Annotated in this window: 35 protein-coding genes, 1 tRNA gene, 4 pseudogenes and 1 riboswitch; of the genes and pseudogenes, 3 read left to right on the top strand and 37 right to left on the bottom strand. The window is 39.6% G+C overall.

The features are described 5' to 3' along the window. Nucleotides 1-178: 178 nt before the first annotated feature. Entirely contained in the window at nucleotides 179-1,054 is an 876-nt protein-coding gene (locus PGU50_RS06860; protein WP_117557860.1) for a LysR family transcriptional regulator, read from the top strand. A 107-nt stretch (nucleotides 1,055-1,161) separates the two neighbouring features. On the opposite strand, the gene PGU50_RS06855 is transcribed toward PGU50_RS06860, so the two are convergent. The 15 genes and pseudogenes from PGU50_RS06855 to PGU50_RS06785 all read right to left on the bottom strand — a co-directional run bounded on the left by PGU50_RS06855 (nucleotide 1,162) and on the right by PGU50_RS06785 (nucleotide 16,241). Beyond that, nucleotides 1,162-2,412: a saccharopine dehydrogenase family protein gene (locus PGU50_RS06855; protein ID WP_118198688.1), complete on the bottom strand. Its 1,251-nt coding sequence runs from the start codon at nucleotides 2,410-2,412 to the stop codon at nucleotides 1,162-1,164. Between the two features lie 414 nt (nucleotides 2,413-2,826). Then, nucleotides 2,827-3,030, bottom strand: coding sequence for a hypothetical protein (locus tag PGU50_RS06850; RefSeq protein WP_330672464.1), 204 nt, complete (start codon nucleotides 3,028-3,030; stop codon nucleotides 2,827-2,829). Nucleotides 3,031-3,167: 137 nt separating this feature from the next. Further along, nucleotides 3,168-3,437 carry a hypothetical protein gene (locus PGU50_RS06845; RefSeq protein ID WP_008368773.1) on the bottom strand — a complete coding sequence of 90 codons (270 nt, stop codon included), beginning with the start codon at nucleotides 3,435-3,437 and terminating at the stop codon, nucleotides 3,168-3,170. A gap of 185 nt (nucleotides 3,438-3,622) precedes the next feature. Then, nucleotides 3,623-4,153: a hypothetical protein gene (locus PGU50_RS06840; protein ID WP_117835207.1), complete on the bottom strand. Its 531-nt coding sequence runs from the start codon at nucleotides 4,151-4,153 to the stop codon at nucleotides 3,623-3,625. Nucleotides 4,154-4,176: 23 nt separating this feature from the next. Continuing rightward, complete coding sequence (locus PGU50_RS06835; protein WP_117835206.1) at nucleotides 4,177-5,376, bottom strand: sirohydrochlorin cobaltochelatase; 1,200 nt, start codon at nucleotides 5,374-5,376, stop codon at nucleotides 4,177-4,179. A gap of 208 nt (nucleotides 5,377-5,584) precedes the next feature. Further along, nucleotides 5,585-5,777, bottom strand: a riboswitch (cobalamin riboswitch). A 43-nt stretch (nucleotides 5,778-5,820) separates the two neighbouring features. Further along, a complete protein-coding gene (locus PGU50_RS06830) occupies nucleotides 5,821-7,158 on the bottom strand; it encodes an MATE family efflux transporter (RefSeq protein ID WP_270246505.1) in 1,338 nt (445 codons plus the stop codon). A 19-nt stretch (nucleotides 7,159-7,177) separates the two neighbouring features. Further along, the gene (locus PGU50_RS06825) at nucleotides 7,178-8,485 is read right to left on the bottom strand and encodes a Na+/H+ antiporter NhaC family protein (RefSeq protein ID WP_270246503.1); all 1,308 of its coding nucleotides are present in this window, start codon (nucleotides 8,483-8,485) and stop codon (nucleotides 7,178-7,180) included. 26 nt (nucleotides 8,486-8,511) lie between these two features. Further along, nucleotides 8,512-9,699, bottom strand: coding sequence for a MalY/PatB family protein (locus PGU50_RS06820; RefSeq protein WP_270246502.1), 1,188 nt, complete (start codon nucleotides 9,697-9,699; stop codon nucleotides 8,512-8,514). A 213-nt stretch (nucleotides 9,700-9,912) separates the two neighbouring features. Next, entirely contained in the window at nucleotides 9,913-10,887 is a 975-nt protein-coding gene (locus PGU50_RS06815) for a calcium/sodium antiporter (RefSeq protein WP_270246501.1), read from the bottom strand. A gap of 127 nt (nucleotides 10,888-11,014) precedes the next feature. Further along, nucleotides 11,015-11,644, bottom strand: a complete 630-nt coding sequence (locus PGU50_RS06810; protein WP_117824198.1) for a flavodoxin family protein — start codon at nucleotides 11,642-11,644, stop codon at nucleotides 11,015-11,017. A 115-nt stretch (nucleotides 11,645-11,759) separates the two neighbouring features. Continuing rightward, entirely contained in the window at nucleotides 11,760-12,302 is a 543-nt protein-coding gene (locus PGU50_RS06805) for a GtrA family protein (protein WP_117824199.1), read from the bottom strand. Next, a pseudogene (locus PGU50_RS06800) lies at nucleotides 12,266-12,748 on the bottom strand (glycoside hydrolase family 3 N-terminal domain-containing protein); the annotation flags it as partial. The pseudogene PGU50_RS06800 and the gene PGU50_RS06805, both read right to left, overlap by 37 nt. 528 nt (nucleotides 12,749-13,276) lie before the next feature. Further along, a tRNA-Ala gene (locus PGU50_RS06795) sits at nucleotides 13,277-13,349 on the bottom strand. Between the two features lie 121 nt (nucleotides 13,350-13,470). After that, nucleotides 13,471-15,552 carry a polyphosphate kinase 1 gene (gene ppk1 / locus PGU50_RS06790; protein WP_270246500.1) on the bottom strand — a complete coding sequence of 694 codons (2,082 nt, stop codon included), beginning with the start codon at nucleotides 15,550-15,552 and terminating at the stop codon, nucleotides 13,471-13,473. 182 nt (nucleotides 15,553-15,734) lie between these two features. Further along, nucleotides 15,735-16,241 carry a phosphatase PAP2 family protein gene (locus PGU50_RS06785; RefSeq protein WP_117835194.1) on the bottom strand — a complete coding sequence of 169 codons (507 nt, stop codon included), beginning with the start codon at nucleotides 16,239-16,241 and terminating at the stop codon, nucleotides 15,735-15,737. A gap of 112 nt (nucleotides 16,242-16,353) precedes the next feature. On the opposite strand from PGU50_RS06785, the pseudogene PGU50_RS06780 reads away from it, so the two are divergent. Next, nucleotides 16,354-16,650, top strand: a pseudogene (locus PGU50_RS06780) (recombinase family protein); the annotation flags it as partial. Between the two features lie 536 nt (nucleotides 16,651-17,186). Here PGU50_RS06780 and PGU50_RS06770 read toward each other — a convergent pair. The 7 genes from PGU50_RS06770 to PGU50_RS06740 all read right to left on the bottom strand — a co-directional run bounded on the left by PGU50_RS06770 (nucleotide 17,187) and on the right by PGU50_RS06740 (nucleotide 28,074). Then, complete coding sequence (locus PGU50_RS06770; protein ID WP_270246499.1) at nucleotides 17,187-18,818, bottom strand: glycoside hydrolase family 13 protein; 1,632 nt, start codon at nucleotides 18,816-18,818, stop codon at nucleotides 17,187-17,189. A 72-nt stretch (nucleotides 18,819-18,890) separates the two neighbouring features. Next, nucleotides 18,891-20,645 carry a glycoside hydrolase family 13 protein gene (locus tag PGU50_RS06765; protein WP_117824204.1) on the bottom strand — a complete coding sequence of 585 codons (1,755 nt, stop codon included), beginning with the start codon at nucleotides 20,643-20,645 and terminating at the stop codon, nucleotides 18,891-18,893. Nucleotide 20,646: 1 nt separating this feature from the next. Beyond that, complete coding sequence (locus PGU50_RS06760) at nucleotides 20,647-22,602, bottom strand: amylo-alpha-1,6-glucosidase (protein WP_270246498.1); 1,956 nt, start codon at nucleotides 22,600-22,602, stop codon at nucleotides 20,647-20,649. 20 nt (nucleotides 22,603-22,622) lie between these two features. Next, nucleotides 22,623-24,557 (bottom strand): type I pullulanase, encoded by a 1,935-nt coding sequence (gene pulA / locus PGU50_RS06755; protein WP_270246545.1) that lies wholly within the window; start codon nucleotides 24,555-24,557, stop codon nucleotides 22,623-22,625. 8 nt (nucleotides 24,558-24,565) lie between these two features. Next, nucleotides 24,566-25,438 (bottom strand): sugar ABC transporter permease, encoded by an 873-nt coding sequence (locus PGU50_RS06750; protein ID WP_118688643.1) that lies wholly within the window; start codon nucleotides 25,436-25,438, stop codon nucleotides 24,566-24,568. 2 nt (nucleotides 25,439-25,440) lie between these two features. After that, the gene (locus tag PGU50_RS06745; RefSeq protein WP_117824206.1) at nucleotides 25,441-26,820 is read right to left on the bottom strand and encodes a carbohydrate ABC transporter permease; all 1,380 of its coding nucleotides are present in this window, start codon (nucleotides 26,818-26,820) and stop codon (nucleotides 25,441-25,443) included. A gap of 12 nt (nucleotides 26,821-26,832) precedes the next feature. Further along, nucleotides 26,833-28,074 (bottom strand): extracellular solute-binding protein, encoded by a 1,242-nt coding sequence (locus PGU50_RS06740; RefSeq protein ID WP_195502574.1) that lies wholly within the window; start codon nucleotides 28,072-28,074, stop codon nucleotides 26,833-26,835. 272 nt (nucleotides 28,075-28,346) lie between these two features. Here PGU50_RS06740 and PGU50_RS06735 point away from each other — a divergent pair, with 272 nt between their 5' ends. Next, complete coding sequence (locus tag PGU50_RS06735) at nucleotides 28,347-29,351, top strand: LacI family DNA-binding transcriptional regulator (RefSeq protein WP_118199627.1); 1,005 nt, start codon at nucleotides 28,347-28,349, stop codon at nucleotides 29,349-29,351. Nucleotides 29,352-29,468: 117 nt separating this feature from the next. Here the strand turns inward: PGU50_RS06735 and PGU50_RS06730 are convergent, their stop codons facing one another. The 15 genes and pseudogenes from PGU50_RS06730 to PGU50_RS06660 all read right to left on the bottom strand — a co-directional run bounded on the left by PGU50_RS06730 (nucleotide 29,469) and on the right by PGU50_RS06660 (nucleotide 46,560). Continuing rightward, the gene (locus PGU50_RS06730; RefSeq protein WP_270246497.1) at nucleotides 29,469-30,320 is read right to left on the bottom strand and encodes an AraC family transcriptional regulator; all 852 of its coding nucleotides are present in this window, start codon (nucleotides 30,318-30,320) and stop codon (nucleotides 29,469-29,471) included. A gap of 8 nt (nucleotides 30,321-30,328) precedes the next feature. Further along, complete coding sequence (locus PGU50_RS06725) at nucleotides 30,329-31,651, bottom strand: MATE family efflux transporter (protein WP_117557912.1); 1,323 nt, start codon at nucleotides 31,649-31,651, stop codon at nucleotides 30,329-30,331. Nucleotides 31,652-31,903: 252 nt separating this feature from the next. Next, complete coding sequence (locus PGU50_RS18125; RefSeq protein WP_117557914.1) at nucleotides 31,904-33,094, bottom strand: ABC transporter permease; 1,191 nt, start codon at nucleotides 33,092-33,094, stop codon at nucleotides 31,904-31,906. Further along, nucleotides 33,087-33,970: pseudogene (locus tag PGU50_RS18120) on the bottom strand (ABC transporter ATP-binding protein). The gene PGU50_RS18125 and the pseudogene PGU50_RS18120 overlap by 8 nt, the downstream one beginning before the upstream one ends. Next, nucleotides 33,954-34,733, bottom strand: coding sequence for a hypothetical protein (locus tag PGU50_RS06710; protein WP_117557916.1), 780 nt, complete (start codon nucleotides 34,731-34,733; stop codon nucleotides 33,954-33,956). Before PGU50_RS06710 ends, PGU50_RS18120 begins: the two are co-directional and overlap by 17 nt. Next, complete coding sequence (locus PGU50_RS06705; protein WP_005348545.1) at nucleotides 34,720-35,259, bottom strand: RNA polymerase sigma factor; 540 nt, start codon at nucleotides 35,257-35,259, stop codon at nucleotides 34,720-34,722. The genes PGU50_RS06710 and PGU50_RS06705 overlap by 14 nt, the downstream gene beginning before the upstream one ends. Before the next feature lie 142 nt (nucleotides 35,260-35,401). Next, nucleotides 35,402-37,951, bottom strand: coding sequence for an ABC transporter permease (locus PGU50_RS06700; protein WP_270246496.1), 2,550 nt, complete (start codon nucleotides 37,949-37,951; stop codon nucleotides 35,402-35,404). Between the two features lie 13 nt (nucleotides 37,952-37,964). After that, a complete protein-coding gene (locus PGU50_RS06695; protein WP_117557921.1) occupies nucleotides 37,965-38,645 on the bottom strand; it encodes an ABC transporter ATP-binding protein in 681 nt (226 codons plus the stop codon). A 98-nt stretch (nucleotides 38,646-38,743) separates the two neighbouring features. Then, complete coding sequence (locus PGU50_RS06690) at nucleotides 38,744-39,652, bottom strand: sensor histidine kinase (RefSeq protein WP_195502579.1); 909 nt, start codon at nucleotides 39,650-39,652, stop codon at nucleotides 38,744-38,746. Next, nucleotides 39,649-40,332, bottom strand: a complete 684-nt coding sequence (locus tag PGU50_RS06685; RefSeq protein ID WP_055157629.1) for a response regulator transcription factor — start codon at nucleotides 40,330-40,332, stop codon at nucleotides 39,649-39,651. Before PGU50_RS06685 ends, PGU50_RS06690 begins: the two co-directional genes overlap by 4 nt. A 239-nt stretch (nucleotides 40,333-40,571) precedes the next feature. Next, nucleotides 40,572-41,333, bottom strand: a complete 762-nt coding sequence (locus tag PGU50_RS06680) for a helix-turn-helix domain-containing protein (RefSeq protein WP_024853912.1) — start codon at nucleotides 41,331-41,333, stop codon at nucleotides 40,572-40,574. A 322-nt stretch (nucleotides 41,334-41,655) separates the two neighbouring features. Continuing rightward, nucleotides 41,656-41,862: pseudogene (locus PGU50_RS06675) on the bottom strand (TnpV protein); the annotation flags it as partial. A 160-nt stretch (nucleotides 41,863-42,022) separates the two neighbouring features. Further along, nucleotides 42,023-44,467, bottom strand: a complete 2,445-nt coding sequence (locus PGU50_RS06670; RefSeq protein WP_270246495.1) for an ABC transporter permease — start codon at nucleotides 44,465-44,467, stop codon at nucleotides 42,023-42,025. Beyond that, the gene (locus tag PGU50_RS06665) at nucleotides 44,464-45,138 is read right to left on the bottom strand and encodes an ABC transporter ATP-binding protein (RefSeq protein WP_015520995.1); all 675 of its coding nucleotides are present in this window, start codon (nucleotides 45,136-45,138) and stop codon (nucleotides 44,464-44,466) included. Before PGU50_RS06665 ends, PGU50_RS06670 begins: the two co-directional genes overlap by 4 nt. A gap of 177 nt (nucleotides 45,139-45,315) precedes the next feature. After that, on the bottom strand, nucleotides 45,316-46,560 hold the full coding sequence (locus tag PGU50_RS06660) for a sensor histidine kinase (RefSeq protein ID WP_270246494.1): 1,245 nt from the start codon (nucleotides 46,558-46,560) through the stop codon (nucleotides 45,316-45,318). Between the last annotated feature and the right edge of the window lie 64 nt (nucleotides 46,561-46,624).

The following is a 46,624-nucleotide window of genomic DNA, read 5'->3' as shown; positions in this document are numbered from 1 at the left end:
AATAAAATTTCAAAAACAGTCTTAAAAATGCAAGCATTTTACACCTGTTTTATGAAATTTTGCTTGGCTCTGAACAGTTACAAATTTATAATAAAATCCCACGGATATTGATTATCTTCCTTATATTAAGTAAGATAGTAAAAGAGCATTGTTTATCAACACCACGGGAGGTTTCATCATGTCTAAATACGATGTGATTCTTGATGTCTATGAGAATCAGAGCATCTCAAAAGCTGCTCAAAAACACAACTACACACAATCAGCTGTCAGCCAGACCATTCGCAATTATGAAAAAGAGATTGGTCTTAAGCTGTTCAAGCGTTCAAAAAACGGAATGGAAGCGCTTCCCGGAACAGAACCCATCTTTGAGGAGCTTATGCATATCCGCTCCGCCAATACACGGATCAATCAAATTGTATCAAATATCAATAATCTGGACAGTGGCTTTATCCGCATCGGAACGGTGCAGAGCATTGCCTATAACTGGCTCCCCGGAGTACTGAAAAATTTTTCTGCCGAATACCCGAATATCACCTTTCGGCTCTATGTTGACGGATTTCAGAACCTGACGGAAAAGCTTCGCAAAAAAGAACTGGACTGTATCTTTGTTTCGCAATATGTCGCAAAGGATTTCCCAAATCTTCCTGTCGGCACCGACGAACTGGTTCTGGTTACTTCCCTGGACCATCCTCTTGCCGATCAGCTGACGGTATCTTTTGCCGATATTGACGGACAGGATTTTGTTCTCTCCGCCGATGATTTTGATTATGAAACCGGAAAATTATTCCGATTAAACCATATCACGCCTAATGTAAGATTTCGGATCAATGAAGACTATACCGCGATTAAAATGGTGGAACAGGGCTTTGGCATCACTGTACTTCCCAAACTTCTGCTTCATAATATTCCATTCAACGTCTGTGTCCGTTCCTTTACCGAACACTTCCGCAGGAATCTGTCCGTAGCCTATCTGGATACACCTGAACTCTCTCCTGCACTTGATAAGTTTCTTACCTTTGTCACCAAATGGGCCAAAGAATGTAAGCTGATCTGATTTCCTGTCACGTACAAAACGGCACAAAGTTCTTCTATGACTTTGTGCCGTTTTGCGCGTAACTTTATTTTGTTTATTATCTCAGACCATCTCTGAGCGCATCCAGATTATTTCTCTATAATTCCGTATTTATAACCACTTTCTTTCATTAATTCAAGGTATGGTTTCGGATCAAAATATTCCGGTGCATAGACCCCTGCTTCTTTCCAGATTCCTCTTCCGATCAGCTCCAGTGCAAGTGCTGCTCCAAATCCTGTCTGGGCGGTAACAGCCTGGGTTCCCCATCTTTCGATAGACTCCTGATTATCAAATGGCTGATACAGGAAGTATTCTTTTTCCTTTCCGTCTTTCTTTCCGATACACTGTACTCCGACCAGCATTTTTCCGGTCATCTCATCTCCGATATCTTTTGGCTGTGGTGCACACGCTGCAACCACATCTCGTGGAACTACCTTCACATCCCCTACCTGCACCGGCTTGATACTGCGAAGTCCCAGCTTATCCAGCACCTTAAGTGCCGTGATCAGATTCTCATCAAGACTGATCTTGAAGGTTGCCTTTTTCAATCCATACTGGCTTAAGTAGCGTGCCATCGTCACAACTTCCTCATGCTCTACCTTTACCAGGGTATTCTTTCCTACTCCTTCCGGCATCTCATAGACTTCCTGCCCTGCAAATGCTTTTTCTACGATAAATCCGCCCTTCTCCTTATCATACTCAACATTCGGGTTCATTACCTCATCCAGCACGGTCCACACGTTGAATCCAAACATAATGTCATCCGGATCTGCACCCGGAACAGACAGATTTCCGCCATCTTTTACATGAACTTCTGTAATTTCATCCAAAAGCTCTGTCGCCGCGTATTTTGCAAATACATTTACAACACCCGGATCGATTCCCATACAGATCACAGCCATATTCCCCTGCTTTTTCCAGGCTTCATGACGGTCAAAATTGTATTTTGTCATCGGTTCAGTATAGCTGTTCTCAATACCAAGTCCGTAAGCCGGATCTTCCATCGGAACCGACCAGGTTCCCATGCTTCCGTAATCTGCCCCCGTTTTAAATGCAGCGTCAAAAATCATATTACTTGCAAAAGGTGGTGCTGCATCCATCACAAAATCAATCTTATGCTCCCGGATCAGTTCTGCCATTTTCTCTGTATTTGTCGCGTCGATCTTAGAGGCTTCAAAACGGGAATCCCCCTTCAGCATACCGACAACTTCCTCTGCTCTTTTCAAATCATAGTCACAGACCAGCACATATTTCAGCCATTCTCCCTTTGGGTCTCTCCACTGCATTACTTTTAAAATACTTTCACCGACAGCACCGGCTCCTACAAGCATCATTCTCATCTTTTTTTCCTCCTGCTTTTCTTTTTTTTCTGTCAAATTTTATTCAAAAAATGCCCTTTCCCTTCTTCCTCGGATAATACTTTTGTATGCCACCACGTACTACCTGCTAACAGTCTCATCTCATATTAGTGCCCATATAAAAAGGGCAGAAAAAAACAGATACACGAAAAAAATCGTTCATCTGTTTTCTCTGTCCTTTTACCAGTTGGTTCTAGCCTCGTAGGTGGTGCTTTCTTTGCACACTCTCCAAAGATTCGTCAGGTCGCCTTCCTTTTTGCCTGTCAGTTTCCACGAAAGGAAGATGTTACCTTACGCTTTGCTTCTTCGGCCCCTTGCGGTGTCTAGGACGTCCCTCATCCGACATATTCTTGATAAATTTAAGTTTACCCTTTTTTATCTGTCCGGTCAAATCTTTTATTTCTTTCCTCCGAAAATAACCCCCATAAAGCGGATATAAGTATATACCACCAGTACCACTGCAATGATTGTCTCAATCAAAACAATATATTTGAGGAATGGCATCGGATGTCCCATATTTGCTGCACAGGCCATCGTCTGTTTCGTTGCGATCGCACTGATAACAAACGGGAATGTGAAGGCTGCATAGTTTGGAAACACTGCCTTCCTGTGCGATCATCAGAAATATTTTCAAATCATGAATATCCATCTATTTTCTCCCTCTTTTACTCATATTTCTATTATAACACACTTCGTTTGTTTTTCCTAACCACCCATTCAACACTTTTAACCGAAAATTAAATCCAGTTACAGTCTCCACCGGTAATTGCAAGACTCAGAAGTCCATCCATTTTCTCTACTTCTTCTTCACCGATGATCTTTTCCAGTAATTCTGCCGTGTCCAGAGCATCTTCCATGGATTCGTCTGGTCCGATCTCATAGTCGATCTCTGCCTCACATTCCGGACATGGGATCCGGTTCATTGTCTGTAAGGATAAGAAACGGTTCCCACATTTTTTACATTCATAAAATCCACACTCTTTTGTGCCATCTGGTACGTAGTACATCGTATTTTAACTTCCTCTCCACATTTTAGTTTTTATATACAAAACATTCTCTCTTTTGTATGATCTTCCACTGCCTAGTATACACTATCTGACATATAAAAGTATAGTGTTATCCAGTTCATGCCCAAGCAAAAAAAGGACCATTTCCCATTTCTCAGGGAAACAGTCCTTTCACTTATCTTCAATTATTCTTCGACTTTCACCGGATTGGTCACACTTACCTTATGATCATACCAGACTCCTTTTTTTCCGAGCAGAGCCACATCAAATTCTTTATCCAGTTCAGGAACCGGAATATCAAATCCATAAACTTCTTCTGTTGCACCGTCGCTATAGGTTACCGTATCTGTTGTAGGTTCCAGAAGTTCTGCACCATCTTTCTGTGCATCTTCGGATGTTCCTTCAAACAGGTTGACGATATTCTTAGAAACCAGACTGACATGAATCGTCATCTTTCCGTCTTTTACGGTAAGTGTTCCTTTTCCGTCATTCGCTTCATTTACATGAAACATTCCGCTGTCAGTCTTGAACTCTGCTGTGTAGGTTCCGTCTTCAAGCTCACACTCTGTCTGTTCCTCTGTTTCCTCTTCTTTAGCAGAAGAGCTTTCTGCTGTCTTTGCTTTCGTATCTGATGTGTCTGATTTTGCACCGCATCCACTCATCATTCCCACTGCCATTACAGCAGATAATACCAATACTAACAGTTTCTTTTTCATCTTATAAATCCCTCTTTTTTTATTTATTCTGCATCAATTGCAGCCTGTGTATGTGCCACATAAAGCTGCTGGATCGCATCGATCTCACCAAGACCTGCAATCTGTGTATCAATACTGTCAAATGCTCCGGATGCTTCAAACTGGCTCTTCCAAGAATCGTCATCATCGCCTGCCATATCGTTGTTTGCATGATCTCCTGCTACAACCATCAGTGGACGAAGGATTACTTTCTTGTATCCTGCATTTTTGAGCTTTTCGATTACTGCTTCACAAGCGGTATCTTCCGGTTCGCCTTCTACGGTTCCGATAAATACATTCTCATAACCAAGTTGTTCCATCTGTGCCTGCATCTGAGAATAGCTGATCTTTGCTGTGTGTGAAGTTCCATGTCCCATAAATACAAATGCGGTTCCCTCTTCTTTTGCCGCATCCAGGCTGTCAAATCCAGCTGTCTTTACAGCTTCTGCTGTAATTGCTTCTGCAACAGCTGCTTTATCCTCATTGATCGCTGTTTCATCCGCTCCGACTTCACCGAGAAGTGGTTCTGCAATTTTTACAGATTCAAATTTATCTTTGTAGTTCTCAACTGCTTCTGTCAGTTCATCATACTCGGCACCATGCATCAGATGTGTCGGCTGTACGACCAGGTTCTTAACCCCGTTGTCGACTGCTCTTTCCAGTGCCTGATCCATATTGTCGATCTTCTCATCATCACGGGCCTGTACATGGTTGATGATGATCTGTGCTGTAAATGCTCTTCTTACAGACCAGTCCGGATATGCTGCCTGAAGTGCTTTTTCCACACCACCGATATCCTCTGCACGGCTGTCATTAAAAGATGTACCAAAGCTTACAACCAGAATTTCATTTTCTCCGATGTTATCTTCGTTCAGCGGATCATCTTTCGATGCATCGCCTGTATCCCTTCCAAAATAATCCGGATCAGCGTTCTCGCCTTCTACCAGTTCTTTCTGTGCATCAGTAAGCTTATCCCAGGCTTCTTTTGCAGCCTTACACTGTTCATCTGTCTTGTCTGTTCTTTCCTGCACATAAATGTCATCGATCAGCTTTGCCACTTTGTCTGCTGCCTCCTGATCGCTGTCTTCGGATGTTTCTTCTGTCTTTGTAGAAGAAGTGTCCTCTGTCTTCTTGCTTCCACATCCAGTCATCATAGACACCGTAAGTGCTGTTGCCAGTAATGCTACTAATACTCGTTTCTTCATCTTGATCCTCCCTGACTTTTTTGTCATACTTTCAGGAATCGGAATGATATTCATTACACTTTATAGCATATTTTTTGTAAACAAAAAAATCCCCCGTATCTAAATTTAACGAGGGCGTACAAAAAAGAAACTGACATTTTGCCCTCTGCAAAATCAGTCTGAAGTTTCTATCTTTCGTACTGCCAGTTACTCGTGGCATGAACGTTCCGTTCCTGTACTGCGAAAGGCAGGTCTCCCGACTGATTGCTCAGACGCTTGTGGCTTTCCTTCCCGGTCTCCCAGTGGTATGACAGCCTAAGCTTGCAAATTACGGTGACGAGTTCATACAGGACTTGCACCTGTTTCCCTTTTCACCAATCCAGACGTTCCGTCTGATTGACACCTTACGCATCTGTATTTATTTTTCTGAAACAAGCCTATTCTAGCACAGGCGTATGAATAGTGTCAAGAAAGGCTTGTCTGCTTCAGCACCGGCATCCGGAAAATCTGCACGATCAGCGGAATCACCATAATAAACCACACAATCGGCTCCGCAATGATAACCCCCGTGTATCCAAGATGCGGAACCAGTGTAAATGCGATCACAATTTTTCCAAGCATCTCAAGTGTACTTGATACGATCGGTGTAATATGGTCATCCAGTCCCTGCATGGCATTTCGCACAATACAGATCACCGCTGTCACATAGTAGAACAGTGTATCAAACTTCAGGTATCGGGTTGCATTTTCAATTACATTTTTATTATCTGTTCCGGTTACCAGATAGACAAGCTTATCTCCAATCGTATAGCTTGCAATAATAGCAAATGTACACCAGATACAGGTGTATAAAATAGAAAGCCAGATTCCTCTTTTGATCCGGTCTATCTTTCCCGCTCCCAGATTCTGCCCACAATAGGTTGCCATTGTATTTCCAAACACGCCAAACATAAGCATAAACATTTCTGTCAGCTTTCTTGCCGCTGTCTGCGCCACGATATAATCTCTTCCAAGTTTATTGATCGCTGTCTGCAAAGTCAGAGAACCAATATTGACCAGAGAACTCATAAAACCCATAGACAAACCGGCACTCAGCATATTTTTCACCATTGCAGAACTCGGGTTTTTAAAATCTTCCCGACCAAGCCTCAAAAGTTCATATCGCTTTATCATATAAATCCAGCAAACAATAAATGCAATCGACTGTGCAAGTACCGTTGCGATTGCCGCACCTTTTACACCACTTTTTAATATTACAACAAAGAATAAATCTCCGATAATATTTAAGATAACCGATATTGCCAGGATCACAAGTGGTGTCACGCTGTCTCCCAGTGAACGAAGCGCTGCCGCACAGGCATCATAAAGATAAGTTACCACAAGTCCCGCGATAATTATGAAAATATAACTTTTAGCTGTTTCCAGAAGGTTCGCAGGAACATTCAGCATTTTTAAGATCGGCTGCAAAAATAACAGACCGAATATTGTAAAAAATAACGCAATTCCTGTTCCTATAAGTAGTGACATGGCAAATGATTTTTTTACATCTTTATAGTCTTTTGCCCCGAATTTCTGTGCTGTGATGATTGCAAAACCTCCGGAAAGCCCTTGCAAAAATCCAATGATCAGATTGCTTAAGGTTGAGGTCGCGCCGACTGCTGCCAGCGCATCCTCCCCTAAAAAAGTTCCGACAATTCTGGTATCCACGAGGCTATAGGTAAGCTGCAGCAGATTTGCGAAAAAAATAGGCAGCGCAAATGCAAGAATCAGCGTGGACGGTTTTCCTTTTGTTAGATCTTTCATATTTTATTTTTCTTTCTGTCTAATTTTTCTTGTCCATCAATCCGAACTGTATCGTAACGCAGGTCGCAATAATCAGTCCAAACATATAGAACGAATATTTCAGTACATTAAGCGGTGATACATCAGCAAGTGCCGTAATCATCAGCATACCACCATCATGTGGCATCAGTGCAATAAATGCGCAGGCAAAGATATCCACCAGACTGGCAAGTCTCTTCGGTGCGATCTTATATTTTTCCCCGATTTCTTTTGCGATCGGACATGTAACAATGATTGCGATCGTATTATTTACCATAGCTGCGGAAAGGATACCTGACATCAGTCCGATTCCATATTCCGCGCCACGTCTGCTCTTGATCTTGCTGCTGATCGCGCCCACCAGCCATTCAACACCGCCATATTCACGTACAAGACCGATGATACCGGATACAAGAATGGCAACGATACTGATGCTGAACATATCACTCATACCACTTCCAATTGCCTGGATCCATTCAAAAAATCCACAGCTTCCGACACAAAGTCCAATGATACCGGATGCAAGTATTCCGACAAAAAGGACTACCGCAACATTAACTCCCATAAGTGCCGCAATGAGAACTATGAAATACGGAAGAACTTCAATAATATTGTAACTTCCTGCTTCAATCGCCCCACTTCCTACTCCGCCAAAAATCGAGTACAGGATCATTGCCACAATTGCCGCCGGAAGAGCAATGAAAAAGTTCATTTTAAATTTGTCTTTCATCTCAGAACCACATCCTTCTGCTGCGGAAATAGTTGTATCTGAAATCATGGAAAGATTATCACCAAAATATGAGCCTCCGATAACTGCTGCACCGACGACTGCCACATTCAGGTGTGCACCCTGTGCTACATTAATAGCAATTGGCGCCATTGCAGCAATCGTTCCCATGGATGTCCCGATTGATGTAGAAATAAAACAACACATCAAAAATACGCCCGGAACCAACAATTTCACAGGAATAAAATGCAGACAGAGATTTACAACTGAGTCTTTTCCTCCCATTGCCGCCGCTGCTCCCTGGAATCCGCCGGCCATCAGATAGATCAGAACAATCATCATAACTCCTGAATTTCCCATATTTGTCGTCATAATATTCAGTTTATCTGCCACATTCATTTTTCTGCTCAACAACAATGCTACTGCACAGCCTGCCAAAAGGGCCACGTGACGCGGAAATTTTCCAAATGGTTCCGTGACTCCCATTAGTGTAAATGTAATTCCACACCCTACATAACATGCAAGAAATACAATCAGCGGAAGAAATGCTGCTGCTCCAAGATTTTTCTTTTGTTTATCCATCTTACTTGTCCTCTCATCCTTTTTTTCTAATTTGCCAAATGTTTATCCAATGCATCCTTAAGCTGAGTCAGTGCCTGTTCCAAAGTCACACGCGGGCAGGCAACATTGAATCTCTCGAACTGAGCGGTCTCCGGTCCGAAGATAATTCCCGAATCCAGCCACAGTTTTGCCTCTTCAAGCACCAGCTGTTCCAGTTCTTCATTACTAAAACCGTAACCAGAGAAATCAACCCATACCAGATAGGTTCCTTCCGGCTCTACCATCTTCGCTTTCGGGAAATTCTCTTTCACGAACTTGCTCATATATTTTACATTTTCATAAATATACTGCACCAGTTCATCTACCCACTCAGCACCTTTGGTGTAACATACCTTGACTGCAAGCTGTCCCATCAGGCTTCCCTGGCTGTAAGCTGCCTGTGTATTCGCCCACTGGTATTTCTTCCGTAATTCTTCATTTGGAATAATGATATTCGCCGGCTGAAGACCAGCTACATTAAAGGTCTTTCCAGGTGAGCTGTAAAGTGCAAGGATCTCGCGGTATTTTTCATCCAGATTCATGCAACTTGTGAAGGTATGTCCCGGGAAAATGAAATCACAATGCATTTCATCCACCATCCAGATTACATTGTATTTCAGACAGATTTCTGCAACTCTTTCCAGTTCTTCTCTTGTCCAGACCCTGCCGACCGGGTTGTGCGGATTACAGAAGATCAGCGCTTTTACGCCTTCCTCCTGAATCATTTTTTCCATCTTTTCAAAATCAATTGAATAATGATTATTCTCATAGCGAAGCTGGCAGTTTACCCGTCTTCTTCCGTCATTCTTGATGACTTCGCTGAACGGATAGTAAACCGGCTGCATAACCATCATGGCATCTCCCTCTTCGGTGAATGCTCTTACGCTGGTTCCAAGTGCATAGACAATCCCAGCACCAAGTGTTACCCACTCCGGTTCGATCGTATATCCATAACGTGTGGAGAACCAATGGTTCATTGCTGCAAAATATTCATCCAGCGGATCCGTATAACCAAAGATTCCATGGTCAATTCTCTTGTGGAATTCATCCAGAATTTCATCCGGAAGACGGAAATCCATGTCTGCCACCCAGAGCGGAAGCAGGTCATCTCTTCCCTTTCGTTTCATTCCGAAATCATATTTCAGGCAGTCCGTTCCATGTCTGTCGATTACTTCATCAAAATTGTATTTTCCCATCTTATGCCTTCCTCCTTTTCGCAAAATTCTCTCGTTTTTTATACCTCTTTTTGTTAGACATGTCAATGTTTTTTCTATGGCAGTATAAAATAGAATGTACACTGACCCAATAAAAATAGCTGTGAATTGAACCGCCTTCCAATCGTTAGAATTTAGGTCTAACTTTTGGGGCAGGTTCAATCCACAGCCATTTTTCCTTATGATTCTTTTATTTTATCGTATGCAAATATATGCCATATACACTGCATACATTCCAAGCATCGTAGCGCCTTCTCTTCGGTCGATCATTTTTGAAGTCCATGCAAACACCAGAACAACAAGACTCATCGCAATCAGTACAACCGTATCAATGATATTATCGGTAAGAAATTTCACTGGACTGATGGCAGCTGCAACTCCAAGTACCAACAGGATATTGAAAATATTAGAACCGATCACATTTCCGAGTGCCATATCCACTTCATTCTTTCTTGCCGCAACAATCGATGTTACAAGTTCCGGAAGACTGGTTCCCATCGCAACGATGGTAAGTCCGATAAGTGTCTGACTGAGTCCGAATGCGCTTGCAAGTGTTGAAGCACTGTCTACAACAAAATCACCGCCAAACTTGATTGCGATCATGCCGCCAACAATAAATAATGTACATTTCCAAAGTGGCAGGATCTGAATTTCTTCGTCTACTAATTCTCCCTCTTCGAGCATCATCTGACTCTCTTTGTGTGCTGCTCTTGCTTTCTTGGCAGAACCAATCATCCAGATCAGATAAGCTGCAAAAATAAGGAGAAATACACCGCCATCTAAATGTCCTAAAAGCATCCCGACATATCCAAGCACCATCAGCAAGGCCGCACAGATAATTGATAATGGAAACTCTTTTTTCAATGTATCTTTTTTTATCGTAAGAGGTGCAAATAACGCACAGGCTCCACAAACAACCATCAAGTTGAAAATATTCGATCCGACAACATTACTTACCGCAAGTGAATTATTTCCTGTCAGGGATGCCGTTACACTGACCGCACATTCCGGAAGGCTGGTTCCCATTGCAACGATGGTCATACCGATGATCATCGATGGAACATGAAGCTGCTTCGCAACAGAAGAACTTCCTTCTACAAAATAATCTGCTCCTTTCATCAATAGAGCAAACCCTATAATTAAAATAATGATTGATTTTATAAGTGCCATGACCAAAACCTCTCTTTTAAATACTTCCTACCAAATTGCAACTTCCACTATAAAACAAGAAAATTTGGCTGTCAACTCTAAAGGCAGGGATTCGTGATATTTCACAAATCCCTGCCTTTTACTTGTTCTACCGAATAAAATTTGTCGGAATCTTTGCTTCTTTTTCCGGAAGTCCAAACTGCTCTTTTCCAAGTGCAATACTCTTCATAAGGAAAGTCATATTTCTTGCAAGTGTACGCATCGTCTGCCTTCCTTCCTCATCCTTTTCGGCCTCTCCCGGTGCTGCCCCATGGATGCTGTTCCAGTACTGGCTGGATGCAACCGGCATTCCGGAAATGGTAAAATATTTGTTCAGCTCATCAAATGTCGCAGAACATCCGCCACGTCTTGCACAGGCAACGCTTGCTCCCACTTTCATCGTTTTATCAAAATGACTGCTGTAGAACAGTCTGTCAAGACAGGCGATCAGAGTTGCATTTGCAGACGCATAGTACACCGGACTTGCGATTACAAGACCATCTGCTTCTTCAAACTTCGGAGCTAACTCATTCACTACATCGTCAAAAACACATTGTCCTTTTTCGTAGCAGGAACCACAGGCGATACAGCCGCGGACTGCTTTGTTACCGATAACAACTGTCTCAACTTCTACTCCGTTTTCTTTGAAAATATTCTCCATCTCTTTTAATGCAATGGCTGTGTTTCCGTTTGCTTTCGGGCTTCCGTTGATCATAAGTACTTTTAAATTTTCTTTCATGATAATGATTCTCCTTTTCTGACAATTTACTACTTCTATTCTATCACTTTTTTTGGGTTTTGCAGAAAATGTTGTCCCGTTTTATTTTCTTATTCGCCGTCAATCCTGACAACGCTTACTTTCCTTCCCCTTCCGGGAAAATAATCTTATTTACGAAGAAGAATACCACCATCGATACCCCTCCATTCAACACTGTCGTTCCAATATTGTATAACCATCCCGGCACAAACATCCCGGCTACCGCAACCCAGATACAGTTGATCGAGTTTACGATACAGGTAACAATACAGAATGCGATCAGATACCAGAATGCCTGATACCATACTTTTCCTTTACTGCGGAATACAAAATTTCTCTGGATCGGAAAGTTAATACACTCTCCGACTACCATCGCGATCATGTACGCACAAAAATAAGGAAGTCCGCCATGTGCGGCGTCATATCCGATGATGTTCCACTTGAAAGTCTCACCGAATAAAGTAATGTCAATTCCCGGAAATCCGAAATCTACTTTTGGAAGTCCTGCAAATGCCAACGGCAGGAACAACAAGAGTAAATATTTGAGCACTGTGATCAGGTTGCTGACGATCACGAACAGACCGCCCTCCCGGATCCATTTGGAAGCTCCTGGCTGTTTGCCGCAAAGTGCTTTGGACATGCGGCGATTCCTTTACTCTGGATTCCACGCACATAGGCTGCTGCCATCTTTCCTGCGTGATACGGATCCTCTGAAAAATATTCAAAGTTTCTTCCGCACAGTGGACTTCTCTTGATATTCAGTCCCGGTCCAAGGATCACATTGACTCCCATGGTAACTGCTTCTTCCGCAAGTGCCTCTCCGATTTCTTCTCCAAGTGCCTCATCCCAGCTGTTTGCAACGCCTGCTGCCGTCGGGAAACAGGTCGCCGGAAGGCTGGCGTTTAATCCAAGATGATCCCCTGCTCCTGCCTGCCTTCTCAGCCCGTGAGGCCCGTCTGACATTGTCATCGATGGAATTCCATATTTTTCAAAATCTACCGTCTCCCATGTATTTTTACCTGACATCATCCGTGCTTTTTCTGCTAATGTCATTTGTTTTATGATATTCTCATACTTCATTTTCATTTTGAAACCACCTTATTTATTCTATCTCTGTTTCTTTTCCTGCTGAAAATAGCATAACACAGAAAGCAGGCTGTAAAAGCCTGCTTGCATAAATGGTTGAAAATTCTTCACGAACTGCATTTTTAATTACATTTTTCAGTTATAACTTTTTTATATTTTGCTTTACTGCGCAGTTGAAAAATGATAATATTTATCAACATAATACATTTAACCGGGAAGCCGGGGGACGTGCTGCACCCGCTCCGAGCCTGTCGGAGGTGGTGCTAATGAGTACATATGAAGAATTACAACTCATCGTATCCGTTGCGGTACTTATTGTTGCAATACTTAATTATACACATAAAAAGTAGCCGTCCTAAACTTTTGGCGAGTTGACGACTACTTTCTAAACTAGATTATTTTCGCCGGAGTGGGTAAATTGCGGTTACCTTCCGACTTTCCTGTTAAGTGTATTATAAAGCACATATATAAATTTGTCAAATACACAAAAATAGTGCAATAGCAATGCTACTACACTATACACTAAAGTGGAGAATACGAGATTCGAACTCGTGACCTCCTGCTTGCAAGGCAGGCGCTCTCCCAACTGAGCTAATCCCCCATATGACGTTTGCGACTTAATTAAAATATCACAAACGTCCCTCTTTGTCAACTGTATCTGCTGATTTTATAACAGCTGTATCATTTCTACAGCTGTATTTATTTTGCTCAAATATTCTCTACTATTTCTTTTCCGTATTTTTATACGCCGTCTCATAGAACACTTCCTGTGAATCCAGCTTTTCTTCATTGATATCACGATCTACATAATCGCCGTCTGCAGTCAGTTCTTTTCCTTTTTCGTCATCCTTCATCATCGTATCAAACATTTCATCCAGTCGTGCACGCAGTGTATCATCCAGAACCGGAGCTGCAACCTCCACACGTCGGAGCGTATTTCTCGTCATATAATCAGCCGATGCAATATACACTTTTTCTCTGTCCGGCGTTCCGAAACGATAAATACGGGAATGCTCCAGAAATCTTCCGACAATGCTGATTACTTTAATATTTTCTGTGTATCCTTTGATACCAGGAATCATACAGCAGATTCCACGGACGATCATTTCAATCTTCACACCTACCTGTGATGCTTCCACAAGCTTCTCAATGATCACTTTATCAGTCAGTGAATTGATCTTGATTCCGACATACGCATCTTTCCCGTTCTTTGCGTGACGTATTTCCTCATCGATCATATCGAGTACTTTATTCTGGAGACATTTCGGTGCAACCAGCAGGATGTGCGTTTCCTCTATCGTCTCACCGCGCAGCAGACATGCAAATACTTCTGCCGCTTCTTTTCCGATTTCCTGCTTTGCTGTGATCAGTGACAGGTCTGTATATAAAGTAGAAGTCTTTTCATTATAGTTACCGGTTCCGATCTGAGTAATATATTCCAGACCTTTATCTGTCTTTCTGGTGATCAGGCAAAGTTTTGAATGTACCTTGAATCCATTCAGACCATAAATTACACGGCATCCGGCTTCTTCCAGCTTTCTGGAATATTCAATGTTACTTTCTTCATCAAATCTTGCACGGAGTTCAACCAGTACCACCACTTCTTTGCCATTTTCCGCTGCCTCAACCAAAGCATCTACGATTTGGCTTCGAACTGCCAGACGGTACAAGGTCATCTTGATGGACACTACAGAATCGTCTCTTGCCGCTTCATAAAGCAGGTTGGTAAATGATTTAATATTTTCAAATGGATAAGATAACAGAACATCTTTCTGCTCAATCTGTGCGATCAGACTTTCTTTTTCTTTCAGCTGCGGTGTCATTCGCGGACTCCTCTTCTGATAGAACAGCTTTTCCTTTTCTGCTCCTTGCATTCTCAGATAATTCTGGATTGCAAATACAAATGATAAATCAAGTGGTACTCTCGACATAAATACGTGGTTTTTATCCATATGAATATATTTGCAGATCTCTGCGATCAGCTTTTTGTTGATCTTTCTGGAGAATTCCATGCGGACAGGATTCATACGTTTTCTCTGCTTTACCAGATTTTCCATGGCATCTCTGTAATCCATATCTTCATCATAAATGGTTTCTGTATCAATATCCGCATTTCTCGTAATTCTCAGGAGAGATTTTTCTTTGATTTCATATTTTTTAAATAATTTCGGCAAAAAATGAAGAATCAGTTCTTCCGAGAGCATAAAGGTTCCCGGTCTGGTCGGAATGTCGATCAGACGCTTAAATACATTGTTACTGCACGGAATGATCGCCGTTTTTGTCTTTCCACCCTTCGTTGCAAGCAGTGCAACCGCATAGATCTCTTTATTCTGTAAGAATGGAAACGGCTGCTGTTTGCTGATGATATTCGCAGACAGATATGGTGCAATTTCATTATCAAAGTAAGTTTCCAGTAATTCCCCTTCTTTTCCTGAAAGCTTGTTGAAATTGATAATCCGGATTCCCTGCGGCTCCAATTCTCCCATTAACTGCTCGTAAATAACTGCTTTCTTTATATCAAGCTTTCTTGTTGCATCAATAATCGCTTTTACCTGCTCTTTGCTGGTCATATTGGTTTTATTCTCACGGACTACTTCCGATGATTCCATCTGATCCATCAGTGTACCTACCCGCACCATATAAAATTCATCCAGATTAGATTGATAAATAGACGCAAAAGTAAGTCGTTCTGCTAAAGGTACTCTCGGATTCCCTGCTTCATTTAATACCCTCTCATTAAATTTTAACCATGACAGTTCCCTGTTCATCATATATGGTTCTGGTTTTAACTGCTTCTTTTTCATTTGTCTACTTATCTCCTTTTGCTAATTTGAATATTTTATAGCTACGCTTAAGAATTAATTATACATCTGAATACGCTTTCATATCTACCTTCTTAAAGAACTGTTTTTGTAAAATTCATGTAAAATGATGCTTATACCAACTGACTTCCATATAATTCCCGGTCGGTAATCTTTGGTCATCTTCATTTCAATACTTTGCGATATCCCAAATATCCTGAAATCACACCGAACAGAATTCCTCCAAGAACATCTGTCGGATAGTGTACATACAGATATAACCTCGATATTGCGATCAGACATGCCAGCACAAGCGCAAATTTCCAAAGCTTCTTTTCACCTGCCAGGTACAAAGCTGTTACCGAAGCAAACGAAGCTGCCGTATGTCCGGACGGAAAAGAATAATCATGAAGCTTTGCTACCAGAAGGTGTACACCTGTATTCACATCATATGGTCTTGTCCGTGCTACAAGATTTTTCAAGACAATATTGCAAAGTAATACATCTACTACTAAAGCAACCACCATAACCGCACCGCTTTTTCTCGTTTTAGGAATCAGAAGCAATACTATGCTCAACACAATCCATATAATTCCTGCATCCCCAAGTCTTGTGATAAATACCATGATTTTATCCAGAAAAGGCGTATGCAACGTCTGGATCCAATCCAAAATACTTAATTCAATGTTCATAAATTTCCTCCTGCTTTCTTCATCAGTATTTTTACTTTTCTATAGAATAACATAGATTACAGTTTATATGAATTTTTAGAATTACAAATTTTTTACAAACAATCTTTTGAAAAATGACGGTTACACAGGGCGTAACTTCAACCGTCCCGGATTTCAGGCAATGCTTGCGGAAGCCGAAGCAGGGAAAATCGGCACAATTATCGTCAAGGATATGAGCCGTTTCTGCAGAAACTATCTTGAGGTCGGCTTTTATACCGAGATTCTGTTCCCCAAGAAGCAGATACGCTTTATTGCAATCAATAACAGCGTGGCCAGTGACAAGCCGCAGGATAACGACTTCACCCCGTTCCTCAACATAATGAACGAGTGGTATGCCAAGGACACCAGCAACAAAATAAGCCGAGCAAGAAACGGTGGAAAAAGCCGACACCGTAACGGCGAAGCTGAAAGACGATTCCAAACTTCCCCAGACCGGTGATACAAGCAACCTTGCACTGTGGATTGCCCTGCTGTTTGTCAGCAGCGGTGCTGCCATTGGTATAACGGTTGCCAGCAGGAAGAAAAAGCATAACAAATAATTGAATAGTGTTCCCTTGCTCCAGCTTCCGGGCAAAACAAAAGCGTCGTAGCAATACGGCGCTTTTTTGTTACCCGGAAGTGACAAACAGCGGCTTTTGAATGGTTGGCGGTAAAGGATACCGCCGTCAAAACAAAGCCGCTCATATCGAAAGAAAACGCCCAAAATCGCCCCGAAACCATACAACGGGAAACGGTTTTGGGCATTTCTGCGTTTCGGGAACAAATCGGCAATTAGGCAGCGCAAAGGAGGTGTCCTCTATGCCCCGTATGCCGAAATACCTCAAGGAAGAATGGGCGTTCTTTCTTGATGAGCGTGGCAGGAAGAAATATAGTAAGTGAATTTTGATGCCAAAAAAGAAACTCAATCTATTTGCCAGTAAATGCAATTATCACCGCCTCATAAGGACGCAATATATTTCCTTCTCTGCCGTCCTCATAATTCTGGATCCAGACTTCCCCGTCTTTCCACTCATCAAGCAATGGGCAGCTAACTTCCTCATCCGTAAAGTTTGTACATACCAGCATCTTTGTATGCTCATCTGTTCTCGTATAGGCGAAAATTCTCTCATCTTCCGGCAGAAGAAGTTCAAATTTTCCATTCACGAATACTGGATTTTCTTTTCTTAACTGAATCAGCTTCTGATAATAGTAAAATACCGAATTTTCATCTTCCAGTGCCTCTTTCGCATTAATCCTGATATAATTTGGATTCACTGCAAACCATGGTTCTCCTGTTGTGAAGCCTCCGTTCTTCTCACTGCTCCACTGCATCGGAGTACGGGCATTATCACGACTTCTTGCGTAAATAGAATGCAGGATTTCTTCTGGATGATATCCTTTTTCCAGACGCTCTTTGTACATATTCAATGTCTCAATATCTTCATATTCTTCAATGCTGTCAAACTGCACATTCGTCATTCCCAGCTCTTCTCCCTGATAAATGTAAGGAGTTCCCTGCATTCCATGAAGCATTGTCGCCAGCATTTTTGCCGACTCTTTTCTGTATTTTCCGTCATTTCCCCAGCGTGACACGATTCTAGGAAGATCATGGTTATTCATGAACAGACTGTTCCATCCTACCTGATATAAAGTATTCTGCCACTTTGCAAGGCATTTTTTCAGCTTTACCAGATTCAATGGAATAGTGTCCCATTTTTCCTTTCCTTCTTCCTGATCAAGCATAATGTGCTCAAACTGGAAAACCATGGAAAATTCACTTCCATCCGGATTACTATATTTCTTTGCAATTTCCGGTGTTGCTCCCCAGGCTTCTCCTACAGTGATCATGTCGCCCTTCTGAAATGTTTCCCTGCTTAATTCACGCAGAAATTCATGCAACTTTGGTCCATTATTTGTGATCTTAAGATCTGGCTCTTTTGCAATCTGATCAATTACATCCAAACGAAATCCGCCTGCCCCTTTTTCCATCCACCAGAGAATCATATCATAGAGCTCTCTTCTCACTTTCGGATTCTCCCAGTTCAGATCCGGCTGTTTCACTGAAAATTGATGAAAATAATACTGTCCCAATTCTGGAACCCACTCCCATGCCGGTCCACCGAATACAGAATTCATATCGTTTGGATAAACGTCTTCTTCTCCGTCACGCCACACATAATAATCATGATACGGATTGTCTTTACTTTTCTTTGCTTCCAAAAACCATCTGTGTTCATCTGAAGTATGATTCAATACAAGATCCATCATAATTCGGATTCCGCGTTTCTTTGCCTCCACAAATAACTGTTCCATATCTTCCATTGTTCCGAACATTGGCTCAATATCCTGATAATCTGAAATATCATATCCATTGTCATCCTGTGGAGAACGATACACCGGTGAGAGCCAGATTGCATCTATTCCAAGTTTTTTCAAATAAGCCAGTCTGCTGATAATTCCTGGAATATCACCTATTCCATCTCCGTCCGAATCTTGAAAGCTTTTCGGATAAATCTGATATACGACTGCATTTTTCCACCATTTATTCTTATTTTCCATACCCAATTTCGATATCTCTCCGGCAGATTATCTGGTTCTACCGGGATATCCTCTCCTTTCTTTACATGCTCTCTAAATTCTACGAATGAGTGTTCCGTTCACACCAAGTATCTCTCCATCAAATTCTCGGGCAAAAAGAATCTTTCCATTTCCTTTTACTTTTATTTCTTCCTCCGATGCATTTAATAGAACCTCAATTTTATTACCTTCTTCATCTAATTTTATATATTCTACACATCGATCATTTTTGTAAGTATCCGGAAAATGGAAATGCGGGCTTCTGCACATTTCCTCGTTTCTTCTAAGCATGATCAGTTTCCGCATCATTGCAATTTTTTCCTGATTCTCTTTGCTTTCGATCTCGCTCCATGGCATACATCTTCTGCAATCCGGGTCATGTGCACCTTCCATCGCAATCTCTGTTCCGTAGTAAATACAAGGACTTCCCGGAAGTGTGAAGAGAATTGCAAGTTGCTGATAGAATTTATCCAGATTATGAAAACGGTTCATAAGTCTCTCTGTATCGTGGGAATCCAGCAGATTGAAGAGTACATCGTTATTCTGCTGCATATACATAGTATAACAACGATTTACCATATATTCAAATTCCTCTTTTTTCATCGTTTTATCTAGAAAAAAGTCATGGATTCCACTGAGCAGCGGGTAATTCATAACGGAATCATATTCATCTCCTTGCAGCCACTGGCTTGCATCGTGCCAGATTTCTCCCAACAGATAAATGTCCGGTTTTATCGTTTTTAAATGTTCTCGCATCCGCTTTAAGAACCGATGTGATACTTCATTTCCCACATCAAAACGGATTCCGTCTATATCAAATTTTTGAATCCATTCCTCGCAGACCTTACAAAAATACTCAATTACTTCTTCATTATTCGTATTTAATTTTGGCATCGTATCTGCAAATGCAAAAGAGTAAAAGCGCCTGTCTCTTGTGTCTGCTCGTTTTCCGATCTCTTCCCAGTCTTCTATCATAAACCAGTCCGCATAACGGGAATCTTTCCCATGCTCCAGTACATCCATCCACGGCGCGAATTTTCTTCCGCAGTGATTAAATACTGCGTCAACCATAATACGGATTCCTTTTTCGTGCGCTTCCCTGCAAAGTGCTTTCATCATTTCTTCATTGCCGAAAGCCGGATCAATCTTTGTATAATCTGTAGTATCATATTTGTGGTTAGATTCTGCTTCCATGATCGGATTCAGATAAATTCCGGTAATTCCCAGCTCCTGAAGATACTGTAGTCTCTGACGGATTCCCTCCAGATTTCCTCCGAATTTTTCCTGATTTGTCACTGTTCCGTGATTTCTCCACGGTGTGATATCATTTCCATTCTTTTCCGGTGTCCCATTGCAGAACCTGTCCGGGAAAATCTGATACCAGATCGTATCATTCACCCATGCAGGTGTGCGGTTTATATCTGCTGGATTCATCCATGGTACAATAAAACACTGCTGCATACGGCCATCCATCTGAAGCTGTTCTTCTGTCAGGAAACCGTCTTCAAAATAATACCAGACTTCCTCTTCTGTTCTCAGCTCAAAATAATATTTGCATCTTTTATATGCAGGAAGAAGCGTTGTTGTCCACCAGATTTGATAAGGCAGACGTTTTTTATAAATAATTTCCTCTCTTTTTCCTGTCCATTTTTCATTTCCACCCAGAATCCCGGCCTCATAAGGATCTCCGTAATGGATAAACACCTGTTTTACATCATACCCGGTCTTAATATTTACAATCAGTCTGTCCTCATCCAGAGGATAACTCATCTGCTCTGATGTTTTATGATATACACCGGTAAATTCCATCTTATTCTTCCTCCAATTTTTCATAAACACGCAGGATTTCCCCTACACTCCACGCCTGTGCAAAACATCCTTTTGAAGAAACCGGAATCTCTCCATCATAAATTTCAGGGAGCTGGCCAATACATCCTTCACGCATTGCACTTTCCAACACTTCCAACTGCTTTGCCACAATCTCTTTTGCTTCTCTTGAATCTTTATTTACTTTTAGATAGGCGAGATAATATCCACCCATCGGAAAATTCCAGACAGTTCCCTGATGATAAGCAAGATCTCTTTTTATCATCTCTCCACCATAACTTGCATGAAACTCCTCGTCTTTTGGATCTAATGTCCGAAGTCCATAAGGCGTATACAACCTTTCAAACACTGTATCTACAATCTGTCTTTCTTTCTCTTCGTCCAGCATAGTAAACGGCATAGACACCGCCCATATCTGATTACAGCGAATTTGTGTATCTGCCTTTGTTTCTGAGATTACATCCTTCAGGCAGTGTTTTTCCTCCATCCAGAATTCTCGTGCAAAAGATTCTTTCACTTTCTGTGCGAGTTCTCCATATTTCTGCTCTTCATTTTTCTTCAAAACTTCTGAAAACTTTTGCATGATACAAAGCGCATTATACCAGTAAGCATTGATCTCCACCGGTTTCCCATGTCTTGGTGTCGGAAGGATTTCTCCCACACGTACATCCATCCATGTCACCTGATCCAGCCCCGCTCCGGCACTGATAAGACCATCTTCTTCCATATGGATATTGAAATTTGTTCCTCTCTCATAACCGGAAATAATCCTTTGCATTACCGGATACATTTCCTCTACAAATTTGATGTCCTGAGTTTTTTCATAATATAACCACACGCAGTTGATAAATAATAGTGCCGCATCTACAGTATTATAAAGTGGCTCATTCTCCCCCTCCGGAAACAGATTTGGCATCAATCCATCCTTTTCATAAAATGCAAATGTCCGCAAGATTGATTTTGCACTTTCAACTCTTCCTGTGGAGATGCAGATTCCCGGAAGTGCAATCATTGTATCTCTTCCCCAGTCTTCGAAAAATGGAAAGCCGGCAAGGATGGTCAATCCATCCGTAGACTCTCTTTTTGAAAGGAACTTGTCTGCACTACAAACCAGTGTCTGTGCCAGTTTATTTTTCAAACCTGAAGTCTTTATAAGCTTCTCTTGATAATGGATCTGCTCTTCTTTTATTTTATCAAATATTTTTTTTGCGTCTATACCTTTCAGACTTTCCATCGAATAAATCACTGTTAAATCTGTCTCTTCTCCTGGCTTTACCCGTTTTTTAATCTGATACACTGCGCTTGCGGTTCCATTTTCCCGTCTTCCGTCACATTCATCGTAGCGATAAAAATACGTTTCTTTCTTTTCCTGAAAGCCCTCTACTTTCCCATTTGTTTCAAAGAAAAGATCATACTCTCCATCGGTAATCTTTTGCGCTTGTCTTGAAAAGATCTTATCTTCTTTCAAATCTTCCCCTTTAGGTTCAAATTGAAAAAACGGAGTTACACAGAGAACTGCTTCTTCCTGACCGCGGTTTTTCAGATGATAATTCAATGCAATCTGATTGCTGCCCTGTGCCATCACAATCTCTTTTTCCATCTCCACTCCACTTATCAGATAATTCCATACAGGAAGAGTTTCAAAAGAAAATTCCGTAAGATAGCGATATCCTTCTTCTTTTGTTCCATCCGCAAATTCCTGGGTTGAAAGAACATACTTTGATTCTCCAATACCTAGTTCTTCTTTTATACGATGAACCATATTTACTCTGTGATTTGGAGCTTTCGTACATGCCATGAATACCGAATGATCATTTCTTGCCACAGCTCCGGTCATCGTAAGCGAAGAAAAACCTCCCAGACCATTAGTTAAAAGATAGCAGTTTTCAAGTCCTCTCTCCAACGTTTTCCAATCCTGTCTGCCATAGATCCACTTCATTTACTACTCCCCCTTAATCATTATTTACGTCCAAGTATCAACACGCTCTGCGGTGCAGCTTCTATCTGTCTGTCTGCACAGATTCCTTTTTTCCAACACCAGCTGTCATCTGCATCGCTTAAGATTTCCCAGCCATCATCCAAATATTTCACTTTATAACTACTTTTTTTTGCATTGTAAATTATCTTCACCTGACTCCATCTTGATGCTTCATCATTGAGCACAGTAAAACCTACTACGTCTTTTTCTTTCCACATATCCGTGATTTGTTTATAACTGTCTTTTGATTTGTCACAAAGTCCGGAGAGCTGTTTTCGAAGTGCAATCAATCCCTGATAATAATGAACCAGTTCCCTATTTTCCCATGCCTTTTCCCAGTTGATACGATTCAGGGAAATCGGAGCCTTAAAGGTATTATCCTGTCCATCTTTTGTACGGGCAAATTCTTCTCCTGATAAGAAAAACAATGTTCCCTGACAAGTCATATAAACTGCCGCTGCCATTTTATTCAGCCTCATACATTCTTCCTCCGGGACTGTCTCTTTTAATTTATCCCACAGGGTATGATTGTCATGTGCTGATACATAGGTAACAATCTGTGAAGGTGCTTTGACATTCTCAAATCCTTCCGCCTGATAAGGATTTACACACCATGCTGCCACACTTGCAAGCATTTCATCTTCTTTTCCTTCTGCACCGTTTATAAACCCGGCTTCCTTTGCACGTAGTGCAGAGCCTTTGATTCCATCTCGAGTACTGTCACAGAACGCTCCGATATTTTCATCCAGAAGCCCAATATTTTCTTTTGCTGCCAGTTTTCTGCCGCCTTCTACTGCCGACTGATCTGCTGCCCAAGGTTCTCCGTAAATAATCTTCTTTCCTTTTCCGTATCTCTGATCCAGTTCACTTCGGATCCGATTCATCAGATCTACATCCAGAAGTCCCATCAGGTCAAAGCGGAATCCGTCAATATGATATTCCTCTGTCCAGTAAAGCACTGATTCCAGAATATATTTCGCACACATCTCTCTTTCGCTTGCAACATCATTTCCACATGCAGAACCATCGGAGATCTTCCCATCCGGAAATACCCGGTAAAAATACCAAGGTACAGTTCTCTGAAACCAGGAGTCCAGTGAATAAGTATGGTTGTAGACAACATCCATGATTACACCAAAACCAGCTTCATGAATTGCCTGGATCATTTCTTTCATTTCCCGAATTCTAACTTCACCATGTCTGGCATCTGTCGCATAGGAGCCCTCCGGCACATTGTAATTGACTGGATCGTACCCCCAATTGAATTCAGTATCTTCCCCTGCTTCATTTACAGAACCATAGTCATACATCGGCATGATCTGAATGTGTGTCACCCCGAGTTCTTTTAAATAATCCAGACCGGTCGGATGAATCCCATCCTTATTCAAAGTCGTATGTCTACACGTAAATGCTTTGTATTTCCCACGATATTCTTCTGTAAAACCACCCGCCTTATCCCATGAAAATTCTTTTATGTGAAGTTCATATACGATTCTCTCCGGTCCTTCTTCTGGTGTCTGATCTTTTTCCCATCCTTTTGGATTGGTCTTTTTCAGATTCACTGCCATGCTGCGCAATCCGTTAACTCCGCATGCCTTTGCATATGGGTCTGCTGATCGGACTTCTTCGCCATTGCGTGTAATCAGATAATCATAATAAACACCGTGAAGTTCTTCTTTGCTCTCCCAACTCCACACACCCTTTTCTTCTTTTTTCATCGGAATCTGCTTGTATGCATTTCCTCCATCTCCTGTCTGATACAGGTTTAAACTAATGCATTCCGCCTGTGGTGACCACAGGCGGAATGTCGTTCCTTCTTCTGTACATTCTACGCCAAGATTATTTTCCTCATAAATATAATTTTCAAGAAACTCTTTTGTAGAATAATATTTTTTTAATTCTATTTTATCTTTCATCATCTTTCTTATCCTTTCACTGCACCTGATACTCCATCTACATAGTATCTCTGCATGAACAAGAACAGAATCGCAATCGGAATTGAAATCAGAACTGCCCCAGCTGCAAAACTGGTGTACCAACTGTCAATATATTCTTTTTCCAACATTTTCCAAAGTCCAATTGCAATCGTATACTGGTCTGAGTTTGCTCTGCAGATTACCTTTGCAAAAATGAAATCGAGCCACGGAGCCATGAAAGATGTCAGCACTGTATATACAATGATCGGCTTACTAAGTGGCAGTGTGATCTTGCTGAAAATCTGCCATCTGGTACATCCATCCAAAAGTGCAGCTTCATCAATTGCAACCGGAATTGTATCAAAGAATCCTTTTGCAATCTGGAAACCCAGTCCTGCACCACCGGAATAACATAAGATCAGAGCCAGTTTAATCAGGTTTCCTTCTGTAAGTCCCATCGCCTTTAAGATAAAATACACAGCGATCATGGACATAAATCCCGGGAACAATCCCAGAATCATTGCCATGTTCATATATGGTTTTCTCATTTTAAATTTCAGTCTGGACAAACAGTAGGAAACTGCCAGCACATAAAATGCTGATAAAATGCAGGAACAAATTGCAATAAACAATGTGTTCATAAACATCTGCGGGAAATTCAAAATGGATGTATCAGTAAACAGTTTTATATAGTTATCAAGCGTAAATGCTTTCGGGAAGAAGGTTGATACGTAAGAGCCTTTTTCCGCACGGAAGCTCGTCAGAATTACCCATACAATTGGGAAAAGCCAGATAATTGCCAACACCGCAAGAACAATATGTACGATCGTATTGTTGATCATTTTCTTCTTTTTTGCAGATTGTAATTTCTTTCCTGCCATGATTAAAATCCTCCTTCTTCTTTATAGGATTTACTGTTACGGTATGTAAGAAGGCAACCGATTGCCAGAATGATAAAGGTCATAATTCCGATTACCGCACCAATATTATAGTACTGTTTATCAATTGTCAGTTTGTAAAGCCATGTAACCAGAAGGTCTGTCTTACCTGCAGTTGAAGAAAGGTTTGTTACCGGATCTCCTCCTGAAAGAAGATAAATGACATTGAAGTTATTGACATTTCCCGTAAAGGTTACGATCAGATACGGTGTTGTCACATACAACATATATGGCAGCGTGATCTTTGTAAATGTCTGGAATGCATTTGCTCCATCCACTTTTGCGGCTTCATAAAGTTCTCCCGGGATGTTCTGAAGTACACCTGTCAGCTGAAGCAGTGTATACGGTACTCCTACCCAGACATTGATGATGATAACAGTCACTCTCGCCCATGTCGCATCTGTAAAAAACGGAAGGCTTGCATCACTTGCAATCAATCCAATATTTCTGAGAAGTACGTTGACCGCTCCTTCCGGCTGCAACATGGTACGCATGATCAAAAGAGATACAAACATCGGCACTGCACAGGAAAGAACAAAACAAAATCTCCAGAATCCTTTTGCTTTTGTTCCCTTTCTGTTAATCAGAAGGGAAAGGATCATTCCAAAAATATAATTGCTGAAAGTTGCAAAAAACGCCCAGATGATCGTCCATCCCAAAACAGACCAGAAGGTACTTCCAAGAATACTTTCGGAATCAAACAATGTCTTGAAATTATCAAGTCCCACCCAGTCAAACAGCATCAGATGGTTGCCGATACGGCTGTAATTAGTAAATGCCATACAGATCATGAACACCAACGGAAGTACAGTAAACACAAAGATGAATGCCGTTGGTGGCGTCATAAACAAGCGATACAGATTCTCATGCAGAAAGGATTTCAGATCTTCTGCAAATGTATTTACATGCATTCCCGCTTTCTGAATACATTCTGCTTTATATGCACTTCTTAAGGTTCCTCTCCATACAAGGATCATAAGAATTGTCAACAAGATTGTCGCCACACCATAAAGTAAAATCAGAACGGACTGATCTCCTTTTGTATAAATATAGATTTGCTTCGCTTCATCCCATACTTCTTGCTGCTGCACAGTTCCAAGTGTCCGTAAACCACCGATAAACCCAATTCCATTTACTGCCATAAAGACGATGTAGGCAATTTCAACTGCCAGATACAAAAGTCCTTTGATAATCTGACCATGTACAATGTTTCCAAATCCCATCAGAATCATGGAAAGCTTAGTCTCTACTCCACCTTTTTTCACTGCATTTTTGCAGGTATATGGCGTTGGAAATTCATTGATTTTTTTCTTAAACATACTCATTCCGCTCACCTCTTAATTAATTCCATTGCTGTTCATTGCTTCATTCATTGCTTCCGTCTGTTCTTCGGCATTTTCGTGTGTCACACTCTTGTTACGAATTCCTTTTCCCATATTCTCGACCGGTGTCCAGCAATTACTCATGGATGCCACGAACGGCTGGAGTATTGATGTATTATTAAAGGTATCATTCTGTGCCTGAACAAGAGGATCGGATGCAATATCCTTTTCTTTCAGAAGTTCTGTATTACATGGAATCACGGTTCTCATCTCGTAGTGTGCTCTCTGTGCATCACTTCCTCCCAGATAAACAGCAAGTGCAACTGCCTGTTCCATACATTCACTATGTGCATTAACTCCGATTGCCTTTGAACCGGCATATGCTAGCATCTGCTTCTCTTGTCCGTTAATTGTATAAGTCGGAAGCGATGAAACTGCCATATTCTCTCCAAGTGCTTCTTTTATTGCATTTGCATCCCACGATCCGGTAAACATTGCCTTTACACTGCCATCACGAAGTCCTGCAAGTCCTGATCCATCTGCATCAATTTTAAAATTTGGATTTGCTGCCAGATCAATTGCATAATTGGTTGCTTCCACTGCCTTTTCTCCTGCAAAATCAACTCCTTTTGACTCATCTGTTCCATCTCCAAACAAGGTGCATCCATTTCCCAGATAGAATGCCGGAAGATACCACGAATTAGTGAATGGGAAGGATACTGTTCCTTTTTCCAGCATCGTATCCAGATTTTTCACATCTTCTTCTGAAAATACAGACTTGTCATAAAACATATACCAGGTATTAGTTGTAAACGGAACCCCGTAAAGTTCTCCGTCAACCGTCAACGAATCTAGAAGCTCTTCCGAGTTGGTTGATTCAATCTCTTCTTTATACTTTCCACCAAATTTTGCTACTGCATCCGCATCTGTAAGCGATGTGATCCTATCATTTGCATACAAAAATACATCTGCGCTTGCTTCCGGATCCTGTGCCACCTGATCTGCGGCAGTCGCTTCGTCAGCTACTCCATAGACAAATGTAATATCCCATTCCGGGTGCTCTTTTGCAAAATTGTTACACATTGTCTGAAGCCATTCACCACTGTCTTTTGACTGATCTTCGGATGGAGACCATACCATCAGTCTGACTTTTTCTGACCTTTTATCCGCCGTACTGCTCCCGCATCCGGTTAGTGCTGCTGCCACCAGCGTTACAGTCATGATTCCTGTTAGAAATGTTGCTAGCCCTCTTTTCATCGTCTTTCTTCCTTTCATTTTCTGTTTCGTATTGTTTCGTTAAACTTAATATACGTCTTTTTCAATTTTTCGTCAATCTCTTTTCAATCCGCTGCTTTTTTTTGTTATTTTTTCACATTTCCAACCTTGTTTTTTTGTGCATTATTTTTTATTTTCTTGTTTTCGAAACTCGTCTAAACTTTTATTCTTCCTATAGTTCATTGCTTTTTACTATATCATTGTATATAATAAAATAAGATTTATTTTCCTACTTCATGAAAGGATCACATATTATGACTACAATCCAAGATATTGCTGATAAGATGAATGTTTCCAAGAGTACTGTATCCAAAGCACTCAATGATGCACCTGATATCAGCGAAACTTTACGGAAACAGGTTTTAGAAACTGCTGTAGCCCTGGGTTATACTAAACTACGTCGTTATAAGAAACCCGTAAAAAAAATCTGTATTATAACAGAAAAAGAGAATATACAATACGAAGAGCCACATCATTTTGCCTATGACATTCTGCTTGGTTTTCGCCAAATGGCTGAACCAGCCGGTTTTGATATTGAAATCGTACCTGTGGACGTTCAAATGCAACGGAACCAACGTTATGATGTTTTTATGTTGGAGCATGATTACGTAGGAGCTTTTGCAATCGGCTTTTCCCTGAACGACCCTTGGATTCAGGATTTTAAAACCAGCCACACTCCTGCCGTGCTTTTCGATAACTATATTATTGGGAATCCTTCTACTGCTTATGTAGGTATTGATAATGATGAGGGAATGGAACTTGCTGTCTCTTATCTTGCCAGACTTGGGCATCGTAAGATTGCCTATCTCAGCGGTTCTCTTGGCTCTCAGATTCTTCAGATACGACATGCAGCCTTTCTCCGTGCCATGCACCAGCATGGACTGAAGACTTCTTCTGATTCTACCGGCTGCTCTTATTATTTGTCTGAATGTATGGAAAAGCACCTGCCTCGGTTTCTGGAAAAAGGAATGACTGCTATCATCTGTAGTCAGGACACTCTTGCCAATTCAGCCCTTATCCAGTGTCAACAACTAGGATACAAGGTGCCTGAGGATATCAGTATTATTGGATTTGATGATATTCCGATTGCAGCATATACGTCTCCTCCATTGACTACAGTCAGACAAGACCGGCTTGAACTTGGGAAAAGCGGGTTCTTTGCACTATCAAGCCTGCTTAATAGCATTTCAATCAGTACATTTTTGTTACATGCGCAGCTAATTGAACGAAAATCTACGGGAGAAGTTCCTGTGACATAATATTTATCTAATTATTTTTATACAAAAAGGTTAGGAAACTCCCTTTCGGTTGTTTCCTAACCTTTTTTGATGGCATCTTTTATATTTTCCCAGTCCTATCCTAACCATATACCCAGCTTATTTTTTTCTATATTTTAACGGAGAAACTCCATATGTTTTTTTGAAGCTTCTGATAAAATAGCTTACATTCTGATATCCACTCTGCATTGCGATCTCTGTAACAGGAGTATCCGTATCTTGTAACAGCTGTTTTGCATGCTCTAACCGTAAATGTGTTATATATTGCGAAAGTGTAATATGAAAATGTTCCTTAAAATATCGCGATATATATTTTTCCGAAAGATGAAACTGCTCACCGAACTCTTTTAATGATATCTTTTCCATAAAATTCTGCTGTATATATGAAATCATTTCTTTTTCTATCGTATTTCTCCCGCTTTTATCATTTTCAATTACAAAGCCCCTCTCCCACATTTCAAGAATAAATTGTAAAAGAATTATTTTTGTCTTTATCTGAGCAGATATTATGGACTCAGTTTTCTTATTTTTTGCCACATATATTTCAACCAACTGCTCACATAGTTCTTTTGCTGTATCTTTTACTCTTGGACTTATCATCAGATGACCATTTTTTAACGGCTCCAGTAATTTAGCATCCAACATGTCATTTATACAAAAAGATATGTATTTTAACGGAAAAAGGAAAGTAAAATAATCCACTGTACCAGTCTGTGAACCCATAAAATGCAGATTACCCGGCGACACTACAAAAGCATCCCCGGGGGTTCCAATATAATTTTCTCCTGATATACTAACAGTCAAAAAACCACTTTTTACATATATAATTTCCAGTTCATCATGCCAATGAACCGGTATCTGAAATGATCGTCCTTCATTTTTTATATGATATGTACTAAACGGATCATCCTTTGTACCATGTGGTTTATTTTCCTTTAATTCAAAGTACATAATCTCTCCTATACTTCTATAAGACCTTTACTTTTCCATTTTCCACTCTTCCATCTAAGTACCATTCCCACTGCTCTCGCACATTCGTCACCTGCCATAGCAATATATGCTCCTACAGCCAGAAGTCCCATGTGTATTCCGAGAAAATAGGTTCCGCCAACTGCAAACAAATACATAAATATCGCACCTAATATAACCGGAAAAAATGCGTCTCCGCTCGTTTTTAACGCCTGCCCATATACAAGGTTTGTTACCCTTCCAAGTTCAAGAAATATATCTACTATTAACAACTTTACCACAAGATTTATCATCTGTATATCATCCGTAAATATATGCACGATAAAATGTCCGGCAAATGCAAAGGTCACGGAAAAGCATGTCGCTGTGATGATACCATATATCGCAGCTTTTCTCGTCCCCTTGTTACATTCCTCAAACTCTTTTGCTCCAATTCTCCAGCCGGTCATAATTGCATTTGCCTGAGCAAGGGCAGCTCCCACGCAATACGAGAAATTTGCAATCTGTATCGCATATGAACGCGCTGTAACATTCATTCCATCCACATCCATCTGATTCATAAAACGCACTATAAATGTCATTGCGATGTTGTAAAGTGCTGTTTCAAGCGCAGAAGGAAAACCAATCTTAACAATCTGTGCAAATATCTTTCTTGATGTAATTCGCTCAGGACTCTGCTTTGCTTTTATAAGTACAGCCCCCATGCCGGCTACAATAATAAGATTTACAACTCTCGAAATAACCGTGGCAACAGCAACTCCCATCACACCCCAGTTGAATGCAAATAAAAATACTGAATTAAGTATTATATTGAGAACATTTCCAACAACCGTTCCTATCAAAGAATGTTTTGTATATCCAAACACTCTCAAATAACTGGAGAAAATAGGAATCAGTGCATTTAAAAAACATGTGCCGCCAACAATTCTAAGATATATTTCAGCCGGCTCAAGCAAAGCCGGAGCAATACTTACGATTCTAAGTATCCCACCAGAAAAAGTAGCAAGAACGACAGACATTACGATACCTATCAATGCGTTGAATATAAGTCCAAGTTGCCTTGCCTGATATGCTATCCCCGGTCTTCCAGCTCCGATATTTTGTGACATAACGGCTATCATACCCGATGATATTACTCCAAACATAATAATAAAAACACCTATATATGTATTTGCTGTTCCCACTGCTCCTACAGCCTGATCACTTACAGATGATAGCATAAGCGTATCAACCATACCTGAAAGCATATAAAATAAAGTTTCTAAGCATATTGGCACAGATAGCTGTGTTAATGTTTTTCTTTCCGCTGCCATAGTTTTTCTCCTCACATACAATTCAAGAATACCATATCAATAATACGATATATTTCTATGTAATTCTTGTATAATATCATGTAAAAGTTGCACTATTTCTACTTTAGCTTGAAGAGTACTCGGGGGAAGCTATACCATTCCGATGACTGTCTGGATTATGCCAAAGTACAGGAAATTCAGAAGTTATATCCACAGATTGGATTTTCCATTGGAAAAACTCTATCCGGTCTTTTAACAAAATAAATACAATTTTTACCTATTTCCATATCTGCGAAAACTTTTATAAATAAAAGGCAGTAAGGCTATTGCCATCACTGTATACATTACCATTACAAGCGGAATTTGTCGAAATACACAATTCCCAATCTGATAAATAAGTGGGACTTTTACACTTGCCTGTACATTTGTCAAAATTGTTGGTATCAAATTGAAAAGCGTTGTATACACAGAAAGTGCCCGTCCTATAAATGGCAATAAGCAATATAAAAAGAACGGAATGCAAACAGCGACACTAATTGTATGCATTTTAGCCGCTACTAACATAGACACTGAAGCCGCCAGCATACTGGCTATAAATCCACATACAACTGTCAACAAATAGTATTGTCCATATGACATAATGTAAATACTATATGCCTGATACATTTGATAGGGTGTATTCATACCACTGGTTCCCATAATTCCAAAACAAATCACACTAAGTAATATAATTCCCATACAATAAATCATAACTGTCGTAACTATTCCTGCCAGTATTTTTGTTTTAACAGCTTTTGTACGTCCATACTTTGTAGAGAAAAATACTGCATCTGCTTTTGTCTGAAAATCATCTGCAAATATTCCAGCACAAATAAAACCAACTATGATTGCCAGAATAATAGAATACGTTTCTACATACATAATCATCGTATCCCATGAACTATAAGATTCGTATTCTACTGGTAATTTTATTTCATTATATTTCTTTTCCAAGTATTTTTTCTGAACAGAAGTCTTTCCATATTCTTCTGCCATCTTTTCCATATTTTTATGATAAGTGTCATAGAACTCTTGTATATTTTCTTCTGTAATTTGATTCAGAACACTTTCATCATATTCTGCATCCGGTGTTAATACCGATATTATAAAACTCCTAATATCATCTATCGGTTGTAATGTCGTTCCGTAAATCGCATTTTCTTCTGAGGATTGTGTCACCGCATTTTTATTTTGTTCTATAACTTTTCCAAGTTCATCTTCTGTCAATGTACCTTTCCATGCTCGTCTGTTATCTGTAAGTTTTCTTGTTGCCATAATTCCAGTGCTAGCATTTCCATTCTCATCCACATAGCGATTACTTGTAACTGCAAATCCGCTAAAAATGACAGCAAGTATCAATGCCAATCCGATTGCAAATACATTAATTTTCTTTGAAAAAATTCGTTTTAATTCTAATTTAAGCATCTTGTTTTTCCTCCGATTTTTCTCCAAAATAAAATAGAAATGCATCTTCCAGTTTTTTTCTACAGCCACAGCATCTTCTGTTGGCTTTTCTATTGAAATAATTCTAAGCTCTGCTCCGGTTTTTGTTGTTTTTATATTTCCAACCAAATATTCATTCATATATTTGTCTATCATACTTCTCGAAACATTACATTGCCATACCTTTTCTTTCATAGAAGATACTAAATCTTCCGCAGTACCTGCATAAAAAAGTTCTCCATCTTTCATTAACATAATGTTATTCGCAATGTACTCAATATCCGATACAATATGTGTAGACAAGAGCACCAAACGTTCTTCCGACAATTCACTAATTAAATTACGAAAACGTATTCTTTCATTCGGGTCTAATCCAGCGGTAGGTTCGTCCAGGACAAGAATTTGCGGATCGTTTAACATCGCCTGTGCTATTCCTACACGTCTAACCATTCCTCCAGACAAATTCTTCATTTTTCTTTTACTGAATTTTTCCATTCCTACTTGATTTAATAATTGCTTCACTTTTTTTCTGGCAAACGGCATTTTTAACCCTTTTATAGAAGAAATGTACATCATATAATCATATACGGTCAAATCTGGATAATATCCAAAATCCTGTGGTAAATATCCCAGAACTTCTCGGTATTCACCTCCTAGTTTCCATATATCTTTACCATTCCATAATATTTGTCCTGCTGATGGTTGAACAATCGTACAAAGCATACGCATTAATGTGGTCTTTCCTGCTCCATTTACTCCAAGCAGTCCATAAATTCCTTTTTTCATAACACAATTCACTTTATTGACAGCATTTACTTCTCCGTATTGTTTTGTTACATTTTTAATTTCTAATTTCATACATGTATTCCTCCAAAATTTTTTCATCAAATACCAATGACTTCTGAACACAAAAAATAAAATATACAAAAGTCAATATCAGCATAGCCACCCATACCGGAGTTACAATTTTCTGATAAATAACATCATTTGCAACAATCATCATCCATAAACCAACCCATACCAGACAAGAAAGCACTGCTATATATTCTGATTTTTCCCATCTGCTGTACAATACACGAAAACATATACAACATGAAACATTTACCGGAAGCAAAAAATTAACCACCAAATCACTTAACGAGAGTATTGTTGTTTGATATGTAATTGCCAAAAACACCATAACGATCACCAGATCCACTACTCCAAACATTAACATTCTTGCTGTACAAATCTGACGCAGTGTGTAATAAGACGCCTGCTCAATCTCAATCGCACCATTTCTTCTGTTTTTCCAAATTTCCGGGATAATCAGAACCACAAATATTGTGGCAGATATTCCCATAATCCTCATCATATCTTTTATGTCTGACGTATAATTACTCAACCATATCCATAGACACATAAGAACACAACCTTGTAAAATCCACCATCTTTTTTTTATGAATTTTGTCTGCTCATACAAAAATTCAAAATAAGATGTTCTATGCGATTGTTTCGATAAAACCGACTCTGACAAAATATTCTGACATGCTTTTACTGTTTTGTTCTCTGCTTCAGCCCTTACATACTTTTCTTCAATCTCCTCTTTATATTCCTTTATTTGTTGCTTATAATTCTTCATCTTTTTTCACCTCCAACTCTTTCATTAAAAGTTCTTTTGCTCTTCCGATTCGATATTTTACAAGAGAAAGTTTGATATGAAGTAATTCTGCAATTTCTCTTTGCTTCAATTCCTGAAAAAAATATAAAACTGCCGTTTCTCTAATTTCTTCCGGTAACTTTCTCACTGCCTGTTCAATAGTTAATCGGACTCCTAGCTCTTCTACATGATTTTTACTACAGTCCTCTGATTTTAGCAGTTCCTCTGATGGAATATCTTTTTTCTTTTTGTAATAATTTTTAACGGTATTTCCGGCAATTGTATAAAGATAATTCTTAACTTTTCCATATTCTTTATATCTATATAAATTGGAAAAGAAACGTGTAAACACTTCTTGTGTCAAATCCTCTGCCTCATAGGGATCATTGATATGTAGCAAACAATATTGATATATACTTGAGTAATATTTTTTGACCAGTTTTTCACACGCATCTTCATCTCCTGCTCTTGCTAGATGTACTAACAAAGAATCTGTTTTGTATTCCATTCGCAAATTTGCCTCCCTCTGTTTTCTAAATAATATAACAATCCTACTATTAAAAAAGTTAGGATTCTTTTGTTTTTATTTATATTTTTCTAAAAAGGCGCATGGATTCATCAAATCCATACGCCTAATTTACATATTGTTATTATTCTTTCCGAATCCTTTCAACAATGCTTTCCCGACTCATCTTTTCAAACTGATACTTTGGTATCACATACGCGATCCCAACCAAAATTGGAATCATAAACACACATGGCACTATCGTAAGATGCAGCCGGAAGAAAAATGCCGTACCAAGCGTATTTATTAAAATCTGCTTTGCTCCAACCACAACTAACAATACTGCAATCATAAATGCGCCTCCCAAATATAGGAATCCCTCAGCCACTAGCATTTTCGATACCTGTTTTTTCGTCATTCCAACAACTTCCAAAAGTGCCAGTTCTTTTTTTCTGCTGATTACAGAGGTTGCTGTTGTATTAAAGAAATTCATAATGCCAATAAAAGCTAAAATAATGACAAGAAAACTACCGATCATATAATATTTACTGACATACCGCTGAAAACTCTCTTTCATGTCCAATACAGAAAACACATTGATCATATCATTTTCTTTCAAAATATTTTTATCAATGTATTCTTTTATCTGCTTGTCCTCGCCCTTCTTTGCATCGATGGCAGCATACATGGCTGATTCATTTCCCGTCTGGGTAATATACTCATCTTCTGGAACTAATACCGTAATATAGATAAGGTCTGCATACGGATAATCCAATGCATATGGCATCAGTGCTTCTCCAATGACTTCGTAATCTTTTTGGTTTCCATTTTTGTACTCCATCTGAAAAACATCCCCAGTCTGATAATAAGAAACCGGATGCTCTGCATATTTATCACCATAATCTACAAGCACATAATTTCCGCTTTTAAATGTATCCCAAGAGCATTTTTCCCCTCTCCATTCTAATTTGTCAAACACCGACTCGCTGATTCCGAGAAAATGAACACTTACTGTATTGGAATCCTTTGCATCTTCCCAAACCTGTTCTTCATAATCGGTCCAGTTTTTTTCATATTTATCTGCGAATGCTTCCCATGTTTTCAGAAGTTCCGGCTCCATCTTGTGGGTTTCCTCAGAATAATACACATATCCTGTCTTAGCACTATCAGGACATTCGTCCAAAATCTCTTTGATTTCAGGTGTAATACCGTTGAAATTCGTATTTGACAAACTTCCCGTCATCTGATCCAGTTGAAAATCGGAAGCTAAAAACACTTTTCGGTAAGAATCAAAATCATATCCCTGCACCAACATCACGATACAGTTGACAACCACCATAGAAAGAGCGATAGAAAGCATAACAATCAATCCCTTTTTCCAATTTCGTAACACATTTTGAACTGCCATCCCCCACCAGGTTACAGAAGTATTCTTTTTTATTTTCCTATGTGACTGCTCTCCTTCTGCCAAACGCAGAGCTTCCACAGGCGAAACTCTTTCCACCATTTTACAAGCCTGCAGACTGGAGAGATACACCGTTAAAAGCGTTAAAAGTATCGCTGCAAGAAAAATCAAAGGATTTGCTGATACTACTGTCTGAGCCGTTTTTTCTGCCTGTGCACTAATTGCAGCATCTGCAGTCAAGGACGGAGCCATACAAAGACCTGCAAGATAACCACAAAGCAATCCGATTGGAATGCCAATAGCTGATAATCTCCACGCCTGCATACGTACAATTTTCTTCAACTGCTTTCCCGTTGTCCCCACATTCTTTAACAATCCGTAAGCCCGGATATCCGTTTTCACAGAAATGTTAAAAATATTATAAATAATCAGGTATCCAGCTAATATGACAAATAGAATCATTATAATTAAAGAAGAAAATGAAAATGAATCCTCTTCAAAGAGATTATATGCCGGATTGACTTCCATTCCTGTCCCAGCTTTCGTAAATCCCGCTGCTTTGGATATCTTTTCCGTTTTCTTTTCCAAATTCCAAAGGTTCTTGTACCAGACAGAATACTCTTTTTCTCCATTGTAGATGCCATTTTCTAATTCTTCCTGCGTAACGGGATAACGATTCTCCTTTGCATAGGCTTCGGATACCCAGACCATCTGACCTAAAACAGCTTTATCCCCCTGCCAGAATCCACATATCTGAAACGTATCTGTCTTATATTGTTTCAGCATAGGATTTACTTCCCAGGTCAGCGTTACTTCTTCCCCAATCTTTGGTGTAACACCCAGAGATTCCAATATCGTGCTGCTAAGTGCTACTTCATTTTCTTTCTCCGGCAGTCTTCCTGTAGTTGGCAGACAATTAAAACTTTCTGCCATATTTTCATCTGCATATCGGACCTCTACGGAAAATCCAAACCGTTCGTCCATTCCAGCTCCCAGAAAAATACCGGAACCATATCGTTCCACATCTTCATCCTGTTCTATTGTTTTTTGCAATCTCTCCGCATCTTCTTCTGACAAATTCTGCGCAATAGCATGGGATGAATCCATAAATTGCTTAATTTCCGTTGCTCTTTTGGAAAGTATCATGGATACGCTCCCCACAAAGAGGCTTGTAAATAACAGTGATGTCAACATGATTGCAATAACAGCAATAATATTTCTTGCTCGGTTCATTTTCATAAAACGTTTCGTCAATAATCGTAACGTTTCTTTATTCTCTACTTTTACCATATAATCGCCCTCACTATGCCAAACCACTGTCTGAAACAATTTTTCCGTCTTCAATCTGTAAAATCCTGTCAGCCATCTGGGCAATCTCCTCATTGTGAGTAATCATTACAATCGTTTGATGAAAACGCTTACTGGTGACTTTTAAAAGTCCCAATACATCCTGACTCGTTTTGGAGTCCAGATTGCCTGTCGGTTCATCTGCCAGCAAAATAGCAGGTTTTGCCGCTAATGCTCTTGCGATTGCCACCCTTTGCTGCTGACCCCCTGACAGTGCACTTGGAAGATTTTCCAGTTTTGTCCGAATACCCAGTGTATCTATGATTTCATTTACATAACCTTTTTCAATCTTTTTTCCATCCAGTTTTACAGGAAGAACAATATTTTCCCATACATTCAGCATCGGAACCAGATTATACTGTTGAAATACAAATCCAATATTTCTACGCCTAAAAATAGTAAGCTCTTCATCTGGCATATGGCTTAAATTCTGTCCGTCAACAATGACCTGACCGGATGTTGGATTATCCAAACCACCAATGATATGAAGCAATGTAGACTTTCCACTTCCAGAGGTTCCAACAATCGCTACAAACTCCCCTTTTTCTACTTCTAGGTTTATACCATCAAGAGCCCTGACTTCTGTTTCTCCCTGCCCATATATTTTTCGTAAATTTACTGCTTTTAATATATTCATGCCATCCTCCCATCAAAAAAGCCTGTATTGATCTTTACAATACAGACTTTATCATGACAATGTCTCCATCTGGTTTCTGAAATGTCACAGTTTTGATACTATTCCTTCTTTGCTATTGGAAGAAACACAGAAAATGTAGAACCTTTTCCTCTCTTTGATGTCACTTTTATATACCCCTTTTGTGCCTGAATGATCTCTCTTGCAAGGAATAATCCAATTCCTACTCCTGGCTGGTCTGCCACTGACAGACTCCGATAAAACCTTCCAAATATCTTTGGTATTTCTTCTTTTTCTATTCCAATGCCATCATCAATGATATCGATCTTTACAAAGAAAGAATACTGCTCGGCTTTTATCTGAACATTTCCCCCACATGCTGTGTATTTAATCGCATTGTCTACAATATTTCCAAGTGCTTCCACAGTCCATTTTGCATCACACATAGCATGTAAATCCGTGTCAAATAGATTCAGGGAAATATCCTTCTCCATTGCTTTTACATTAAACTGCTGCTGTACGGATGCAAACATCTGTGCAATAGCAGTATCCTCCGGATGTACTGCTATAATTCCGCTCTCCATTCGTGATAATTTGACCAGTGATTGTATCAGAAAATCTAATTTCTCCGTCTGCTCCAAAATGGTAGCTATCTCCTCTTGATTTTCATTACTCACTTCAGAAAGTATTTCTCCATAGACTTTAAGATTTGAAATGGGAGTCAGTGTCTGATGCGCAATATCTGAAATAAGTTTTTGTATCACTTCTTTCTGTTCCTGTTGATTTTTTTTTGCCAGAAAACTACTGTCTATATATTGTTTCATGCTGTTTTCAAGAGCAGAATACTTTTCTTCTGATATTTCTGTCCGTTCCAGTTCTCCATCTATTGCACAATCCAGCATTCGCTGCAGCCGGTTAAAAAGCTTTTTTTCTTTCTGATAAAAAAAGCTGTACCAAAAAACTCCGCTCAGGACAAATATAACTACAATCAACATAATTGTTTCTATCATCCATTCACCGCCCATGTATAACCAATTCCATAAACCGTCTTGACATATTCAGGCTTCTGCGTATCATCTTCTAATTTGTCTCTGAGGCGTTTGACTGCAACAGTCAGAGCATGAGCATCCACAAACTCTGTATCTCCCTGCCATACCTCGTCAATCAGATATTCCCGTTTCAATACTTTTCCTCTGTTTTCACACAGCACTCTAAGGAGCTTTTGTTCTGTCTTACTAAGTTCAATAGGTTCTCCATCTTTGAAAAATTCCATTTTATCGAAATAGAACTCAAATCCATCAAGCTCCATAGAATTTTTAGCTGCTGCCTCTTTATTTCTAAGCTGCACAGACACTCTTGCACGCAAAACCATCAAGCTAAACGGTTTCGTAATATAATCATTTGCCCCAGCTTCCAATCCTGTTACAATATCCACTTCCATGTTATTTACTGTAAGCAGAATAATCGGCACCTGACTGTTTTTCCTTATTTCTCTTACAAAATCAATCCCATTCCCATCCGGCAAGTTCACATCTAACAAAACCAATGTGATATCTTCCTTTTTCAAGATCTCTCTAGCCTCCTGCAAAGTTCTGCACTGATAAAAGAAATAAGCATCATTCTTTAAAGCCAGACGGATTCCATCATTTAATTTTTTGTCATCTTCAACAATCAGTAACTTTTCACTCATATTTTCTCTGCTTTCTTTCAAATTACGCTAATTGTATCATTGCCAGTTTTATAAATCAAATCATTAAATCAAAAGCTCCGGCAGAAATTAACTTATAAACAGCAAAAAGCTCCCGAAGGAGCTTTCCACGTTTTAAATGTACGCTAATTCGCTTAACACAATCTCTTCTGCATCATTCCTTATTTTCCATGAAGAATGTTGTAAATTAGTAATATCCACAACGATAACAGGTAATTTAATTATTCGTATTTTTTCCCGATAATGTAAATCGAAACTACCATACCACCTAATATCATAATTAAGAAAATTTTACTTAAAATATCCCATAAAGCTATATTGAGACAATTGATTATTATAATACCTGCAAGAGGATATAGAACAACCGTTGCAAGTGTCCAAATTTTTAAAGTTGTACAGATGTACATCCAATTTCCATTGTTAAAGGATAAACCAACTAGATGTATTCTAAAAATTCCTTGTGAAACATAATTTATCTTGTTTGCATCATAATATGTTGGTAATATGTCTTTGGCAAAGAAACAAAACCATGCACCAAATAAAAGCATTAACCCTGTAACCAGCAATATATCATCTTTCATCTCAGCTATTGAATTCCCAGATACGACTAACATAATAATTTCTGTAATAGATATTAAAAAGCATAGCAAATATGCTAATATCCAGTTTTTTCTATGCTGATGAATAGAATTCCTAACAGCCATATCGAGAGAGCCTACTACCAATTCCTCGACTTCTTTTGTATCAATATTTTTCTGTGTATCTATTTTTTCTCCACGTAACAATTCTGTAACGGTAACATCTAATATATCAGCTATTGGTATGAGTAATACGACATTAGGCATACTAAGACCACGTTCCCATTTGCTGACCGTTTTATCTGATACATATAATTTTTCAGCCAAATCCTTTTGAGTTAAATTCTTTTTCTTTCTTAATTCGGTTACAAATAAACCGAATTTTTCATTACTAATTTGATACATACATCCACCTCCTGCACACATATTATAATGGGAGTACGCATAAATCAATCGACTAGCAGTAGAATTGCAGAATATTAGCACAAATATATCAAATAATCTCCCCATTATAATTATTTCTGTGAAGTTATATTCGGATATTTTTTAAGCCATACTATGGAATAATTAAATCTGTGTAACTTATAACCATGGCAGAAAAAAACAACCTTCCGGAACTTAGAAATGGTCACCTGATATAGAATTGTAATTTGATTCTTCTTTGAACCCTTACAAATGCAGAAGCTGAACAAATAGGAGTTTTCTTCCTACCTGTTCAGCTCTTTATTTACCTGTAAATCAATTCTTTTAACACAATCTCTTCTGCCATATTACGAATACCATTTACCGCCCTAACCCATTCCATCTGGTCACGAGCTTTCATTTCTTCCATAATGCCCTGCTTCTCCATCATCTGACGCACCAGAATATCCATCCTCTCCTGTGTTTCATCGTCCACAGCATTCAGATGTTCTGTCAATCTGCCTTCCAACATATTCATATAGATTGCTCAATTGAACAGTGTTTAATTTCTATTCAATTTAATTAACCAGTAGGAAATGTTGCTAAAATACTGTTTAGATTTATCATACATACAAAATGGAAGTTATCTATTTCTCCTCTTCGTTAAGACCTAGTTCATTACATATTACTTGCTATCCCTGATACCTTATTCTTTCTACCAGCGTTTCCTTTTTCAGATTACTGCTTAAAACGCAGGAAAGTACAATCTGCAACAGACCGACCAAAAAAATCATAATAAAAATTGGTACGATTGGAACATGATAGATATTCATTCCAAATATTCCATTATGTTTTGCATAGGAAAAAAGTGTATAGCCGAGCGGCAGACCAATGATCAAAGCTACGCATATAGTGCCAACCGTAAAAATCAGTCCCTGTAACTGCAGGCATAAATTTAATTGTTTATTTGTCATACCCACAGCCTGTAATACACCATATTCCTGCTTTTTTGTCGTAATATTCATGATCATGGTGTTTGCCATATTCATAAAACCGATGAGTCCCACAACCGCCATAAACAGATAACAGCCGAGCTTCATCATGCGGGCTGCGAATTCTGCAGATTGTAACTGTGCATGATAGGTATCCATTTTTATATGCGAAGTATTAGAAATCAAAGTATTCAGACTCTGTTCCACAGATGCCACATCTTTTTTATCACAGTCCACCCACAGATATCCATAGGCTGTTCCCCTCGGATTCATGGAACGGTATACACCTTCCGGAATGACAAGATAAGTGTCCGCACTTACAAAAGATCCTGCAATCTTTCCCTGATAGGTATAGGTTCCACTTCCATTCTCAAAGTCAAATGCAATGGATTCACCCGGAGCATATCCATCTTGTTCCATCCACATCGACCAGCCAAAGAAAATTTCACCATTCTTTACCGCCTGATCATAGTCCATAGAGCCAATATCCCCGTCCTGGCGCATAAAATCAAAATCATTTTTACTCACAATAGCAGCCGGAAATCTTGTTCCGTTCAGATTTACAGAGACAATCTCTCTCGTCATGACATCTGTCACGCCCGGAATGCTTTTGATTTCTTCAATCAGCGAATCATTCAATGGATTATCCGTCAGAATCGTATCCAGATTATTCTCCGGATATCTTTCATCGTACTCAGCAGAATAGTCAAGCTGCAGTTCAAATTGTCCATGATTAACGGAAAGACGTGCTTCATGCTCCGTATCAATATTTCCTACATAATTAGAGATAATCACAAACAATGCGCAGGAAAGCCCCAGTGTGAGGATGGTACCAATGGTTCTTTTTGGATTACCCGTTATATTTGCCATTGCCATAGAAAACACGGTGACATTTTTTCTGCCATTTCGTTTTCTTTTTTTGTGTGTTTCTGCATTTTCTAAATACCGTGTTGCTTCGATAGGTGAAATCCGTGAAACAATTTTCATTGGTTTACGCAGCGCCAAAGCAACGGTAAGAAATGATACGAAAATACATAGAAGTATAACAGGCAGGGAAAGCAGTGGCACCTGCTGATTTTGGACTCCCATAGAGCCAGTTTGGGTTGATACAAGATTTCCCTGTTCTACCAGCCAGTTAAAACCGCATTTTGCAATCAGAAAACCAAGAAGCAATCCAACCGGTATTGAAAAAATTGTCAAAAAAATGCCCTCTCTGAAGATCAGTTGTTTCATCTGCTTTTTTGTCGCTCCCAGAGCCTTGATTTTTCCATACTCCTGTATCTTGTTGACAATACCGACCTGAAAAATATTATAAATGACCACAACAGAGAAAAGTACAATTGCAAGAATCAGAATTCCACATACCGCAATCGTTTCATAACTCGGCTGCAAGACCCATTGCAAATAGAGATCATTGACTATAACGTTTTTTTCTTCGATTCCACAAGATGCTGCAATCTGTTTTATAACCGGTTCAATATTATTCATAGATACATTTGCAGAATCGTTTAACGTAAAATAGATATTATACTGTCTGTCATTCTCTGCGACGTGCTCATCATAAAACTCCTGTGACCCGAAAGCAACATAAGATGCCTCGATGGTATACTCATCCCGATCATATAGGATTCCGCTGACAACAAATTCTTCCGGCTTATATTCTGACTGCATCCCTGCGCGGTAATCCAGTGTAACCGTATCTCCGACTTTTACATCACCATACCCCATTGCACGAAAAAATGCTCTTCCTGCGGCAATTTCCTGCATTTTTTCCGGATACTTTCCTTCCTTTAACTCATATTCCTTATTATAGGGAAGCATTTTTCTTGCAGTCTCATCCATGCAGACAAACCCGCCATTTTCATTGCCTTTTATGATGCCTTCTGTACACATAATTCCTATTGCATCTATTTCTGCACGGCGGCTTACTTCCTTTAACTGCGAGGCATCTGCTGCGACAAACAGACCATAATTGCTTCCATATGAGCCTGCCGCCTGACTTTTCTGCAAACGTATCATTCCATTTCCCACAGTACTGATAATCACAAGCAGCATCGTAGTCAGACATATGGACATCATAATCAGTATACTTCTTGTCTTGTTCTTTTTGTCATTGCTATATGCAATCCTGCTTATTGTCTTCATCTAAAATCCACCACCTGTCCGTCCTCAATCACCAGAATACGGTCAGCGACCTGTGCAATTTCGTCATCATGGGTAATCATTACAATTGTCTGTCCATATTTTTTTGCTGTCATCTTAAGTAGGGCGATCACCTCATCACTGGTCTTGGAATCAAGATTTCCTGTCGGCTCATCTGCAAATATAATTTCCGGACGATTCACCAGTGCTCTTGCAATTGCTACTCTCTGCTGCTGTCCTCCGGATAACTGATTTGGCAGATTGTAAATTCTCTTTTCAATCCCCAGAGTTGCAATAATATCATTTACATACGCTTCATCCACTTTTCTTCCATCCAGCCCCAGTGGCAGTACAATATTTTCCCAGACATTAACAGATGAAACCAGATTAAATGCCTGAAAAACAAATCCGATTTTTCTTCTGCGGAAAACAGCAAGGGCATCTTCCTTCATCCTGTATAAATCTTTCCCTGCTAAAGTAACACTGCCTTTTGTCGGGGTGTCTAGCCCTCCAAGCATATGAAGTAATGTACTTTTACCGGAACCTGACTTTCCAACAATTGCGACAAATTCTCCCTGCTCAATCTGAATGTCCACCTGATTGACCGCTTTGACCTGATTCTCACCTGCGCCATAAAACTTACAAAGCTGCTTGGTTTCTAATATCACACTCATGTGTTGCCTCCTTTTCAATTCTGTAAAGCGTACCTTTTCAGCACGCTTTCTTTGCCTGTTTATATATTTGGTCATTTTTCAACCTACATCCAAATTGTATCAGGGCAATCTTTCATTTCACTTTCAAAAAACGAGCAGAAGTCTTACAGAATTGTAAGATTTCTGCTCACTTAAAATTTAACCAACATATGGTAATTGAATCACAAACGTGCTTCCTTTTTTCTTTTTGCCGGAGGTTACCGTAATCGTACCTGCGTGTTTTTCGATAATTTCTCTCGATAGAAAAAGTCCGATTCCTGTACCACTCTTTTCCATGACCTCCTTGGAACTTCCTCTGTAAAATCGTTGAAAAATTTTGTGATACTCATTCTGCGGAATACCAATTCCCTGATCCTCAATTTCCATTCTTACAAGATCGTTTCTTTTTTGTAACCGGATAAATATTTTTGAACCACACGGACTGTACTTGATTGCATTATCCAAAACGTTAATCACAGCTTCACCAAACCACCTTTTATCCTGCATAATCGTGCATGTTTCCAGCTCTTTTTCATAGTCAAAAACGAATTCAATTTCTTTCTCATCCGCTTTAGGATAAGTGCGGTTCACAGCAGATATGACAGTATCCATAAGCGGAAGTTTTTTCTTATTAATCTGAATCAGTCCAGTTTCCATCTTGGATATTTCAAGAAGCGACTGCAATAATATCTCCAGTCCATCCAGAGCACTCCGACAACGGATACGAAACTCCTCCTGTTCTGTGGCACTTAAGTCATTCTGCATCAGCACACTAAAACATGTATCCAAAGCTGCAACCGGTGTCTTTAACTGGTGAGAAATATCAGAAACCATTTCTTTCGTGTTCTCCTTTTCTGCCCTTGCTTCTTCCTTTAGCAACTGAATATGATGTCCGATTGCTTCAAGCTGGTCATTCAATTTTTCCAGTTCTGCATGATTTTCCGTTTTCAGTAAATCATCAAATTTATTTTCACGGAATCTGATCAGAATTTCTTCCAACTGGTCTAAAATTTTCTGATGACACGCATCTTCTTTTTTCTTCCAATAAAGTAAAAAGGTCAAAAGAAGCACGCATATCAAAGTGCTTACAGCACCGGTCATCATAACCTGATGCCGGAATTGTGAATAAAATGTATTCCCATTATTTCCCCAGTATCCATATTGCTCCAATAATTGCCTTCCCTGTTCGTTCGTTTCAATATCCTTATCCTTAAGCAATTCCGAAACAACATCCAGCCCGGAAAATTCTTCCTTTGCAGCAATCTCTGTCATAAGATTCATTTTATATTTATAATCTTCATAAAACACATACGTGGTAAAGCAATTTAATATTGCAAACAATAATATGACAGGTAATACCAAGGAGAGCACTACTGTAATCTTCTTGCGATATCTCTTTGTCACTGCCTTACCGTTACTGAAAACTTATAAAAAGTTACAAACTTCTATGTTTCATTCCTACTTCAAC

Source organism: Coprococcus sp. AM11-30B, assembly GCF_027674365.1.
In the GTDB taxonomy this organism is placed as follows: Bacteria; Bacillota; Clostridia; order Lachnospirales; family Lachnospiraceae; genus Allocoprococcus; species Allocoprococcus comes.
The sequence above is the reverse complement of the archived record's forward strand: the minus strand, read 5'-3'. Positions and strand labels throughout refer to the sequence as shown.

Excerpts from the sequence above, each read along its gene's own strand:
- PGU50_RS06760 (WP_270246498.1), bottom strand. The coding sequence starts at position 22,602 with ATGAAGTGGATCTATGGCAGACAGGATTGGAAAACGTTGGAGAGAGGA.
- pulA (WP_270246545.1), bottom strand. The coding sequence starts at position 24,557 with ATGAAAGATAAAATAGAATTAAAAAAATATTATTCTACAAAAGAGTTT.
- PGU50_RS06805 (WP_117824199.1), bottom strand. The coding sequence starts at position 12,302 with ATGTCCAAAGCACTTTGCGGCAAACAGCCAGGAGCTTCCAAATGGATC.
- PGU50_RS06815 (WP_270246501.1), bottom strand. The coding sequence starts at position 10,887 with ATGGCACTTATAAAATCAATCATTATTTTAATTATAGGGTTTGCTCTA.
- PGU50_RS06745 (WP_117824206.1), bottom strand. The coding sequence starts at position 26,820 with ATGAGTATGTTTAAGAAAAAAATCAATGAATTTCCAACGCCATATACC.
- PGU50_RS06670 (WP_270246495.1), bottom strand. The coding sequence starts at position 44,467 with ATGAAGACAATAAGCAGGATTGCATATAGCAATGACAAAAAGAACAAG.
- PGU50_RS06740 (WP_195502574.1), bottom strand. The coding sequence starts at position 28,074 with ATGAAAAGAGGGCTAGCAACATTTCTAACAGGAATCATGACTGTAACG.
- PGU50_RS18125 (WP_117557914.1), bottom strand. The coding sequence starts at position 33,094 with ATGCTTAAATTAGAATTAAAACGAATTTTTTCAAAGAAAATTAATGTA.
- PGU50_RS06840 (WP_117835207.1), bottom strand. The coding sequence starts at position 4,153 with ATGAAAAAGAAACTGTTAGTATTGGTATTATCTGCTGTAATGGCAGTG.
- PGU50_RS06700 (WP_270246496.1), bottom strand. The coding sequence starts at position 37,951 with ATGGTAAAAGTAGAGAATAAAGAAACGTTACGATTATTGACGAAACGT.
- PGU50_RS06860 (WP_117557860.1), top strand. The coding sequence starts at position 179 with ATGTCTAAATACGATGTGATTCTTGATGTCTATGAGAATCAGAGCATC.
- PGU50_RS06810 (WP_117824198.1), bottom strand. The coding sequence starts at position 11,644 with ATGAAAGAAAATTTAAAAGTACTTATGATCAACGGAAGCCCGAAAGCA.
- PGU50_RS06825 (WP_270246503.1), bottom strand. The coding sequence starts at position 8,485 with ATGGATAAACAAAAGAAAAATCTTGGAGCAGCAGCATTTCTTCCGCTG.
- ppk1 (WP_270246500.1), bottom strand. The coding sequence starts at position 15,552 with ATGAAAAAGAAGCAGTTAAAACCAGAACCATATATGATGAACAGGGAA.
- PGU50_RS06770 (WP_270246499.1), bottom strand. The coding sequence starts at position 18,818 with ATGGAAAATAAGAATAAATGGTGGAAAAATGCAGTCGTATATCAGATT.
- PGU50_RS06750 (WP_118688643.1), bottom strand. The coding sequence starts at position 25,438 with ATGGCAGGAAAGAAATTACAATCTGCAAAAAAGAAGAAAATGATCAAC.
- PGU50_RS06705 (WP_005348545.1), bottom strand. The coding sequence starts at position 35,259 with ATGGAATACAAAACAGATTCTTTGTTAGTACATCTAGCAAGAGCAGGA.
- PGU50_RS06725 (WP_117557912.1), bottom strand. The coding sequence starts at position 31,651 with ATGGCAGCGGAAAGAAAAACATTAACACAGCTATCTGTGCCAATATGC.
- PGU50_RS06710 (WP_117557916.1), bottom strand. The coding sequence starts at position 34,733 with ATGAAGAATTATAAGCAACAAATAAAGGAATATAAAGAGGAGATTGAA.
- PGU50_RS06785 (WP_117835194.1), bottom strand. The coding sequence starts at position 16,241 with ATGAACATTGAATTAAGTATTTTGGATTGGATCCAGACGTTGCATACG.
- PGU50_RS06685 (WP_055157629.1), bottom strand. The coding sequence starts at position 40,332 with ATGAGTGAAAAGTTACTGATTGTTGAAGATGACAAAAAATTAAATGAT.
- PGU50_RS06855 (WP_118198688.1), bottom strand. The coding sequence starts at position 2,412 with ATGAGAATGATGCTTGTAGGAGCCGGTGCTGTCGGTGAAAGTATTTTA.
- PGU50_RS06835 (WP_117835206.1), bottom strand. The coding sequence starts at position 5,376 with ATGAAGAAACGAGTATTAGTAGCATTACTGGCAACAGCACTTACGGTG.
- PGU50_RS06680 (WP_024853912.1), bottom strand. The coding sequence starts at position 41,333 with ATGTATCAAATTAGTAATGAAAAATTCGGTTTATTTGTAACCGAATTA.
- PGU50_RS06820 (WP_270246502.1), bottom strand. The coding sequence starts at position 9,699 with ATGGGAAAATACAATTTTGATGAAGTAATCGACAGACATGGAACGGAC.
- PGU50_RS06830 (WP_270246505.1), bottom strand. The coding sequence starts at position 7,158 with ATGAAAGATCTAACAAAAGGAAAACCGTCCACGCTGATTCTTGCATTT.
- PGU50_RS06730 (WP_270246497.1), bottom strand. The coding sequence starts at position 30,320 with ATGTACTTTGAATTAAAGGAAAATAAACCACATGGTACAAAGGATGAT.
- PGU50_RS06695 (WP_117557921.1), bottom strand. The coding sequence starts at position 38,645 with ATGAATATATTAAAAGCAGTAAATTTACGAAAAATATATGGGCAGGGA.
- PGU50_RS06765 (WP_117824204.1), bottom strand. The coding sequence starts at position 20,645 with ATGGAATTTACCGGTGTATATCATAAAACATCAGAGCAGATGAGTTAT.
- PGU50_RS06845 (WP_008368773.1), bottom strand. The coding sequence starts at position 3,437 with ATGTACTACGTACCAGATGGCACAAAAGAGTGTGGATTTTATGAATGT.
- PGU50_RS06665 (WP_015520995.1), bottom strand. The coding sequence starts at position 45,138 with ATGAGTGTGATATTAGAAACCAAGCAGCTTTGTAAGTTTTATGGCGCA.
- PGU50_RS06690 (WP_195502579.1), bottom strand. The coding sequence starts at position 39,652 with ATGATAGAAACAATTATGTTGATTGTAGTTATATTTGTCCTGAGCGGA.
- PGU50_RS06735 (WP_118199627.1), top strand. The coding sequence starts at position 28,347 with ATGACTACAATCCAAGATATTGCTGATAAGATGAATGTTTCCAAGAGT.